General features: G+C 67.9%; 43 protein-coding genes and 1 tRNA gene (2 of these 44 cut by a window edge). 24 read left to right on the plus strand and 20 right to left on the minus strand.

Annotated features, from left to right (window positions below; all coding sequences use genetic code 11):
- From QRN53_RS08915 to QRN53_RS08935, 5 genes are all read left to right on the plus strand, one after another.
- Positions 1-1,594, plus strand: the 3' portion of a protein-coding gene (locus tag QRN53_RS08915; RefSeq protein ID WP_285243652.1) for an MMPL family transporter. Its footprint begins 929 nt before the window's first position; only the last 1,594 of its 2,523 coding nucleotides appear in the window; its start codon lies off the left edge, out of view; the stop codon is at positions 1,592-1,594.
- A 9-nt stretch (positions 1,595-1,603) separates the two neighbouring features.
- Entirely contained in the window at positions 1,604-2,248 is a 645-nt protein-coding gene (locus tag QRN53_RS08920) for a Maf family protein (RefSeq protein ID WP_285243653.1), read from the plus strand.
- Positions 2,249-2,377: 129 nt separating this feature from the next.
- The gene (locus QRN53_RS08925) at positions 2,378-4,189 is read left to right on the plus strand and encodes an acetyl/propionyl/methylcrotonyl-CoA carboxylase subunit alpha (protein WP_285243654.1); all 1,812 of its coding nucleotides are present in this window, start codon (positions 2,378-2,380) and stop codon (positions 4,187-4,189) included.
- 17 nt (positions 4,190-4,206) lie between these two features.
- A complete protein-coding gene (locus QRN53_RS08930; protein ID WP_109863418.1) occupies positions 4,207-4,644 on the plus strand; it encodes a YybH family protein in 438 nt (145 codons plus the stop codon).
- A gap of 61 nt (positions 4,645-4,705) precedes the next feature.
- A complete protein-coding gene (locus tag QRN53_RS08935; RefSeq protein WP_285243655.1) occupies positions 4,706-5,437 on the plus strand; it encodes a glutamine amidotransferase in 732 nt (243 codons plus the stop codon).
- A 57-nt stretch (positions 5,438-5,494) separates the two neighbouring features.
- Here the strand turns inward: QRN53_RS08935 and QRN53_RS08940 are convergent, their stop codons facing one another.
- A complete protein-coding gene (locus QRN53_RS08940) occupies positions 5,495-6,904 on the minus strand; it encodes an MFS transporter (RefSeq protein WP_285243656.1) in 1,410 nt (469 codons plus the stop codon).
- Positions 6,905-7,181: 277 nt separating this feature from the next.
- On the opposite strand from QRN53_RS08940, the gene QRN53_RS08945 reads away from it, so the two are divergent.
- The 4 genes from QRN53_RS08945 (at position 7,182) to QRN53_RS08960 (ending at position 13,143) form a co-directional block, all read left to right on the plus strand.
- Entirely contained in the window at positions 7,182-8,657 is a 1,476-nt protein-coding gene (locus QRN53_RS08945; protein ID WP_285243657.1) for an MFS transporter, read from the plus strand.
- 1 nt (position 8,658) lies between these two features.
- The gene (locus tag QRN53_RS08950) at positions 8,659-10,866 is read left to right on the plus strand and encodes a molybdopterin oxidoreductase family protein (RefSeq protein ID WP_285243658.1); all 2,208 of its coding nucleotides are present in this window, start codon (positions 8,659-8,661) and stop codon (positions 10,864-10,866) included.
- The gene (locus QRN53_RS08955; RefSeq protein ID WP_285243659.1) at positions 10,863-12,422 is read left to right on the plus strand and encodes an FAD-dependent oxidoreductase; all 1,560 of its coding nucleotides are present in this window, start codon (positions 10,863-10,865) and stop codon (positions 12,420-12,422) included. The genes QRN53_RS08950 and QRN53_RS08955 overlap by 4 nt, the downstream gene beginning before the upstream one ends.
- 85 nt (positions 12,423-12,507) lie before the next feature.
- Positions 12,508-13,143, plus strand: coding sequence for a hypothetical protein (locus QRN53_RS08960; protein ID WP_285243660.1), 636 nt, complete (start codon positions 12,508-12,510; stop codon positions 13,141-13,143).
- Between the two features lie 210 nt (positions 13,144-13,353).
- On the opposite strand, the gene QRN53_RS08965 is transcribed toward QRN53_RS08960, so the two are convergent.
- Positions 13,354-14,769, minus strand: a complete 1,416-nt coding sequence (locus tag QRN53_RS08965; protein ID WP_285243661.1) for an NAD(P)H-quinone dehydrogenase — start codon at positions 14,767-14,769, stop codon at positions 13,354-13,356.
- A gap of 104 nt (positions 14,770-14,873) precedes the next feature.
- Between QRN53_RS08965 and QRN53_RS08970 the strand changes: the two genes are divergently transcribed.
- Entirely contained in the window at positions 14,874-15,692 is an 819-nt protein-coding gene (locus QRN53_RS08970) for a purine-nucleoside phosphorylase (protein ID WP_285243662.1), read from the plus strand.
- Positions 15,693-15,750: 58 nt separating this feature from the next.
- Positions 15,751-17,499: a phospho-sugar mutase gene (locus QRN53_RS08975; protein WP_285243663.1), complete on the plus strand. Its 1,749-nt coding sequence runs from the start codon at positions 15,751-15,753 to the stop codon at positions 17,497-17,499.
- Between the two features lie 50 nt (positions 17,500-17,549).
- Here QRN53_RS08975 and nirD read toward each other — a convergent pair whose 3' ends face one another.
- On the minus strand, positions 17,550-17,930 hold the full coding sequence (gene nirD / locus QRN53_RS08980) for a nitrite reductase small subunit NirD (RefSeq protein WP_285243664.1): 381 nt from the start codon (positions 17,928-17,930) through the stop codon (positions 17,550-17,552).
- A 259-nt stretch (positions 17,931-18,189) separates the two neighbouring features.
- Between nirD and nirB the strand changes: the two genes are divergently transcribed.
- The 6 genes from nirB to QRN53_RS09010 all read left to right on the plus strand — a co-directional run bounded on the left by nirB (position 18,190) and on the right by QRN53_RS09010 (position 25,288).
- Positions 18,190-20,832: a nitrite reductase large subunit NirB gene (gene nirB / locus QRN53_RS08985; RefSeq protein WP_285243665.1), complete on the plus strand. Its 2,643-nt coding sequence runs from the start codon at positions 18,190-18,192 to the stop codon at positions 20,830-20,832.
- A gap of 1 nt (position 20,833) precedes the next feature.
- The gene (gene cobA, locus QRN53_RS08990; RefSeq protein WP_285243666.1) at positions 20,834-21,865 is read left to right on the plus strand and encodes a uroporphyrinogen-III C-methyltransferase; all 1,032 of its coding nucleotides are present in this window, start codon (positions 20,834-20,836) and stop codon (positions 21,863-21,865) included.
- A gap of 14 nt (positions 21,866-21,879) precedes the next feature.
- Positions 21,880-23,028, plus strand: a complete 1,149-nt coding sequence (locus tag QRN53_RS08995; RefSeq protein WP_285243667.1) for a uroporphyrinogen-III synthase — start codon at positions 21,880-21,882, stop codon at positions 23,026-23,028.
- Positions 23,029-23,229: 201 nt separating this feature from the next.
- Positions 23,230-24,123: an FAD-dependent oxidoreductase gene (locus QRN53_RS09000; RefSeq protein WP_285243668.1), complete on the plus strand. Its 894-nt coding sequence runs from the start codon at positions 23,230-23,232 to the stop codon at positions 24,121-24,123.
- A gap of 131 nt (positions 24,124-24,254) precedes the next feature.
- On the plus strand, positions 24,255-24,971 hold the full coding sequence (deoC, locus tag QRN53_RS09005; protein WP_285243669.1) for a deoxyribose-phosphate aldolase: 717 nt from the start codon (positions 24,255-24,257) through the stop codon (positions 24,969-24,971).
- Positions 24,972-25,024: 53 nt separating this feature from the next.
- Positions 25,025-25,288 carry a hypothetical protein gene (locus QRN53_RS09010; RefSeq protein WP_285243670.1) on the plus strand — a complete coding sequence of 88 codons (264 nt, stop codon included), beginning with the start codon at positions 25,025-25,027 and terminating at the stop codon, positions 25,286-25,288.
- A gap of 141 nt (positions 25,289-25,429) precedes the next feature.
- On the opposite strand, the gene QRN53_RS09015 is transcribed toward QRN53_RS09010, so the two are convergent.
- Both QRN53_RS09015 and mfd read right to left on the minus strand, forming a co-directional pair.
- A complete protein-coding gene (locus tag QRN53_RS09015) occupies positions 25,430-26,245 on the minus strand; it encodes a metal-dependent hydrolase (protein WP_285243671.1) in 816 nt (271 codons plus the stop codon).
- 3 nt (positions 26,246-26,248) lie between these two features.
- Positions 26,249-29,944 (minus strand): transcription-repair coupling factor, encoded by a 3,696-nt coding sequence (gene mfd, locus QRN53_RS09020; protein ID WP_285243672.1) that lies wholly within the window; start codon positions 29,942-29,944, stop codon positions 26,249-26,251.
- A gap of 212 nt (positions 29,945-30,156) precedes the next feature.
- Between mfd and QRN53_RS09025 the strand changes: the two genes are divergently transcribed.
- Genes QRN53_RS09025 through QRN53_RS09035 form a run of 3 tightly spaced genes read left to right on the plus strand, consistent with a single transcriptional unit; the run spans position 30,157 to position 32,429 of the window.
- The gene (locus tag QRN53_RS09025; protein ID WP_285243673.1) at positions 30,157-31,662 is read left to right on the plus strand and encodes an SDR family oxidoreductase; all 1,506 of its coding nucleotides are present in this window, start codon (positions 30,157-30,159) and stop codon (positions 31,660-31,662) included.
- Positions 31,663-31,706: 44 nt separating this feature from the next.
- Entirely contained in the window at positions 31,707-32,204 is a 498-nt protein-coding gene (locus tag QRN53_RS09030) for a DUF2505 domain-containing protein (RefSeq protein ID WP_285243674.1), read from the plus strand.
- A gap of 3 nt (positions 32,205-32,207) precedes the next feature.
- Positions 32,208-32,429, plus strand: a complete 222-nt coding sequence (locus QRN53_RS09035; RefSeq protein WP_285243675.1) for an SCO4848 family membrane protein — start codon at positions 32,208-32,210, stop codon at positions 32,427-32,429.
- 90 nt (positions 32,430-32,519) lie between these two features.
- Here the strand turns inward: QRN53_RS09035 and sufU are convergent, their stop codons facing one another.
- The 9 genes from sufU to QRN53_RS09080 all read right to left on the minus strand — a co-directional run bounded on the left by sufU (position 32,520) and on the right by QRN53_RS09080 (position 44,492).
- Positions 32,520-32,969, minus strand: coding sequence for a Fe-S cluster assembly sulfur transfer protein SufU (sufU, locus tag QRN53_RS09040; RefSeq protein WP_285243676.1), 450 nt, complete (start codon positions 32,967-32,969; stop codon positions 32,520-32,522).
- A 23-nt stretch (positions 32,970-32,992) separates the two neighbouring features.
- The gene (locus QRN53_RS09045; protein ID WP_285243677.1) at positions 32,993-34,318 is read right to left on the minus strand and encodes a SufS family cysteine desulfurase; all 1,326 of its coding nucleotides are present in this window, start codon (positions 34,316-34,318) and stop codon (positions 32,993-32,995) included.
- A gap of 454 nt (positions 34,319-34,772) precedes the next feature.
- Positions 34,773-37,364 (minus strand): LuxR C-terminal-related transcriptional regulator, encoded by a 2,592-nt coding sequence (locus tag QRN53_RS09050; protein WP_285243678.1) that lies wholly within the window; start codon positions 37,362-37,364, stop codon positions 34,773-34,775.
- Between the two features lie 52 nt (positions 37,365-37,416).
- On the minus strand, positions 37,417-40,152 hold the full coding sequence (locus QRN53_RS09055) for a helix-turn-helix transcriptional regulator (RefSeq protein ID WP_285243679.1): 2,736 nt from the start codon (positions 40,150-40,152) through the stop codon (positions 37,417-37,419).
- A 109-nt stretch (positions 40,153-40,261) separates the two neighbouring features.
- The gene (gene pth, locus QRN53_RS09060) at positions 40,262-40,867 is read right to left on the minus strand and encodes an aminoacyl-tRNA hydrolase (protein ID WP_285243680.1); all 606 of its coding nucleotides are present in this window, start codon (positions 40,865-40,867) and stop codon (positions 40,262-40,264) included.
- A gap of 103 nt (positions 40,868-40,970) precedes the next feature.
- Positions 40,971-41,594, minus strand: coding sequence for a 50S ribosomal protein L25/general stress protein Ctc (locus QRN53_RS09065; protein WP_285243681.1), 624 nt, complete (start codon positions 41,592-41,594; stop codon positions 40,971-40,973).
- Positions 41,595-41,856: 262 nt separating this feature from the next.
- On the minus strand, positions 41,857-42,837 hold the full coding sequence (locus tag QRN53_RS09070) for a ribose-phosphate diphosphokinase (protein WP_285243682.1): 981 nt from the start codon (positions 42,835-42,837) through the stop codon (positions 41,857-41,859).
- A gap of 2 nt (positions 42,838-42,839) precedes the next feature.
- Positions 42,840-44,318 carry a bifunctional UDP-N-acetylglucosamine diphosphorylase/glucosamine-1-phosphate N-acetyltransferase GlmU gene (gene glmU, locus QRN53_RS09075; RefSeq protein WP_285243683.1) on the minus strand — a complete coding sequence of 493 codons (1,479 nt, stop codon included), beginning with the start codon at positions 44,316-44,318 and terminating at the stop codon, positions 42,840-42,842.
- Between the two features lie 102 nt (positions 44,319-44,420).
- Positions 44,421-44,492 (minus strand) — tRNA-Gln (locus tag QRN53_RS09080).
- Positions 44,493-44,626: 134 nt separating this feature from the next.
- Here QRN53_RS09080 and QRN53_RS09085 point away from each other — a divergent pair.
- On the plus strand, positions 44,627-45,253 hold the full coding sequence (locus QRN53_RS09085; protein ID WP_285243684.1) for a TetR/AcrR family transcriptional regulator: 627 nt from the start codon (positions 44,627-44,629) through the stop codon (positions 45,251-45,253).
- Positions 45,254-45,270: 17 nt separating this feature from the next.
- Here QRN53_RS09085 and QRN53_RS09090 read toward each other — a convergent pair whose 3' ends face one another.
- The 5 genes from QRN53_RS09090 to QRN53_RS09110 all read right to left on the minus strand — a co-directional run bounded on the left by QRN53_RS09090 (position 45,271) and on the right by QRN53_RS09110 (position 51,458).
- Positions 45,271-47,103: an ABC-F family ATP-binding cassette domain-containing protein gene (locus tag QRN53_RS09090; protein WP_285243685.1), complete on the minus strand. Its 1,833-nt coding sequence runs from the start codon at positions 47,101-47,103 to the stop codon at positions 45,271-45,273.
- A gap of 34 nt (positions 47,104-47,137) precedes the next feature.
- The gene (locus tag QRN53_RS09095) at positions 47,138-48,100 is read right to left on the minus strand and encodes a 4-(cytidine 5'-diphospho)-2-C-methyl-D-erythritol kinase (RefSeq protein ID WP_285243686.1); all 963 of its coding nucleotides are present in this window, start codon (positions 48,098-48,100) and stop codon (positions 47,138-47,140) included.
- Positions 48,097-48,993, minus strand: a complete 897-nt coding sequence (rsmA, locus tag QRN53_RS09100) for a 16S rRNA (adenine(1518)-N(6)/adenine(1519)-N(6))-dimethyltransferase RsmA (RefSeq protein WP_285243687.1) — start codon at positions 48,991-48,993, stop codon at positions 48,097-48,099. The genes QRN53_RS09095 and rsmA overlap by 4 nt, the downstream gene beginning before the upstream one ends.
- A gap of 109 nt (positions 48,994-49,102) precedes the next feature.
- On the minus strand, positions 49,103-50,275 hold the full coding sequence (locus QRN53_RS09105; protein WP_285243688.1) for a resuscitation-promoting factor: 1,173 nt from the start codon (positions 50,273-50,275) through the stop codon (positions 49,103-49,105).
- A gap of 280 nt (positions 50,276-50,555) precedes the next feature.
- Positions 50,556-51,458 carry a TatD family hydrolase gene (locus tag QRN53_RS09110; protein WP_285243689.1) on the minus strand — a complete coding sequence of 301 codons (903 nt, stop codon included), beginning with the start codon at positions 51,456-51,458 and terminating at the stop codon, positions 50,556-50,558.
- A gap of 163 nt (positions 51,459-51,621) precedes the next feature.
- Between QRN53_RS09110 and QRN53_RS09115 the strand changes: the two genes are divergently transcribed.
- Genes QRN53_RS09115 through QRN53_RS09125 form a run of 3 tightly spaced genes read left to right on the plus strand, consistent with a single transcriptional unit; the run spans position 51,622 to position 56,731 of the window.
- A complete protein-coding gene (locus QRN53_RS09115) occupies positions 51,622-52,719 on the plus strand; it encodes an AAA family ATPase (RefSeq protein WP_285243690.1) in 1,098 nt (365 codons plus the stop codon).
- 8 nt (positions 52,720-52,727) lie between these two features.
- On the plus strand, positions 52,728-54,191 hold the full coding sequence (locus QRN53_RS09120; protein WP_285243691.1) for a DUF58 domain-containing protein: 1,464 nt from the start codon (positions 52,728-52,730) through the stop codon (positions 54,189-54,191).
- Entirely contained in the window at positions 54,188-56,731 is a 2,544-nt protein-coding gene (locus QRN53_RS09125) for a transglutaminase TgpA family protein (RefSeq protein ID WP_285243692.1), read from the plus strand. Before QRN53_RS09120 ends, QRN53_RS09125 begins: the two co-directional genes overlap by 4 nt.
- A 61-nt stretch (positions 56,732-56,792) precedes the next feature.
- Here QRN53_RS09125 and QRN53_RS09130 read toward each other — a convergent pair whose 3' ends face one another.
- A protein-coding gene (locus QRN53_RS09130) for an NAD-dependent succinate-semialdehyde dehydrogenase (protein ID WP_285243693.1) crosses the window boundary here: on the minus strand, positions 56,793-57,671 show its 3' portion. Its footprint extends 621 nt past the window's final position; only the last 879 of its 1,500 coding nucleotides appear in the window; its start codon lies off the right edge, out of view; the stop codon is at positions 56,793-56,795.

Here is a 57,671-nt window from a genome sequence, read left to right on the forward strand (position 1 = left end):
GGGCGTCGGGATCACCTTCGCACTCTCCGGCCTGTTCGACATGAGCTCCATCTCCCCCATGCTGGCCCTCATGCTCGGCCTCGCCGTAGGCATCGACTACTCGCTGTTCATCGTCAACCGGCACCGGACCCAGCTCCTCGCCGGCATGGACGCCGAGGAGTCGGTGGCCCGGGCCAACGGCACCTCGGGCAACGCGGTGGTCTTCGCCGGCCTCACCGTGATCATCGCCCTCGCCGCCCTGGTGGTCCCCGGGCTGCCGTTCCTCACCGTCATGGGCCTCGCCGCGGCAGGGACCGTGGCTGTGGCCGTGCTCGTGGCCATCACGCTGACCCCCGCCATGCTGTCCCTGATCGGCCGCCGCATCATCTCCCGGCGCGCCTGGGCCAAGGCCGAGGCGCACAACGCCGAACCGGGCCATGAAGCCGCAGACCTAGCCACCGACCGCCATCGCAGCACCCGCGGCTGGGGCGGACTCGTCACCCGGCACCCGTGGGTGGCGCTGGTGGCCGGCGTCCTGGTGCTCGGCACCCTGGCACTGCCGGCCACGCAGTTGCAGCTCGCGCTGCCGGACGGCGGCTCCGAGCCAGTCGACTCGGAGGCCTACCAGGCCTATGACCTGACGGCGCGCAGTTTCGGCGAGGGCGTGACGGGTCCGATCGTGGCGGTGGGCGAGTTCCCCGCGAACCTCGACGCCGCCCAAGCTCAGAAGCTGCAGTACGACATCGCGGACAAGCTCCGCGCCGTGGACAACGTGGTGGCCGCCGTGCCGGTAGCCCTCAGCGATGACCGCCGGACCGCCGTGTTCCAGGTCATTCCCAAGGAAGGCCCCGCCAGCGCGAGCACCGTCCAGGTGGTCTCCGAACTGCGCGGACTCAACGGCGAAATCCAGTCGGACTACGGCGTGGCCATGGGCCTGACCGGCCAGACCGCCGGCAACGTGGATGTCTCCACCAAGCTCGGTGCCGCCCTGCCGCCCTACCTGGCCATCGTCGTCGGGCTTTCCCTGGTCCTGCTGCTGCTGGTGTTCCGCTCCATCGTTGTCCCGCTGCTGGCCACCGGCGGGTTCCTGCTGTCCCTGTCCGCGGCCTTCGGCGCCGTGGTGGCGGTGTACCAGTGGGGCTGGCTGGGCGGCGTGTTCGACGTCGCCAACCCCGGCGCCGTGCTCAGCTTCCTGCCCATCATCCTAATCGGCGTGCTGTTCGGGCTGGCCATGGACTACCAGGTGTTCATCGCCTCCGGCATGCGCGAGGCGTACATGCACGGCTCCGAGGCCAAGGAAGCGGTCCGGGTGGGCTTCCGGCACGCAGCCGCCGTGGTGACGGCCGCCGCGATCATCATGGTCAGCGTGTTCTCCGGCTTCATCTTCAGCCACCTCACCATGGTCCGGCCGCTGGGCTTCGCCATGGCCTTCGGTGTCCTGTTCGACGCCTTCGTGGTCCGCATGACCATTGTCCCGGCCGTCATGTACCTGCTGGGTGCCAAGTCCTGGTGGCTGCCGCGCTGGCTGGACCGGATCCTGCCGGACGTGGACGTCGAAGGGGCCAAGCTCAACCGCGGCCAGGCCGCTCCCACCCCGGGCGAACTGGTCCACTAGGCTGGAACCGTGCACCACCTGATTCTCGCCTCCCAGTCCCCCGCCCGCACCAAGCTCCTGGCCGAGGCCGGCATCCGGCACACGGTCCTGGTGTCCGACGTCGACGAGGAAGCCGTCCAGGAACGGTACGGCGTCACCGACCCGCATGACACCGCACTGCTGCTCGCCAGGGCCAAGGCCGAGGCCGTGGCGTCCCTGCCGGAAGCGGAGGGCGCCCTGGTGCTGGGCTGCGATTCGGTCTTCGAGTTCGACGGCGAGGCGCACGGCAAGCCCTACACGGCCGCCGTCGCCCGGGACCGGATGCTCCGGATGAGCGGGAGCGCTGGAGTGCTGCACACGGGACACTGGCTGGTGGATTGCAGGGACACGGACGACGACGGACCCGGCGGCCGCGGTTCGGGCGCCACGCTCGGGGCGGTCGCCTCCGCCGAGGTCACCTTCATGGATATGGAACCGGCGGAAATCGACGCCTACATCGCCACCGGCGAGCCGCTGCACTGCGCCGGTTCGTTCACCATCGACGGCCTGGGTGGGGCCTTCATCCGGAAGGTCGACGGCGACCCGCACGCCGTCGTCGGCCTGTCCGTCTCCACCCTCCGGGGCCTCCTTGCCGCCGCCAACGTGCGCATCACGGATCTCTGGCCCGCGCGGTAAGTCCTCTATTTTCGGGATGCCTTGTAGCTTACCTACAAAGGAAGGCTGGTTTACACGCGGATTCCGCAAGTAATATCGGCGGAACCCTCAAAACCGCGCTAGGCTCCCTGAAGGAAAGAAGGAGACGCCTTGTCAGCAAATTTGGAGCAGTCCGCAGGTCCCACGCAGTCGACGACCCTCACCAAGGTGCTGATCGCCAACCGCGGGGAAATCGCCGTCCGCATCATCCGTGCGGCCCGGGACGAAGGCATCGCCTCGGTGGCCGTCTACGCCGACCCCGACCGTGACGCCCTGCACGTCAAACTCGCCGACGAGGCCTATGCCCTGGGTGGCACCACGGCCGCCGAGTCCTACCTGGTGATGGACAAGATCATTGACGCCGCCCGCCAGTCCGGCGCCGACGCCATCCATCCCGGCTATGGGTTCCTGGCTGAGAACGCCGACTTCGCCGCCAAGGTCATCGCTGCCGGCATCACCTGGATCGGCCCCTCCCCCGAGGCCATCTCCGCCCTCGGCGACAAGGTCCAGGCGCGCCACATCGCAGAGAAGGTCGGTGCCCCGCAGGTCCCCGGCACCGCCGACCCGGTCGAATCCGCCGAGGAAATCCTCGAATTCGTGGACAAGTTCGGCCTGCCCGTAGCCATCAAAGCGGCGTTCGGCGGCGGTGGACGCGGCATCAAGGTGGCCCGCACCCGCGAGGAAATCCCCGAGCTCTTCGAGTCCGCCGTCCGCGAAGCCACCGCCGCCTTCGGCCGCGGCGAGTGCTTCATCGAACGCTTCCTGGACGCTCCCCGCCACGTCGAAACCCAGTGCCTCGCCGACGCACACGGCAACGTCGTGGTGGTCTCCACCCGCGACTGCTCCCTGCAGCGCCGCAACCAGAAGCTCGTGGAGGAAGCCCCCGCACCCTTCCTGACCGACGAACAGAACCAGCGGCTCTACGAATCCTCCAAGGCCATCCTGAAGGAAGCGTGCTACCTGGGCGCAGGGACCTGCGAGTTCCTGGTGGGCCAGGACGGCACCATTTCCTTCCTTGAGGTCAACACCCGCCTCCAGGTGGAGCACTGCGTCTCCGAGGAAGTCACCGGAATCGACCTGGTCCGCGAACAGTTCCGGCTGGCCCGCGGCGAGGAGCTCGGCTACGGCGACCCCGAGGTCCGCGGCCACTCGTTCGAATTCCGTATCACCGGCGAGGACCCGGGCCGGAACTTCCTGCCCTCCCCCGGCACCATCAGTGCCCTGAAGAACCCCACCGGTCCCGGCGTGCGGATCGACTCGGGCGTGGAGCAGGGCGATGTCATCAGCGGCAACTTCGACTCGATGCTTTCCAAACTGGTCGTTACCGGCGCCACCCGCACCCAGGCCCTGCAGCGCTCACGCCGTGCCCTGGAGGAAATGGTGGTGGAGGGCATTCCCACCGTCATCCCGTTCGATCTCGCCGTGGTCAGCAACCCCGACTTCGCCCCCGCGGAGGGCCCGTTCAAGGTCCACACCCGCTGGATCGAGACCGCCTTCGTCAACGACATCCCCGCCTGGACACCCAGCGGCACCACGGAAGAAGAGGCCGACGCCGGTGAACGCCAGCGCGTCGTCGTAGAGGTCGGCGGCAAGCGCCTCGAAGTGGTGCTCCCCGCATCCCTGGGCACCCCCGGCACCGCAGCAGCCGCCGGCAAGCCCGGCAAGTCGAAGAAGCGCTCACGTTCGGCAGGTCCCGCCGCCGCCACGGGCAACGCCCTTACCTCCCCCATGCAGGGAACCATCGTAAAGGTCGCCGTTTCGCACGGCGACACAGTGTCCGAGGGCGACCTGGTGGTGGTCCTGGAGGCCATGAAGATGGAGCAGCCGCTGACGGCGCACCGTTCGGGCACCATCACGGGACTGACGGCAACGGCGGGCGAAACGGTGTCCGCCGGCGCCATCATCGCCACCATCGAAGACTAGAAAGCGCTGCGCCGGACATGCTCGCACCAAGTTTCCAGGAAGAAGTGGACCGCTACCACCAGGCGGTTCCCGAAATCACCCGGGGCAACCCGGCTCCGATCAAGGATCTGTACTCCCGGCAGGACGACGTCACCCTGGCCAACCCGTTCGGCGGCATCGCCCGCGGCTGGGCACAGGTAGAGGCCCGCCTTGACCAGGCGGCCCGGCAGTTCCGCGACGGCGAGATGCTGGGCTTCGACACCGTCACCTCCTACACGGCCCGCGACACCGCCTACCTGGTGGAAACCGAGCATTTCCGGGCGCGGCTGGACGCCGCGGCCGCCACGGAGGAATTCGCCCTGCGCGTCACCAGCATCTTCCGCCGCGAGGAAGGCTACTGGAAGCTGGTGCACCGGCACGCGGACCCCGCCGCCCGGCCGCAGTCCCGGCGCTCCCTGACCCAGCCCGCCGCCTGACCCGCGGGCGCACCCGTTCCGGGTGCTGGCAGGGTTTGCCGCCAGCAGGCAGACTTAGCAGATGCTGCCTTTCCTGCTTCTCGCATCCCGGGCCGAGGACACCGCCGCCGAGGACGAGTACGCGGCCTACCTGAGGTACGGCGGACTGGAGGAGCGGGAACTGCACCGGGTTCGGCTTGAGGCCGTTCCGCTGCCCGCCCTGGACCTTTCGCGGTACTCCGGGGTGATCGTCGGCGGAAGCCCGTTCACCTCCAGCGATCCGCCCGGGGACAAGAGCGCGGTACAGCACCGGGTGGAACGGGAACTTTCGGGCCTCCTGGACCGGCTCGTGGCGCTTGACTTTCCATTCCTGGGTGCCTGCTACGGGGTGGGAACCCTGGGCACGCACCAGGGCGCGGTGATCGACCGGACCCACGGTGAACCGCTGGGAGCGGTGGAGATCGAACTGACCGCCGCGGGGCTGCAGGATCCCCTGCTGCACGGGCTGCCCCGGACGTTTACGGCCTTCACCGGCCACAAGGAGGCTGTCAGTTCGCTGCCGGGGCACGCCGTCCTGCTGGCGCGCTCCGCCACCTGCCCGGTCCACATGTTCCGGATCAAGACAAACCTCTACGCCACCCAGTTCCACCCCGAGCTGGACGCGAATGGACTGGTGACCCGGATCGATATCTACCGGCACGCCGGGTACTTCCCGCCGGAATCCGCCGAGGAACTGATGGCCGCCGCACGCCGGTCCACCGTGACCGAGCCCATGACCGTCCTGAAGAACTTCGTGGCACGCTACGCCCGCTGAACATGGCAATGCCCGGCGGGCCGGATGGCCGCGCCGGGCATTGTGGCATCGGAGAAATCAGGCCACGTTGTTCTCGTAGTCCAAGTCGCGGGTTTCGCGGGTGAGGAACAGCGCGATCAAAGTCAGCACGGCCATGGACGTCAGGTACACGCCGACCAGGACGGGGCTGCCCTTGGCCGCTTCCCACAGCGCAACGGCGATGAACGGCGCCACGGCTGCACCCAGGATGCTGGAGAAGTTGTAGCTGATGGCAGAGCCGGTGTAGCGGACGTTCGTGGGGAACAGTTCCGGCAGCAGCGCCCCCATGGGCCCGAAGGTCAGGCCCATCAGGGAGAACCCGAGGATCAGCAGGCCCATGGTGCCCACGAAGCCGCCGCTGAACAGCGGGACGAACAGCAGGCCGAACACGAAGATGCCGGCGGTGACGGCCATCAACATCTTCCGGCGGCCATACTTTTCGGCGAGCGGGCCGGAGACCAGGGTGAAGATGCCGAAGAAGACGACGCCGGCGATCAGCATCCAGAGGAAGTCGTTGCGGGTGTACCCCAGGCCGGGGACGAACGCGGCAGCGGCAGCCTCGGTCATGGGCTTTCCGGCCTTTTCGGCGGCCGCCTGCGCACCGGCCAGCGTGGGCTTGGTGCCGTAGGTGAGGGTGAACGTGGTCATCAGGTAGAAGAGCACGTAGGTGGCCAGCATGATGAAGGTGCCCAGGATCAGCTGGCGCCAACTGGTCTTGAAGACGCGGCCCAGCGGAAGTTTCGCCACCTCGTTGGATTGAACCACCTTGGTGAAGGCGGGGGTTTCGATCAGCTTGAGCCGGACGTACAGGCCCAGGATGACCATGACGGCGCTGAGCAGGAACGGCACGCGCCAGCCCCAGGCCGCGAAGGCTTCCGGCGAAAGGGTGTAGCTGGCCACGAGGAAGATGACGTTGGCGATGATGAAGCCGATGGGGGCGCCCAGTTGCGGGAAGGTGCCGTAGATGGCGCGCTTGTTGGCGGGGGCGTTCTCCGTGGCCAGCAGGGCCGCGCCGCTCCATTCGCCGCCCAGGGCCAGGCCTTGGGCAAAGCGCATGATGACGAGCAGGGCCGGTGCCCAGAATTCCCAGCCGGGTACCAGGGCGGTGGGGAGGCAGCCGATCAGGAAGGTCGCAATGCCCATGGTGAGCAACGACGCCACAAGGGTTCCCTTGCGGCCAAACTTGTCACCGAAGTGGCCGAACACGATGGAGCCAAGGGGGCGGGCGACGAACGCCACGCCAAAGACGGCGAAGGAGCTCAGCAGCTGGGTGGTCTCGTTCTGGCCCGGGAAGAAGAGCTTCGGGAAGACGAGCACGGCGGCGGTGGCGTAGACGTAGAAGTCGTAGAACTCCACGGTGGTGCCGATCAGGCTCGCCACGATGACGCGGCCGCGGGAGTTCACCGGCTGGTGCGAACCGGGCACCGTGGTGGTATCGGGGGATGACATAGGTAAGCGCTTTCGTGAGACCGGCCGGGCACAGGCAGGTCCGCCTCCCGGCTCGAATAGTTAGAGTTCGATCTTACTTCGCCGCGTCCAGTCAATGGACGAATCGTCCACCATATGGACATGTGTTGTGCGTCTCACGATACGGGCTCCACGCCGGGCCTCACGCCGGTATGCAGGCCCGGATAGGCAAAAGTCACAGCGCGTTAACAAACATCGACCGTCCGCGAAACGAGCCGTCCCTACCTTGGAGGAACAACATCCCCTGAAGGAGGTAACCGTGACTGTTGACCGCACCGTTGATGCCGGCGCCGGAAATACCCTTGACCTTGATGAGGCCACTGGACCGGCAGCCGTTGCCGCATCCGCCAGCGCACAGCCCGGCCGTACCCGCACCACAGACGCCCCTGCCCTTGAATTCCGCCCCGGCCGCTGGATCGCCAACTGGGATGCCGAGAACAAGGAGCAGTGGGAAACCGCCGGCCGCGCCATCGCCCGCCGCAACCTGAACTGGTCCATCTTCGCCGAGTTCCTCGGCTTCGTGGTGTGGCAGCTGTGGTCCATCGTGGTGGTCCAGCTTCCCGCCGCCGGCTTCACCTTCTCCACCTCGGAGATCTTCTGGCTCATCTCGATGCCCAGCCTCGTGGGCGCCACCCTCCGCATTCCCTACACGTTCATGGTCCCCCGCTTCGGCGGACGGAACTGGACCATCGTCTCCGCACTGCTGCTCCTGATCCCCTCCACCGGACTGGCCCTGTGTGTCTCCAACCCGGGCACGCCGTTCAGCGTCATGCTCCTGGTGGCCGCCCTCGCCGGCTTCGGCGGCGGCAACTTCGCCAGCTCCATGGCCAACATCACGTTCTTCTACCCGGCGAGGGAAAAGGGCTGGGCGCTGGGCCTGAACGCCGCCGGCGGAAACCTGGGCGCCGCAGTCGCACAGCTTGCCGTCCCCATCGTCATCACCCTCCTCGCCGCCGGCACCGTCAACCTGCCAATGGCCGGGTGGATGTGGGTCCCGTTCATCCTGCTGGCCGCGTTCGGCGCCTTCAAGTACATGAACAACCTCACCAGCGCCAAGGGCGACGTGGCAGGCTCGGTCGCGGCGCTGAAGGAACCGCACCTGTGGATCATGGCGCTGCTGTACATCGGCACGTTCGGCTCCTTCATCGGCTTCGCCGGTGTATTCCCCAAGCTCATCAAGGACTACTTCCCCGCGTTCTCCTCCATCGGAGTGGGGACCGTGGCCTTGTCCCTGGCCTTCCTCGGCCCCCTGGTGGGTTCGCTGGCCCGCCCGTACGGCGGACGCATGGCGGACCGGATGGGCGGCGCCCGGATGACCGTTGCCGCCTTCGCCTCCATGGCCGTGATCACGCTTACCATGATCTGGACCCTCCCCCTGAAGAACTTCCTGCTCTTCCTGGTCCTCTTCCTGATGCTGTTCACCGCCAGCGGATTCGGCAACGGCGCCACCTACCGGATGATCCCGGTCATCTTCGCCACCTCCAGCCGGGCGGCCCGCAACGGTGCCAACCCGGTGGCCACCCAGCGCCTGGCGTCCTCGGCCCTGGGCCTGATCTCCGCGATCGGAGCCTACGGCGGTTTCGTGATCCCCCAGGTGCTGAATGCCTCCAGCACCGCCAGCGGCTCCTACACTCCGGCCTTCTACGGATTCGTCGGCGCGTATGTCCTCATGCTGGTGGTCTGCTGGACCTGCTACATCCGAAACGCCGGCCGTAACGCGATGGGGCACGTCTAACATGACCAAAAGCGCCGACACGCACTGCCCCTACTGCGCCCTGCAGTGCGCCATGACGCTCACGTCCCCCGCGGACCTGGCCCCGGCTGCACAGCCGGGGCCAGGCCCCGTGCCTGCCTTGAACCCCGCGCCCGCACTGGAAGTTGCCGGCCGGGACTTCCCCACCAACCGCGGCGGCCTCTGCCGCAAAGGGTGGACCTCCCCCACGCTCCTGAACCACGCCGGCCGGATCACCGAGCCGCTCCTGAAGGGTCCCGACGGCGTGCACCGGCCCATCGGCTGGGACCAGGCCCTGGACCTGGCCGCCTCGGCAGTCCGGGATGCCCGCGCCCGCCACGGGGCGGACTCCGTGGGCGTCTTTGGCGGCGGCGGACTCACCAACGAGAAGGCCTACCAGCTGGGCAAGTTCGCCCGGCTGGCACTGGGGACCTCCCGGATCGACTACAACGGCAGGTTCTGCATGTCCTCGGCAGCTGCTGCCGGCATGCGCGCCTTCGGCGTCGACCGCGGCCTGCCCTTCCCGCTCGAGGCCCTGGATGCCGCCAGCACCATCCTCATGCTGGGTTCGAACGTCGCCGAGACCATGCCGCCGTTCGTCCAGCACCTGCAGGGTGCCCGCCACGCCGGCGGACTGATCGTGGTGGATCCGCGCCGCTCCGCCACGGCAGCCTTCACGGCCGACGGCGGCGGCATCCACCTCCAGCCGCTGCCGGGCACCGACCTGGCCCTCCTGCTGGGACTCTCGCACGTGGTCATCCACGAAGGCCTGGCGGACACCGGCTACCTGCAGGAGCGCACCACGGGCTACGACGCCGTAGCCCGCAGCGTCAACGCCTTCTGGCCCGAGCGCGTGCAATCCCTCACCGGCGTGCCCGCGGACCTGATCCGGGAAACCGCCCGCAGGCTCGCCGCCGGGGCGCAGGCAGGCGGCAGCTACATCCTGACCGGCCGCGGCGTGGAACAGCACGTGGACGGCACCGACACCGCCACCGCCGCCATCAACCTCAGCCTCCTGCTGGGCCTGCCGGGCTCGGCCCGCAGCGGCTACGGAACCCTCACCGGGCAGGGCAACGGACAGGGCGGCCGCGAGCACGGCCAGAAGGCGGACCAACTCCCCGGCTACCGGAAGATCACCGATCCTGCCGCCCGGGCGCACGTCGCCGCCGTCTGGGGCGTGCCGGAAGCCCTGATCCCGGGGCCCGGCCTGCCCGCTGTACAGCTGTTGAAGTCGCTGGGACAGCCCGACGGCGTGCGGTGCCTTTTCGTACACGCCTCCAACATCGCCGTGGCAGCACCCGATGCCAATGCCGTCATCGCGGGACTGCGCAGCCTGGACTTCCTGGTGGTGTGCGACTTCTTTATGTCGGAGACGGCTGCGGAGGCCGACCTCATCCTTCCGGTCCTCCAGTGGGCAGAGGAAGACGGCACCCTGACCAACCTGGAAGGACGCGTCCTGCGCAGGCGCCGCGCCATTTCCCCTCCCGCCGGTGCCCGCAGCGAGCTGTGGATCATGGCCCGGCTGGCTGAGCGGCTGGACGCGCCCTCCACCTACAGCGAGGACCCGGAGACGGTCTTCGAGGAACTGCGGCTTGCCTCCGCGGGCGGCCTTGCCGACTACTCCGGGATCGACTACGCCATGCTGGACCGGGGCGAGGCCGCTTACTGGCCTTACCCTGCCGGCAGCACCGGCACCCCGCGGCTCTTCACGGACGGCTTCGCGCACCCCGACGGCAAGGCTGTCATGGTCCCGGTGGTTCCCCGCCGCCGTCGTCCTTCCGCTGCGGACCCCGGCGTAAACGCGGCGGCCGGAGCCAGGGAAATGACCCTCATCACCGGGCGCCTCCTGGAGCACTACCAGTCCGGGGCGCAGACCCGCCGGGTGGCCGAACTGCTCGCCGCCCAGCCGGAGGCGACCGCCCAGATCCACCCCGCGGCCGCTGAGGCACTCGGCGTCACCGCCGGTTCGCTGCTCTCGGTGGCCAACAGCCGCGGCGAGGTGGTGTGCCGGGCGGAGCTCAGCACTGCCATCCGGGCCGAAACAGTCTTCCTGCCGTTCCACTTCCCGGGGTCCGAAAGCGCCAACCGGCTGACCGAAGCCGCCACAGACCCCATCTCCGGGATGCCCGAATTCAAGCTAAACACCGTGTGGGTCCGGCCCGTGGCCGCACCCGATTCCGCCCGCATGCTGCAACAGACGGAGGCCTCATGAGCGAGCAGATTGTGATCGTGGGATTCGGCCCCGTAGCCGCCAGGCTGGTGGACGAGCTCCTGCCCGCCGTCCGCGGCGGCCAGGCCCGGCTGACCGTGGTGGGTGAAGAGTCCGAGGCCGCCTACAACCGCGTCCTGGTGGCGGACCTCGGCGTCGGGCGGACTACCGCCGACGCCCTGGCCCTCGCCGATGCGGCCGACCTGGCGGCCGAGGGGGTGGACGTCCGCCTGGGCGTCCGGGCCAAGAGGGTGGACCGGGCGCGGCAGCAGGTCCTGCTGTCCGACGGCACCGCCGTGCACTATGACCGGCTGGTGTTTGCCACCGGGTCCCGGCCCGTCATCCCCAACCTCACCGGCATCAACCCCGACCCGGCCTCCCCCGTGCTTCCCGCCGGAGTTACGGCACTGCGCGACCTCCGAGACGCGGACGTGCTGCGGCGGGCGGTGGACGGCGGCAAGCGTGTGGTGGTCCTGGGCGGCGGCGTCCTGGGCCTCGAGACCGCACTTGCTGCGGCGGAGGAAGGCGCCACGGTCACCGTGGTCCACAACGGACCGCATCCCCTGGGGCGCAGCATCGACCGCGGCGGCGGGGCCGTCCTGGCGGCGGGGCTGCGCCGGTGCGGCGTGCGGGTGGCAGGCAACGCCCGCTCCACCGGCGTAGAGCACAACGCGCCCGACGGCGGTTTCTCGGCCCTGCTGCTCGATGACGGATCCGCGATCGACGGCGACCTCCTGGTCATCTCGTGCGGAGTCCGGCCCCGGACCGAGCTGGCCGAAGGCTGCGGCCTGTCCACCGGCACCGGGATCCTGGTGGACCACCGGCTGCGGGCCCACCATGAACCGCACATCTTCGCCATCGGCGACTGCGCGGAGGTTCGCTGCCCGGATCCGGGCTGCGCGGCATGCAGGAACGCCAAGGGCCCGTCCGGGCTTGTGGGTCCCGGCTGGCGCCAGGCCGAATGGCTGGCCGGCTACCTCACCCTGCTGGCCGAAGGGAAAGCCGCGGAAGCGGACCTGCTGCCGGCGCTGCCGCCGGAACAACCCGCCGTCGTTGTGTTGAAAGCCCGTGGCCTGAACATGGCGGTGGCCGGGGACAATGCTGCCGACCCCTGGGACGAGGAAGCGCTCACGGCGGGGGCCGTCAACGGCCGGCCGCGCCTCCAGATCGCCCAGTGGGCTGATCCGGAGCACGGCCGCTACGTCAAGATGACCACGCGCGGCGGCGTCCTTGAAGCCCTGGTATCCGTGGGGATGCCACGCACCGCAGCCGAACTGGTAGGGCTCTTTGAACGGGGCGCCGAACTCCCTGCCGACCGTTCGCTGCTCTTGCGCCTGGACGGTCCGGACCAGATCCCCGGCGCCGGAACCGCCGACCCCGCCGGCACCGTCTGCCGGTGCGCCGGTGTCAGCGGAGCCGCAATCCAGGGCGCCGTGGAGGATGGCTGCTCCACCGTGGCGGAAGTGTCCAAGGCCACCCGGGCCGGTACCGGGTGCGGCGGATGCCACGAGGACATCAAGGGGCTGATCGAACGGCACTTCCAGGCGGCCGCTGCATAGCTGCCGGCGGGGCTTTGTTCCCTTGGCAGCGGTGTTCCGCAGGAGTTGACTGGTCACAGGATTCCACCGTCTGCAGGAGGCACCAATGCCCTTCCCCATCATTCTGGCCGTCGCCGTCGTGGTGCTCGCCGCCGTGGCCGGAGCCATGGTGCTCCGGCAGAAGGATCCGCAGCGACGCGCCGCTGCACTGGTGAGGACCGCGGCCGTCCTCATGACGGCCTTCACCGTACTCGCCGCGGCTTTCATCGGTGGCGAGGCGATGGACCAGCCCGGGGGCATGGCCGGGTTGGTCATGATCCTGACCTGGCTTGGTCCAATGCTGGTTCTCGCGGCTCTCGCCTGGTTCTGGCCGGCCGGGACCATTCCCCTTCTGGTGGCGCTCTCCGCGGGCTTGGTCGCGGCCGGCGTATGGTTCGCCCTCGATCCGGCGGTGGCGCGCAGCCTCCAGGATGCGAACGGCCCTGTCGTTGCGGTCGGCGTCGTCGCCCTGGCGTTCCCCGCCGCTGTCCTGGGACTGAAACGGCCAAACCCGGCCGGCTGGCTGCTGGTCGGCCTTGGCACGCTGCCGTTGCTGATCACATTTCTTGGCCGGTCAGGGCCCGCGGCCTCCCTGGCCGCCGCCAGCGCGGTTCCGCTGATAGCCGGCATAACCTACCTGGTGGCCGCACGGCTGGCCCGGCGGGACCCTGCATCCCGGAATACGCTACCGGCCTCCGCATAAGCCTCTGCACGGATAACGCTGGCCGGCGACAACGTGGACGGCCTGTCAGGCTGCACCGTGTCTACCTCTCACATCCCAAATAACAGGAGGGCTGCACCGATGCCCAGCCCCACCATGCCGGCGTGCACCAGCGCGTTTCCCGCCAGGGGAAGCCCAATCATGGGCCGAGTGTAACAACGGAACGCCCACCGGATGCGGGCCCTTCGGCCCTTACATGTGGACGTGCAGGCGGCGGGCGGCCTCGGAGATGGAACCGGTCAGCGACGGGTACACCGTGAACGTGCTGGCGACGTCATCAACGTGCAGCTTCTGCTTGACGGCGATGGAGATGGGGAAGATCAGCTCGGAGGCGTTGGGACCCACCACCACGCCGCCAATCACGGTTCCGGAGCCCTTCCGCGCAAAGATCTTCACGAACCCGTCCTTCGCGTTACGCATCTTGGCGCGGGCGTTGCTGCGCAGCGAAAGCTTGATGATGTCCGCCTGGTACTTGCCGGACTCGATCTCTGCCTCGGACACCCCCACATTGGCGATTTCCGGGGACGTGAAGATGTTCGATGCCACCTGGTGCAGCTTGAGAGGCGTCACGCCGTCACCCATGAAGTGCGCCACCGCGATGCGGCCCTGCATGGCGGCCACGGAGGCGAGCGGCAGGACACCGGTGCAGTCGCCCGCGGCGTAGATGTTGGGGGCGGTGGTGCGGGATACGCCGTCAACCTTGATATGGCCGCTGTCGCTGACGGCCACGCCTGCTTCTTCGAGGCCCAGTCCGGCGGTGTTGGGAATCGAGCCCAGGCAGAGGAGGCAGTGGCTGCCGGTCACAGTGGAGCCGTCGGCGAGGGTAACCACCACGCCGTCGTCTGTCCGCTCCACGGACTGTGCGCGGGACCGGGACAAGACCCGGACACCGCGGCGCTCGAAGACTTCCTCCAGCACCACCGCGGCGTCGACGTCGGAGCCGGGAAGAACGCGGTCGCGGCTGGAAACCAGGGTGACCTTGGACCCCAGGCCGTTGTACGCGGAAGCGAACTCGGCACCAGTGACGCCGGAGCCGACGACGATCAGTTCCTCGGGAAGTTGGTCAAGGTCGTAGATCTGGGTCCAGTTCAGGATCCGCTCACCGTCCGGGCGGGCGGTTTCCAGTTCGCGGGGGTGCGCGCCCACGGCCAGCAGGACGGTGTCGGCTTCCACGGTCTCGGTGCCGTCGGCGGTCAGGACCTCGATGGTGTGGTTGTCCAGGAGCCGGCCGGAACCGGCAATGATCCGTACACCCTGCTTTTCCAGGCCGTCGCGGATGTCCTGGGACTGGGTGCGGGCCAGGTTAAGGAGGCGGTCGTTGATGTGCTTGAGGTCAGCGTGCATCACCGGCACGAAGTCGCCGCCGTCGACGTCGAATTTCACGCCCAGCTCGCCCGCCTCTGCCACCCGGGCCATGAGGTCTGCCGTGGCGATGAGGGTTTTGGAGGGAACGACGTCGGTCAGCACGGCGGAGCCGCCGAGCCCGGCACGTTCGATGATGGTGACCGTCGCCCCGAGCGAGGCGGCCACCATAGCCGCTTCGTATCCACCGGGACCGCCTCCCAGGATAGCGATTCGGGGGGAACTGAAATCTGGATGCGTAGTCACAGTCATCCATTCTCGCCCATCTCCGGCCGGACCACCAAGAAAATGGGGCGCTTTCCGGGCCCGCCGTGATGAGGGCAACAGTCGGGGCAGGATAACTTGTACTGGTGAGTACAACAGACTTCCTGAACACGGACCCGTTCGCCGCTGCCCGAGCCGCCGCCGACTACATCGCCGAGGAGACCGGAGTGGACCGCCACGACGTCGCACTGGTCCTCGGTTCCGGCTGGGGCGAAGCCGCCGACCTGATCGGCGAGACCACCGCCACCCTGTCCGCGGACGAGGTTCCCGGCTTCCACGCCCCCGCCGTGGAAGGCCATGTGGGAACCATCCGGTCTGTGCTGACCAAGGACGGTAAGCGCGCCCTGGTCCTGGGTGCACGCACCCACTACTACGAAGGCAAGGGCGTCCGGGCAGTGGTGCACGGCATCCGGACCGCGGCGGCGGCCGGCTGCAAGACGCTGGTCCTCACCAACGGCTGCGGCGGACTCAACGAAGCCTGGACACCCGGAACCCCGGTGCTGATCAGCGACCACATCAACCTCACCGCCGCTTCCCCGCTGGAGGGCGCCACGTTCGTGGACCTGACAGACCTGTACTCACCGAGGATCCGTGGACTGGCCCGCGAGGTGGATCCCACCCTGGACGAGGGCATCTACGCGCAGTTCCCCGGCCCGCACTACGAAACCCCGGCTGAAGTGCAGTACGCCAAGCGGATCGGGGCGGACCTGATCGGCATGTCGACGGCCCTCGAAGCAATCGCCGGCCGCCACGCCGGAATGGAAGTGTTCGGTATTTCCCTGGTCACCAACCTGGCAGCGGGCATCAGCCCCCGACCGCTCAGCCACCAGGAAGTCATCGAATCCGGCCAGGCCGCGGGCCCGCGTATCTCCCGGTTGCTGGCCGACATCATCGCCCGGCTCTGAACGCCCCGGGCTGCCCCGGTGCAGGCAACGGACCTGCAATGACGATAGCGTTAGGCCCATGACGTCTTCCGATGCCGAACTTCGCCTGCTTGCCGAGGCCCGGGAATGGGCTGCCCTGGATCCGGATCCCGCAACACAGGCATCGCTGCTTGAGCTGGTCAGCCTCGTTGAAGAGGGCGACCCACTGGCCCGGCAGGAACTGGAAGACAGCTTCCGGGGCACGCTGCAGTTCGGCACGGCGGGCCTGCGCGCCGCCCTTGGACCCGGGCCGAACCGGATGAACCGGGTGGTGGTCCGGCGCGCCGCAGCCGGACTCGCCGCCTTCCTGGTGGACGCCATGGCCGGCGCAGCATCCGGCACCCGGCCGCGCGCCGTCGTCGGCTACGATGCCCGGCACAACTCGGATGTCTTCGCAGCCGAAACCGCCGCCATCTTCACCGCTGCCGGTATCGAGACCTTCCTGCTCCCGGCAGCCCTTCCCACTCCCCTGCTGGCCTACGCCGTCCGCGCCCTGGAATGCGACGGCGGCGTCATGGTCACCGCCAGCCACAACCCGCCGCAGGACAACGGTTACAAGGTCTACCTGGGCCGTCACGCCGTGTCCCATGACGGCGACGGCGCCCAGATCGTGGCACCTTACGACGCCCGCATCGCCGAGCGGATCAGCGCCGTGGGCCCTGTCGATTCAATCGAACTGGCCGCCGGCGGATGGACCGTGCTGGACGGCTCGCTGGCGGCGGGCTACCAGCGGGCGACCGCGGGATTGGCCATGGCGGACCGCTTCCCGGCCCGGGACCTGCGGATTGTCCTGACGCCGCTGCACGGCGTGGGCGGCCGGACAGCACTGGAGGTCCTGGCGGCCGCAGGTTTCACGGATGTCACCATCGTGGCCGAACAGGCCGAGCCGGACCCCGAATTTCCCACCGTCAACTTCCCCAACCCGGAAGAACCCGGGGCACTGGACCTCGCCCTGGAGGCGGCCGAACGGCTCGACGCCGACCTCGTCATAGCGAACGATCCCGACGCCGACAGGGCTGCCGTCGCCGCCAAGGACCCGGACACCGGCGCCTGGCGGATGCTCCGCGGAGATGAAGTCGGCGCCTTGCTGGGGGCCCACATCGCCGCCAGGCTCGCTGATGCCGGAACCGGGGCCGAGACGGACCGCCCTGGTGTCTTCGCCAACTCGATCGTGTCCTCCCGGCTGCTGGCCCGCGTCGCCGCCGCCGCGGGCTTCGCCCATGAAGTAACCCTGACCGGGTTCAAATGGATCTCCCGCGTCCCCGGCCTCACCTACGGCTACGAGGAGGCGCTGGGCTACTGCGTTGCGCCGGACCTGGTCAAGGACAAGGACGGCATCTCCGCCGCGGTCCTGATCGCCGAACTCGCTGCCACCGCCAAAGCCGCCGGCAAGACCGTCTTCGACACCCTCGACGAGCTGTACCTCCAGCACGGCCTGCACGCCAGCGACCAACTGAGCATCAGGGTCGCGGACCTGGGTCTCCTCGATGCCATGATGAACCGGTTGCGCGTTTCGCCGCCGGAATCGTTTGGGCAGTCAGCGGTGGAAGTCTTCACGGACCTGGCAGAGGGAAGCGGGCAGTTGCCGCCCACGGAGGGCCTCTTGTATATCACCAGGGACCTGACCCGCGTGATCATCCGGCCCAGCGGCACGGAGCCCAAGCTCAAGTGCTACCTCGAAGTGATACACCAGGTGGGATCCGCCGCCGAACTCCCCCAGGCGCGCCAGGCGGCGCGTGCCGCATTGGACGAGGTCCTGCACGACGTCAGCGAGGCACTGGGACTTTAACCGCGGAAAGGGGCGCCCCTTGGCGCCCCTTTCCTGTGTGCGGGAAAGTTTCAGAGTTCCACCTCGACGAACCCGTCGGTGATCCGGGTGCTGAATGCGGCCAGGCGCAGGCCGGGGGTGGTGAAGCATTCGCCGGTTTCGAGGTCGTAGACCTCTTTGTGCAGCGGCGAGGCGATCGTGGGGCGGGTCCCCTTGGAACCAAGGATGCCGCGGGCCATGACGTGGGCACCGGTGGCCGGATCCTGGTGCCCCACGGCGAAGACTTCATGGGGACCGGTGCGGAAGAGGGCCACCTGGCGGCCGGCAAGGAGTGCCGCCTCGCCCCAGGCCGGTTCAAGGTCGTCCACTGCGCAGACGCGGTGCCAGCCGGTCCCGAATCCGGCAGTGTCTGATTCGGCGGCGAGCGCCCCAAGTTCCAGTGTTGCCGTCATGTCCGGCTCCTCTCCTTGTGCCTGTTGTCCCTGCAAGCGGCTGCTTGTGCTGCCGTGTTCCACGCTAGGTTCCGGGTGTTTCAAGGGGGTGCGGCGAATGTGTCCGGCGGGTAAAAGAGACCTCACGCGGCCGGAAATGCGTTCGTGATGCAGAAGTTAAGTTGACGAAACAAAAGGGAAACTGAGGCGAAACTGCCCCTCCCTAGGCTGAATGCACAAGCTGCAGAGCACCGTCTGCGGCCCATGCGAAAGGCCCACAGTGACCGAACTGACTTCAAGCACCGAGACTCCGCGCCGCATCGTCGTCGCCGGCGGCGGCCCTGCGGCCCACCGTTTCGCGGACGCCATGCATGCCCGCGGCCTCGACGGCTGGGAAGTCACGGTCCTCACGGAAGAAGCCCACCTCCCCTACGACCGGGTTGCCCTTTCCAAGGCACTCACGGACACCGGCGTGGACCTGACGCTGGGAACGGCCACCATGTGGGAGCACGGTTCCCTGACGCTGAAGACCGGCGAGCGGGTGGTGAAAATCAACCCGGGCGCCAAGAGCGTGGAAACTGCTGCCGGCCACACGTACGAATATGACGAACTGGTAGTGGCGACGGGCTCGGACGCCGTGCGCCTGCCCATCCCCGGCGCCGAACATGCCCACGTGTACCGCACCCTCGAGGACGTGTGGGCCATCAACAACGCCATTGCGGAGCTCACCGCCAAGCTCGGCCGCAGGATCAACGCGGTGACCATCGGGGGCGGGCTCCTGGGCCTTGAGTCAGCCGCCGGTACCGAGCAGCTCGGCGCCACCCCCGTGGTGATCAACGGTTCGCCCTGGCTGATGAACACCCAACTGGACGAGGGCGCCGGCCAAGCCCTGGGCCGCCTGATCGAAGCCAAGGGCTTTGAAGTGCACGGCGGTGTCTTCCCGTCAGAAATTCTTTCGGACGACGACGGCCAGGTCACCGGGGTGCTCATGGCGGACGGACGTACCATCCCGGCCGACCTGGTGATCGTCGCCGTCGGCGTGAGGCCCCGCGACGAGCTCTTCCGCGCCACCGACGGCGAAGAGCAGCTTTTCAGCCTGGGCCAGCGTGGCGGGGTGGTCATCAACGACTACTGCGCCACCGAAGTCCCCGGCATCTGGGCTATTGGTGAGGTGGCCAACTTCGGCGGAATGTGCCTTGGCCTGGTGGCCCCGGCCAACACCATGGCCGAGATCGTTGCCGACCGGCTGCACGGCGGCGACGCCACCTTCCCCGGCTTCGACACCGCCACCAAGCTCAAGCTCTCCGGCGTGGACGTGGCCAGCTTCGGTGACGCCTTTGCCCGCACCGAGCACGCCCTCGAAATCGTCTACGCGGACCCGGCCCGCGGCGTCTACCAAAAGATCGTCACCACCGACGACGCCAAAACCCTCCTGGGCGGGATTTTCGTTGGGGACGCCTCTCCCTACATGAGCCTGCGCCCGCTCCTGGGCCGCGAACTTCCGGCGGAGCCCGGCGCGTTCCTGACCGCGGCAGGCGGCGGCGAAGCTCCCGAAACCGAGCTTCCCGACGACGCCACCCTCTGCTCCTGCAACAACGTCACAGCCGGCTCCATCCGGGACGCCATCAACGGCTGCGGCGCCTGCGACGGCAATGCCCCCGTCCAGGAACTCGGCGAGCTCAAGGGCTGCACCCGTGCCGGCACCCAGTGCGGTTCCTGCGTGCCCATGCTGAAGAAGCTGCTGGAAACCGAGCTGACCAAGTCCGGCGTGGAGGTTTCCAAGGCCCTGTGCGAACACATCGAACTGTCCCGCCAGGAACTCTTCGACGCCATCCGTGTCCTGGAACTGACCTCCTTCGAGGAGATCATGGCCAAGTACGGCACCGGCGCCGGCTGCGACATCTGCAAGCCCACGATCGCCAACATCCTGGCAAGCCAGAACAGCGCCTACGTGCTGGACGCCGGCCGCGGCACCCTGCAGGACACCAACGACCGCGCCCTGGCCAACATGCAGAAGGATGGCACCTATTCGGTAGTCCCCCGCATCGCCGGCGGCGAGATCACGCCCAAGAAGCTCGGTGTCATCGCCGCCGTCGCCGAAAAATACGGCCTCTACACCAAGATCACCGGCGGCCAGCGGATCGACATGTTCGGTGCCCGGCTGGAACAGCTCCCGGAAATCTGGAAGGAACTTGTGGACGCCGGGTTCGAGTCCGGCCAGGCGTACGGCAAGAGCCTGCGTACGGTGAAGTCGTGTGTAGGGTCCACCTGGTGCCGGTTCGGCGTACAGGATTCGGTGGCCATGGCCATCCAGCTTGAACTCCGCTACCGCGGCCTCCGCAGCCCGCACAAACTGAAAATGGGCGTGTCCGGCTGCGCCCGCGAATGCGCCGAGGCACGCGGCAAGGATGTGGGCGTCATTGCCACCGCTGACGGCTGGAACCTCTACGTCGGCGGCAACGGCGGGGCCACCCCCGCCCACGCCCAACTGCTGGCCAAGGACCTCGACGACGAAACCCTCATCAAGTACATCGACCGTTACTTCATGTACTACATCCGCACCGCGGACCGCCTGCAGCGTACCGCCCGGTGGCAGGAAGAGCTCGAGGGCGGCATCAAGCACGTCGAGGACGTGGTGGTCAAAGACACCCTGGGCATCGCCGCCGACCTCGAAGCGGCCATGGCGAAACACGTGGACACCTACGTCGATGAATGGGCAGACACGCTCAAGGACCCCGAACGGCTGCGCCGGTTCCGTTCCTTCGTCAACGCACCGGACCAGAAGGACGACTCCATCACGTTCGTCCCGGACGAGCGCGGCCAGATGCGGCCCGCCACCGCGGAAGAAAAAGGCAGGGTCCTGATCGGCGCTTCCATCCCGGTCCGCGCCGCCACGCCGGAAACCACTGGAAACGAGACATAACATGCAGCTCAGTATCGACCTCACCGGCCGGGACGTCCTGGTGACCGGCACCCATACTGCCGCGCGGCAGGCGATGCGTCGGTACGAAGCCGCGGGCGCCGTCGTCCACCACCTCAGCAGCCCGGGCAGCGCCCACGGCGCGCGGCTGCCGGAGCGGCTGTTCCTGGTGGCTGCCGTCGATGACGGACAGCCCGGCTGGGACGCCCTCCTGGACCGCTGCCGGGATGCCGGCATCCCGGTCGCCACCGAGCCGGCGGCCGGCCCTGCCGGGCACGTCACCTTGGTGGGCGGCGGCCCCGGCACCGGTGACCTGCTCACCGTGGCCGCGGTCAAGGCGCTCCGGGATGCGGACGTCGTCTTCTATGACCGGTTGGCCCCGTACCAGGAGCTGCCGCTGCTGACCTCCGCGGACCTGGTGGACGTCGGGAAGAAACCGGGCCACCACAAAGTCAGCCAGTCGGATATCGAGAAGCTGATGGTCGAAAGCGCCCTGGCCGGCAACAACGTGGTCCGCCTCAAAGGCGGGGACCCCTACGTCTTTGGCCGGGGCGGCGAGGAAGTGTCCGCCTGCGTGGCCGCCGGCGTCAAGGTCCACGTGGTATCCGGCGTGACCAGCGCCATCTCGGTGCCGGCAGCCGCCGGCATCCCGGTGACCCACCGCGACGTGAGCCACATGTTCACGGTGGTTTCCGGGCACGCCCCGCTGACCGAAAAAGAGCATCATCACCTGGCCGGCCTGGGCGGGACCATCGTGGTGCTCATGGGCATCGGGACCCTCCACCAGCTCGCCGCCGGCCTGCGCCGGGCCGGCATGCGCCCGGACATGCCCATGGCCGTGGTGGAACGCGGCTACCGGCCCGGCCAACGCACAACCATCGCAGACCTGGGCACCATCACCTCCGCCGCCGCCGGCTGCAGCAACCCGGCGGTCCTGGTCATCGGCGAAGTGGTGCGGGTGGCTGAGGCCAACCGGCAGCACGCCGGAGCGGCCGCTGACCTGGACAGGCTGGCGGCTTCGCTGCTGGGATCATGAAAGGATTGACCCCCATGACTGCACTTGCACCGGCCGAACCCACGCAGGCTGAAGAAGCAACTGATGCCGCGGAATCGCCGCTGGAGGGATTCCGCATCGGCGTCACCTCGGACCGGCGCTCCCGCGACCTCATCGACGCACTGGAACGGCGCGGCGCTGAAGTGCTGCATGCTCCCGCACTGAAGATTGCCCCCGTCCAGGAGGACATGCGCCTGATCGAGGACACCCGTGCCATCATCGCCGCGAAGCCGGACCTGTGCATCGCCACCACGGCCTACGGCATGCGCCGCTGGTGCGAAGCCGCAGACTCCTTCGGACTCGGCGACGAACTGTTGGAAACCCTGGGAAGCTGCCGCATGTTCGTCCGGGGACCCAAAGCCCGGGGTGCCGTCCGCGCGGCGGGCCTCGCCGACGTCGGGATCAGCAGCGACGAAACCACCGCCACCCTGGTGGACATGCTGCTCACCGAAGGCGTGCGCGGCAAGACCGTTGCCATGCAGCTGCACGGCTATACGGACGTCCGCCAAATCGAACGGCTGCGGATGTCCGGTGCCACCGTCCTGACCGTCACGCCCTACCGCTGGGTGAAGCCCGACGGCGAAGACAAGCTTCCGCGGCTGATCGAGGCCGCCTGCAACGGGAACCTGGACGTCCTCACCTTCACCAGCGCGCCGGCAGTGGACGCCATGTGGAGCACGGCCCACGAGATGGGCCTGTACAAACAGCTGGTGGAGAGCCTGAAACTGAACGTAACCACCGCCGTGGTGGGTCCCGTCACGGCACAGCCGCTGCTGGACGCCGGGGTGACTCCGCTGATCCCGGAACGCTTCCGGATGGGAGCCCTGATCCGGCTGGTCTGCGAACACCTGGCGTTGAACCATGTCAGGCGCCTGGACACCCGCTCCGGAAACATCGAGCTCCGGGGCCGCAGCCTGCGCATCGACGGCAGGCAGGTGGAACTCGCCCCCGCCCCGCTGCTGCTCCTGCGCGCGCTGCTCGGCGCCGGAGGCGCGGTCCTCTCCCGCGAATCGCTCTCGGACCTGCTGGAACTGCGTGGTTCGGTCCATGCGCTGGACATGACCGTGAGCCGGCTGCGGTCATCGCTCCCGGACGGCAAGCTCATTGAAACCGTGGTGAAACGGGGCTACCGGATCCGCGTCTGAGGTCCGGGACGCGGCCAAATGTGTCGGCCCGCTCCCGGATGAGAGGTGCGTCACGGGTTCTGTTACCGGCCGGTAAATACTGGCGAACAGGACGCTCCGAAACAGCAATGGACGGGTAACACAACCGAAAAAGCAGGCCCCTACGCTGGGTGCATCACGAAGTTCCGGCCGGTTACCGGCCACCAGCGAAAGGCCCAGCACATGTCCGCTCCGGCATCCTCCCCGTCCACCTCAGACGCAACCCGCATCGTCATCGCCGGGGCCGGACCGGCCGCCCAAGCCCTGGTCGCGCAGCTGGACCGCGCCCGTTTCACCGGCACCATCACCGTGCTGAGCAACCGGGACGACACCCCCGCCGAACTGCTGGAACTGGCCATGCTGCCCCAGGTCTCCGTGCGCTTCGGCCAGCCCGCAAGCCACATCGACGCCGCCAACCGCACCGTGGCCACCGCAGACGGCATGGAATTCACTTACGACCAGCTGGTCATCGCCACCGGTTCCGCCCCCGTAGCCAGCCCCGTTGACGGCGCCGGCCAGTGCCTGAGCTACGCCACCATCGACGACGCCCCGCGCATCGCCGAAGGCGTGCAGGAAATCACCCGTGAGCTGGGACGCAGGCCCATCGGCATCCTCGTCGGCACGGGCGCGGCCGCCGGACAGGCAGAGGCCGTCCTCCGGGCCAAGGGTGTGCGGCCCATCCGTACCACGGCCCGGCCCGCCGCCGTCGTCCCGGCCGCTGTCCCGGGCGGATCCGGCTCCGGACTGGCGTCCTCGGCCGTCGTCTTCGAGGACGGCAGCAGCATGACAGGAGACCTGGTGGTCCTGGCCGAGGAGCGGGTGTCCCGTGACAGCCTTGCTGCCACGGCCGGTGTGCGGACCGCGGCCGGCGGCGGCATCGTGATCAGCCGCGACTTCCGTACCTCGGTCCCGGGCATTTGGGCGATTGGTGACGCTGCGGCGTTCGACGGCGTGCGGCTGGGCCTGCTGGTCGCGGCGGCGTCCGCTGCCGGGGCCTGCGCCACCCAGTTGCTGACCGCGGTTGCCGCGGCGACGCCGTCTGCCACTCCCGTGCCGGCACTCCAGGTGGCCGCCTGACGGGGCCGCCCGGGTCCTCCCGCGGCGCCCGTACCCGGGCGCCCGGTACGGCCCCGGTGCGCTGTGACAAGATGGTTTCCGAAAAGAGTCACTGACGCGCCGGGCCCACAAAGCCCCTCGAGAGGACCATCATGAGCAATGAAGCCACCGTTCACGCAGGCACCGCCAAACCGGCCGGTGACGGCATCGCCTCCTACATCGATCACACACTGCTCAAGCCCGAAGCCTCGGAAGCCGAGGTGCTGAAAGTCTGCGCCGAGGCCGCCGAGTACGGGTTCAAGTCGGTCTGCGTTAACCCCGTGTGGGTCAAGACCGTCACGACGGCGCTGAAGGGCTCGGGCGTCCTCACCTGCTCCGTGGTGGGCTTTCCGCTGGGAGCGACCCCCACGGACGTGAAATCGTTCGAGGCCCGCGGCGCGGTGCTGGACGGCGCGGACGAGGTGGACATGGTGATCAACATCGCCGCTGCCAGGGCAGGCGACAAGGGCGCCCTGGCCGATGACATCGCTGCCGTGGCCGAAACCGTCCACGCCGGTGGCGCCATCCTGAAGGTCATCATCGAAACGGCCCTCCTGACCGACGAACAGAAGGTCCTCGCCTGCCAGGCGGCGGTGGAGGCAGGCGCCGACTTCGTCAAGACCTCCACAGGGTTCAACGGCGGGGGCGCCACCGTCGAAGACGTGGCCCTGATGCGCAACGCCGTGGGCCCAAACATGGGGGTCAAGGCCTCCGGCGGCGTACGGTCCCTGGCCGACGCTCAGGCTATGATTGCTGCAGGTGCAACACGAATCGGCGCCAGCTCCGGGATTGCCATCGTCAAGGGTGAACAGGGTTCAACCGCTTACTGACCGGCACCGGAAAGCCGCCACAGACCACGCCCTGCGGGGCCGAGGAGGAACACATGTCCAGCAAGATCAACGCGTCCGGCCGGGACACGACGTCGAACCAGGACATTGTCCGCACCCCGCAGAACGAGAACAACACGGCCACCAGCGCCGTCCTGTTCGTGGTCAGCTTCGCTCTGTTCCTGGGCGCCATCTACTCCTTGTCCTTCCTGACCCTGGAAAACCCCTGGCCGATGGCCGTATGCCTGGTCCTGTTCGCGCTGGCGTTCTGGATCCCGCAGACCGTGCTTGGCCGCTCCGACTCCGCAGGCGAGCACTAGGCCCAGCCAACTGGCAGTAGTTGTGGTTTGAGGCCTGATAACGGCCCACAAATGCCACGGGCTGGAACAAGCAGCAGACAGCAAAGGACCCCGGACATTGTCCGGGGTCCTTTGCTGTCTGCTGCCCAAGGCCTGTCCCTGCTAGAACCAGAGCCTGATCCAGGCCCCCGCGGCGGCGGCCACCGGGCCCCAGTGGTCCCGGGCGATCGCCCAGCCGGCCATGGACATGCCCACCATGGCGTAGGCACCGACCGGGATCAGCACCAGCCACTCGCGCTTGGATCCGGCCCGCCCCAGCAGGGGCACCGAGAGGGCGCCGTTGGCCCGCCAGACGTTCCGGAGCAGGGGCAGCCGGCGCAGGATTTTCGGCGGCCGCACCACCAGCGGCCAGAGCAGCGGCACTCCCCCGGTGGTGACCAGGTCGCCCACAATATGGACCACCACGCCGATCAGCATCGAGGTGGGCAGCCAGGTCCATTGTTCCGGCGCGAAGAACGTGACCAGGCCTGCCATCGCCAGGGCGAAGATCCAGTTTGAGATGAAGCCGTTCTTGGGAAAGAGCTTCAGCGCTTTGGCGGCGATGTTGATCAGGAACATGCACAGCAGCCCGGCGCCGACGGACAGGTGCCCCCACGGGGTATCCACATGGACCTGGGATGCCAGGCCGGCCAGGAACACGAACACCGCGGCACCCAGAATGGAATGCGTGCCCTGCCGGTGGCCGCCGCTGGCATTCTCGATACCCCGCGCGATCACATTGGACAGTGGCGGGAGCGAGTGGGCCACCGTGCTGGAGCGGTGGTCCCAGTCGCACACCAGGGCCGTGCCCGCCGTGGCCATGCCACCGATGAGGATGCCGGTGGGATCCAGTGGATACCAGCCCAGCGTGTACGGTCCCGTGGACGCAACAGCAACCCACGCCGCGGCTCCCGACGCGGCGTGGTGTCCTCCCATCATCCGCTAACCGACAGTCAGGGGAGCATCGGAGAAGATGTTCCGGATCACGCCGTTGGCCCATTCGAGGATCTCCGCGTCCTGCAGGTCCCGGCCGCCAATCCGTGCGGTTTTCGGCTTGGGGATGAGGATGGCGTCCAGTGCCGGTTTGGATTGCGAGCCCGGATACATCCGGGTCAGCCGCATCTGCTTGGACTCCGGCAGCTGGGCCGGGGAGAACTTGATGAAATTGCCCTGCAGCGCCACATCGGTCAGGCCGGCCTCGCGTGCGCCCACCCGGAACCGGGCCACGGCCACGAGGTTCTGCGCGGGCAGCGGCAGTTCGCCGTAGCGGTCCACGAGCTCGGCCATGACCTCGTCGATGGCCTCGTTGGTGACGGCGGCGGCGAGCTTCCGGTAGGCCTCCAGGCGCAGCCGTTCGCCGGGAACGTAGTCGTGCGGCAGGTGCGCGTTGACCGGCAGCTCGATCTTCATCTCCGCAGCCTTCTCTTCGGCCTCGCCGCGGAAGTCCGCCACGGCCTCGCCTACCAGGCGGATGTACAGGTCGAAGCCCACCCCCTGGATGTGGCCGGACTGTTCACCGCCCAGCAGGTTACCGGCGCCGCGGATCTCCAGGTCCTTCATGGCCAGCTGCATGCCGGCTCCCAGTTCGTTGTGCGCGGCCACCGCCTTGAGCCGTTCCAGGGCCACCTCGCCCAGGGGTTTCTCCGAGGGGTACAGGAAGTAGGCGTAGGCGCGCTCCCGGCCGCGGCCCACCCGGCCGCGCAGCTGGTGCAGCTGGGACAGGCCGTACTTGTCCGCGCCATCCACGATCAGGGTGTTGGCGTTGGAGATGTCCAGCCCGGTCTCGATGATGGTGGTGCAGACCAGGACGTCGAAGCGCTTCTCCCAGAAGTCCACGATGATCTGTTCCAGCCGGCTCTCGGACATCTTGCCGTGCGCCACCTCCACGCGCGCCTCAGGCACCAGTTCGCGGATCTTGGCGGCGGTGCGCTCGATCGTGGAGACCCGGTTGTGGACGAAGAACACCTGTCCTTCACGCATCAGCTCGCGGCGGATCGCGGCGGAGGTCTGCTTGTCCGTGTACGGGCCGACATAGGTCAGCACCGGGTGCCGTTCTTCGGGCGGGGTGGCCAGGGTGGAGGTTTCCCGGATGCCGGTCAGGGACATCTCCAGCGTGCGCGGAATGGGGGTGGCGCTCATGGCCAGCACGTCCACGTTGGTGCGCATCTTCTTCAGCGCTTCCTTGTGTTCCACGCCGAACCGCTGTTCCTCGTCAACGATCACCAGGCCCAGGTCCTTGAACTCGAAGTCCTTGGACAACAACCGGTGCGTGCCGATCACCACGTCCACGGCGCCGCTCTTGACGCCCTCGGCGGTTTCCTTGGACTCCTTCGCGGACTGGAAGCGGGAGAGCGGCTTGACCCGGAGCGGGAAGCCGGAGAACCGTTCGGTGAACGTCTCATAGTGCTGCTGGGCCAGCAGCGTGGTGGGCACCAGCACGGCCACTTGCTTGCCGTCCTGCACGGCCTTGAACGCCGCCCGTACCGCGATCTCAGTCTTGCCGTAGCCGACGTCGCCGGACACCAGGCGGTCCATGGGGATTTCCCGCTCCATGTCCGCCTTGACCTCGTTGATGGTGGTCAGCTGGTCCGGGGTTTCCACGTACGGGAAGGCTTCCTCGAGCTCGCGCTGCCAGGGCGTGTCCGGGCCGAACGCGTGGCCGCGGGAGGCCATCCGGGCCGAGTACAGCCGGATCAGTTCACCGGCGATCTCCTTGACAGCCTTCCGCGCCTTGGACTTGGTGCTGGCCCAGTCCGCGCCGCCCATCTTGCTCAGGACGGGGGTGTCGCCGCCCACGTAGCGGGTCACCTGGTCCAGCTGGTCCGTGGGGACGAACAACCTGTCGCCGGGGGCCCCGCGCTTGGCCGGCGCGTATTCCAGGACCAGGTATTCACGGACGCCGTCCCCGCCGCCTGCCACCTTGCGCTGGATCAGTTCCACGAACCGGCCAATGCCGTGCTGTTCGTGGACCACATGGTCCCCCGCCACCAGCTGCAGGGGGTCGACGGCGTTGCGCCGCTTGGAGGGCATCTTCCGCATGTCCTTGGTGGACCCGGCGGAGGTACGGCCCAGGAGATCGGCTTCGGTGAGCAGGCCAAGTTTGAGCCCGTCCAGGACAAAACCGCGGCCGACGGCGGCGGTGGTCACCTCGATGATGCCCGCCTGGGGTTCGTGGTCCAGGCTGTCCACGCGGGCGCAGGGGATGTCGTTTTCGTGGAACAGCTCGGCCAGGCGCTGGGCGGGCCCGGGGCCCTCGGTGGCCACCACGATCCGCCATTGGTCCCGCACGTGGGAGCCGATGAAGTCCATCATCTCGGCGACGTCGCCCTGGTAGCCGCGGGGTTCACGGGCGTGCAGGTTCAGGACGTCGATCTCGGGCAGCAGTTCGGCGTCCTGCGCCAGCGACGTGATGGACCACCAGGACACCCCGTGCCCCAGCGCGGAGCTGCGGGTCTCGGCCAGCGACCGGAAGCTCGCCGAATGGAGCGCGGCGCTGGCCTGGGAGCTGAGGTCCAGGGGCGCGGCTCCGCCGTCGGATGCCGTGGACCAGGCCGCTTCGAGGAACTCCTCGTTGGTAGCGGCGAGGTCGTGGGCGCGGGTGCGCACCTTCTCCGGCTCAATCACCACGGCGATGGAGTCAGCGGGCAGCTGGTCCACGAACGGGACCATCGCGTCCACCAGTACCGGGGCCAGGGATTCCATGCCCTCCACCGCGATGCCGCCGGCGATCTTTTCGAGCATGTCGGCAGCGGCCGGCAGCTGGGACTTCAATGTGGCGGCGCGGGACATCACGGACGGCGTGATGAGGATTTCGCGGCACGGTGGCGCGTGCAGTTCCGTGGGGTGGTGGATGCCCGGGGCGGACAGCGAGCGCTGGTCGGCAACGGCGAACCACCGCATCTGGTCCACTTCGTCCCCGAAGAACTCCACCCGGATGGGGTGGTCCTCGGTGGGCGGGAAGACGTCGATGATGCCGCCGCGGACGGCGAATTCGCCGCGGTGCGTCACCATGTCCACCCGGGCGTAGGCCGCGTCCGCGAGGCGCCTCACCACATCGGAGAACGGCACCTCCTGGCCGGCCTTCAACGTCACCGGAACCAGGTCGCCCAAGCCGGCCACCACCGGCTGGACCACGGCCCGTACAGGCGCGACGACGACCCGCAGCCGGGCCGTCGTCGAACTTTCCGGGTGGGCCAGGCGGCGCAGGACGGAGAGCCGGCGCCCCACGGTGTCCGAGCGCGGCGACAGCCGCTCGTGCGGAAGGGTTTCCCAACTGGGGAACTCGGCTACGGTGTCAGCCGGCAGGTAGGCGCGCAGGGCCGCGGAAAGGTCCTCGGCTTCCCGGCCGGTGGCCGTCACGGCAAGCACCACCCCCGGGTCGCCGCCGTCTGCGGATGCGGCCAGGCCGTCTGCCATCTCCGCCAGCAGTACGGGCCGCAGGCCGGCAGGAGCACTGATCTGGTAGTCCTGACCGCGGACCTCGAAGCCGCGTGCGGCCTCGGCCCGGACCCGGCCGAAGGTGCGGTCCGGTTCCAGGGCACGGCGCAGGCCATCCAGCGTGGGGACCGCGCCGGAGCTGCCGGCGCGGGTTTTACCGGTGCTGGACGTGCCGGCGGCGGACTGGCCGGAAAGACTCATGGCAGAAGCTCCTGTGGTGTTCATGAAGATCGCAGGCAACGCGAAAACCCGAAATTCGCTGCGAATCCCGGGGACTTCCAGCCTACCGCGCGGGACCGACATGGCAGAGCGGCGACAGCGGGCCTAGGCTGGCACTGCCATCGCATTCGGCGTCGGAGCGGCCGTCCGGACAGGACTCCGCTCCGAATCACAGGGGACGAACAGGAGCGAGTATGAGCGAAATGACTGCCCGGCCAGCACCAAAGACCGTCCTTGTCACCGGTGCCACCGGCTACATCGGCGGCCGGCTGGTCCCAAAGCTGCTGGAAGCAGGCCACACGGTCAAGGTCCTGGTCCGCTCCCCCGACAAGATCGCCGGCGTGCCCTGGCGAGCCCGGGTGGACGTGGTGGAAAGCAGCCTGGACGACGGCGCCGCCCTCCGCGAAGCCCTTGCCGGCGTCGACGTGTTCTACTACCTGGTGCACTCCATGGCCGCCGGCGCAGGATTCGAGGCGAAGGAACAGGCCATGGCCCGGACGGCGGCGGATGCTGCCGCAGCCGCCGGAGTCAGCCGGATCGTCTACCTGGGCGGGCTGCATCCGAAGGGCGTGGAGCTTTCCACGCACATGCGTTCACGCGAGGCTGTGGGCCAGGTTTTCCTGGACAGTCCGGTGGATTCGGTCGTGTACCAGGCGGGCGTGGTGATCGGTTCCGGCTCCGCCTCATTCGAGATGATCCGCCACCTGTCCGAGACCCTGCCCCTCATGCCGGCGCCAAGCTGGGTGCGGAACCGGATCGAGGCCATCGCCGTCCGTGATGTGCTCTACTACCTGGTGGCTGCGGCGTCCTTGGAGGGCCCCATCAACCGGACCTTCGACATCGGGTGCCGGCAGGTCCTGACCTACGCCAGGATGATGCAGGAATACTCTGCCGAGGCCGGCCTGCCCTACCGGGTGGTGCTGGCGCTGCCCGTGCCGGCGCCCAAACTGGCAGGCATATGGGTGGCCCTGACAACACCCATTCCCTGGTCCATGGCCGTCCCCCTGGTCCAGTCGCTGCAGCACGACGCGGTGTCCAATGAGCACGACATCGACCAGTTCATTCCACAGCCCGACGGCGGCCTGACCCCGTACCGCACCGCCGTGGCCCTGGCGCTGGGCAAGGAACGGGACGGCCAGGTGGAGACCACGTGGGCGAATGCCGGCGCGGATTCCGACCCGCTGCCCAGCGACCCGGAGTGGGCCGGTCACAAGGTGTATATCGACGAGCGGACGTTCCACGGAGACGTGGACCCGGCCCATGTCTGGACCATTATCGAGGGCATCGGCGGCCGCAACGGCTGGTACTCGCTGCCCTTGGCCTGGCAGGTGCGGGGCTGGCTGGACAAGCTGACCGGCGGCGCCGGTCTGCTGCGCGGCCGCCGCGACCCGCACACCCTTGCCGTTGGTGAAGTGGTGGACTGGTGGCGGGTGGAACGGATCGACCGCGGCCGGCTGCTCCGGCTGCGGGCTGAAATGCGCGCGCCCGGCCGCGCCTGGCTGGAGCTCTCCGTGGAGCCCGACGGGGGCGGCAGCCGCTACCGGCAGCGGGCCATTTTCTTCCCGAAAGGCCTGAGTGGACGGCTCTACTGGCTGGCCGTTCTTCCCTTCCACAGCGTGATCTTCCCGGCCATGGCCCGGAACATCACCGCGGCAGCCCAAAAGCTGGCCGATGCGGAGCGCGAACAGGTGACCCCGTAGGATGTTGGAGGCGTAAATCCTTTCCCGACGTCCCAGGAGGACCCATGGCGCTGAGCGCAACCACCACCATTCCGCACTCCGTTGACAGCGTTGCCGCTGTGCTGGTGAACGAGGATTTCCAGCGCCACGTCAGCCGGCTGGTGGGCGGGGAACTGGAGTCTTTCACCGTCGACGGCGACACCGCCGGCGCCTTCAGCGCCACCTCGGTGCGGACCCTTCCCACCACCCGGCTGCCCGAGATCGCCCGCAAGTTCGTCGGCGAGAACCTCAAGGTGACCCAGGTGGAAAACTGGGACGCCCCCGCCGCTGACGGTTCCCGCCAGAGCAACATCTCACTGAAGATCGCCGGCGCCCCGGTGGACGTCACGGCCGTGCAGCGGCTGGTGGCCGACGCCGGCGGAACCCGGGTGGAACTTGAGGGCGCAGTGAAGTCCTCCGTGCCGTTCCTGGGCGGAAAAATCGCCGACGCCGCGGAGCCCATGGTGGCCAAGGCACTGAACCTGCAGGCCACGCAGGCGCAGGCCTGGCTGGAAAGCCACTAGCACATGGCGCTTCCCGTTTTCGCTGCGCTGGTCCTGATTATCGCCGGCGTCTGGTCGCTGGTGGTCTGGCCGCAGTTCCTGCGCCGGGTCATGAACGATCCCCGGGCCCGCGACAACGCGGGCAAGGCCACCAGGTTCCTCACCGTGCACGTGGTGCTGGTCAGCATCTCCATGGTGCTGGGACTCGCCACCGCCGTCATCGGCGTCCTGGGGCTGCTGGGCTGAGTCGGCCCTCCTCGCACGAAAAACAGCCCGGATCTTCCTCCTGTTGGAGGCAGGATCCGGGCTGTTTTTGCGTTTAGCCTGGCTTCCCGGTCAGGCCGCCTGGTTCAGGGCGTCCTCCGCGGCCACCCAGGAAATCATGGCGCACTTGACCCGGGCCGCGTAGCGGGCAACCCCTTCAAACGCCGCGGCGTCACCCAATAGTTCGGGGTCGGCCTGGACCTTGCCGCGCGAGCGGAGCACCTCACGGAAGCTCTCGATCACCTGGTGGAGCTCGGCAACGGTCAGTCCCGGGGCGAGTTCGGAGAGGACCGACGCCGAGGCCATGGAAATGGAGCAGCCGGCTCCGTCCCACGCCACCTGGGCCACTTTCCCGTCCTGCACCGCCAGCCGGAGGGTGACTTCGTCACCGCACACCGGGTTGAGCTGGTGCGACTGGCCCGTTGCCGCGTCGGCCGGGGCAGCGGTAACGGAAAGCCCACTGCCGTGGCGGGCCTTGGAGTGGTCCAGGATGATCTGCTGGTACAGCTGGTCGAGGCTCATGGTGGCACCCTTCGTGTTCTCCGCTAGGCGCGGAAGTAGGCCCGAACGCCGGCTACGGCTTCAAGGAAGCGGTCCACGTCATCGGTGGTGTTGTACAGGTAGGCGCTGGCGCGGGTGGTGGCGGTCAGCCCAAGCCGCCGGTGCAGCGGCTGGGCGCAGTGGTGCCCGACGCGCACGGCGATTCCGCGGGAGTCCAGGAACTGCCCGACGTCGTGGGCGTGGACGCCGTCGACGTCGAAAGCGGCCAGGCCGATCCGTTCCTTTCCGGCCGCCGGGCCCAGGACCCTGACGCCGGGAATGGCATCCAGGCCCACCACCATGCGCTGGCCGAGTCCGGATTCCCACGTATGGATCCGATCCAGCCCGGTTTCGGTGAGGTAGTTGGCTGCGGCGGCCAACGCTACGGCCTGGGAGATCCGCTGGGTGCCGGCTTCGAAGCGTTGTGGTGCGGGAAGGTATTCGGCCCGCTCCATGGTGACAGTGGTGATCATGGATCCGCCCGTCAGGAACGGCGGCAGGATGTCCAGGAGTTCCTGACGGCCGTACAGCACACCAATGCCCGTGGGGGCCAGCATCTTGTGGCCGGAGAGCACCGCGAAGTCCACGTCGAGATCCTTGACGTTCAACGGCAGGTGCGGGGCTGACTGGCAGGCGTCCAGGACCACCAGGGCCCCGGCGGCACGGCCCAGGGCCGTCAGCTCCTGCACCGGGTTGATGATGCCCAGGACGTTGGAAGCATGCGTGAAGGCAAGTACCTTGGTCCGGCTCCCGATAACCTCGGCTGCGGCGTCCATCCGCAGGTTGCCGTCGTCATCGATGGGAATATGGCGGAGCGTCGCCCCGGTACGGAAAGCCAGTTCCTGCCACGGAATCAGGTTGGCGTGGTGCTCCATCTCCGTCACCACGATCTGGTCCCCGGGCCCGAGCGCCAGTTCCCGCAGGCCCTGGTCGCCGCGGCCTTGGGCGGCCCAGAGGCCGGCGTTGGACAACGCGTACGAGATGAGGTTCAGCCCCTCGGTAGCGTTCGAGGTCCAGATGGTCTCTTCATAGCCGGCACCGATGAAGTCGGCCATGGTTTGCCTGGCATCCTCGAAGGCTTCGGTGGCCTCCACCGCAAGATGGTGTGCGCCGCGGTGCACGGCGGCGTTGCGCTGCTCGTAGAACTCCTGTTCGGCTTCGATGACGCTGACCGGGTTCTGGGAGGTGGCGCCGGAGTCCAGGTACACCAATGGCTGCCCGTTGACCAGTTGGTTCAGCACGGGGAAGTCGTTGCGGATGCGCAGCACTTCTGCGTTGTCCATGACCGGGAGGGCGCGTTCCAGTGTGGCTGGCGTTGATACTACGGCCAAAACGAACTCCTTGGGCTGCCAATGTCTGACACCCAATTGTCCCACAACACGGCTGTGGCGGCCGCCCGGAGGGGCAGCCGCCACCGCTGCCCCGGGCTTCAGCCGAGGGAGCAGAGGGCCGGCGACGGCTGGGGGGAGAGTCTCGGTCTCAGAAGACTCTGACGTCGCCGGCCCCGTCTGTGCCCGGTCCGTGGGGACCGGAAATGTGAGGGGCCTCAATGTCCTGATCGGCTGCTCCGCGGCTTCCAGCCTGCCGCTTTGCTTTGCCTCTTTAAGTAAATCCGGTAGTGCCCTCCGGTACACGAGTAGGGTGTACTCGATTCCTTGGGGGTGCACTACCGGGCCCGGGGCAGGTACACGCCAGGGGACGCGGCAGTGAGCCCGGGGAGCCTCAACCCAGGGCCAGGGCCCGGGGCACGTAACAGCCACGGCACACGCCACGGCGCAGCCGGGACTACTTGGGCAGGGCTGTCTCCAGCTCATCGCGGCTGCGGACGCCCAGCTTGACGTAAGTGCGGTACAGGTGGCCTTCCACCGTGCGCACCGACACCATGAGGCGTTGGGCGATCTCCCGGTCGGTCAGTCCCTGGACGGCCAGCTCGACGATGTCCTGCTCACGGCGGGTGAGATGGACCGCGGGTGCGGCGGCGATGAAGCGTCCCTCACGGAAGCGTTCACCAAGTTCGTGGTCGCACTTTTCCCGCTGGGCCACCGCCTGCCGGGACCGGCGGCGTTCGCCGGTCTGTTCCAGCACGGTACTGGCACGGGCGTAGGCCTCCCGGGCCAGGTTGACAAAGGCTGCTTCCTCCAGCGAGGCAGCCGTTGCCATCAGGGCGTCGCCGTCAGCGTTTTCCCACGCCTCGGCCAAGGTCAGGAGAGCTTCCGCCCAGCGGCCTTCCACGCCCCGGGCAACCGTCTGGACCATGGGAATCACCGAGGGATCCCCCAGGTCCCAGCACATGGCCAGGACTTCCAGGAGGTTGCCGCCCCTCGCGGCCGCCTCCGTCGTCGTCATCAGCGTCTGCAGCGCAGCCAGCCCCTTGCCGTCACGGGCCGTGTATTCCGCCGCCGCTGCCACGTACGCCTCGGCCAGGAGGTCGTGGGCGGGGCTGCAGGCGGAGGCGTCCTTTTGATCCTGTTCCAGCCGTCTCGCCTGTTCGGCGTCGCCGAGCCTCGCGGCCACGTAATAGCCCAGGGCCGTGCCAAAGCGGTACAGCTGCAACGGATCGTTGAGCCTCAGGGCCTCCACTGCGGGCAGCAACACCTGGTAGGCCCGTTCCATTCGGCCCTGCCGAAGCAGGGAGTAGCCGCGGAGTACGTTCAGGCTCCCGTCAAAGGTATCCGCACTCGCGCCGTGGCCGGCCGCGTAGCTGTTCAGTTCCCGCTCAGCCGATTCCCATTCGCCCATGGCCAGGTAGTCGGACACCAGCCGGCCCAGCACGAACTCAGGAAAGAAGAAAAGGCTGCCTTCCAGCGGAGGAAGCTCCGATGCCGCCAACATGGCAGCGTCCAACCCCTGGACAGGACGCCCTGCAGCAGCCAGGGCATGCGCCAGGAGTGCCTCTGCCAAGGCACGCAGCGGCTCTCCCCCGGAGCCCGCCGCGTTAAGTTTCCGGATCCTGCCGACCTCGTCGCCGAGTGCTTGGAAGTTGACGTCGGCGCCGAGCTGCAGGAGCCGCAGCAGCTCCGCCGGCCACGTTCCATCCTGGCCGGATTGCGGACAGGCCCGTTCCACGTCCTCCGCAACATCCGCCAGCAGCCGGCCATTGGCCTGGTGGGCCGATACACGGAGCAACAGGGTTGCCGGCCCCTGCGGGTCCGCGGCCAGCGGGAGCCAGCATTCGTCCAGGAGCGCCGCGGCGTCCTGGTAGGAGCCTTCGTTGTAGAGGGCCCGGGCCTGAATGGCCTGGGCCATGGGAATCAGGGCGGGGTTCCGGATCCTGGCCGCGATGGACCGTGCACTGTGGTTGCGGTACCTCAGCAATGCCACTCTTGCGGCGGCCAGCATCTCGTCGTCGCTGACCCGGAGGCCACACTCCAGCGCCCACTCCACTGAGCGGAGCCGGCCTTCCCCCTGCAACAATCCGGGGTCCTGGTGCGCCTTGACCTTCTCCAACAGCTGGAGGCTGCGGGAGACCGATACCGTGTCCCTGATGGCGCCGGCGAACAGCGCGTTCCAGAGGTACAGTTCCGAGGGAACCCCGGGGGTCTCGACAATCATCTGCTGGTCCAGCAGGGAACGGACCACCGCAGCCCCACTGATGTCCTCGATGACTTTGCGGCCCACCGGGCCGGCCAAGGCAATGAGCTTCAGGGCTTCCTGTTCCTCGGGTCCGCGGCGCAGATGGTCCTTGGCGACCACCGCTGCAAGCCGGGGCCCGTCAGCCGGGAGATCGCCGAGCAGCATCCAGATTCCGTTGCGTTTGGCCAGTACGCCGGCCTCTGCGGCGTCATGCAGCAAGGCATCGAGGATTCGGGGATTTCCACTCGAAGCGCTCCAGATGGCGTCCACGGTGGCAGCTGGAATGGTCCCATCCAGGACGTGGGCCAGGACTTCCTCGATCTGTTCCCGGTTCAGGGGCCGGAGATCCACGCGCTCGGCAAGTCCGTCGTACCAGAGCTGCTCCAGCGGCTGAGGGAGGCCGGGCCGGGGCCGGGCGGCCGCCAGCACGGTTGCCCATCCCGCCGAGATCAGCTCAGCCAGCACCCCTGCCGAGGCCTCATCCAGGTGATGGGCGTCGTCCACCGCAAGCAGGACTGCCGAGCCGTTGCCGGTTTTCAGCTTTTCAAAGTACGACCACATCGAGCGCAGCACGGCGACCGGCGAGACCGACTCCTCGGCCGTGAGTTCGCCCGTATACGGGGTCAGGACCCCGAACGGCACCCCGGAAAGGGCTGAACTGGCATGGACGCGCACCACGTTAAGATGCCCGGCGAGCCGCTCGGTCACGGCGTCGGTCACCGCCGATTTTCCAATCCCCGGGCCGGCCATGATGAAGACAGCATGGTTGGTGCCATTGCGGACCAGGTTGCAGATCCGGTCCACGGGCTCCCGCCGCCCGGTCAGGAGCCGATGCGCAGATGTGGGTTTGTGGCCATTAGACGAGTCCAGTCAGATCACCCCTTGAAGTTACGCCCAGCTTGGTGAACACCTGGTACAGGTGACCTTCGACGGTGCGGACAGAGACACCCATTTCCAGGGCGATGTCGCGGTTTGAGGCACCCCGGCCGGCCATCCGCGCGATCTGCCGCTCGCGGCTGGTCAACAGCGGACTCCCGCTGCTGGGGACGATGGGGAGGTTGGCTACGGTGGCGGCCAGGATATCCAGCCGTGCTTGTGCGGTCCGGGCCGAAAGGGCGTCCCCGTCCTGGCGGGCAAAGTCCACCGCCAGTGCCATGCAGCGGGCTTCGACGGCGTCGAGTTCCAGGGTGGCTGCCAGCTCGCCGCCGGCGAGGAGTGCTTTGGCATCCTTTGTCCGGCTTCCCACGGCTATCAGACGTGAGACTTCGGCCAAGGGGCCCTGCCGCTGGCCCGCGATCTCTTCCAGGAAGCGGAAATCGGCATCGCTGCCATTCACCGTGGCCGCCAGCAGGTAGATGCCGGCGATGGTGTAACGGCCGGCTTCGACGTTCGCACGGGCCCCCTGCTTGAGGCTTGTCACGGCGTCGGAGTCGCCAAGCCACCGTCCGGCAACCAGCGTACAGAACTCGATGATGCTCTCCACGGCAAACCCCGACCTGCCGGGCATACGCTGGAGCTTCGTCAGGTACTTGCGGGACAGCGCTGCGTTCCCGATCTGGGCGTAGGCCAGGGCCGTGGCGGCGTAGGCGGTGCGCAGCGCACCCTGGACCGGTTGCAGCTCCAGCTGCGCAGCGGCCGAAATCAGGGGTTCCAGGGCGGCTTCGCCGCGGCCGGAAAATACGAAGGCGATCCCGGCCGCGATTTCCGTGGCCGCGCTGCGGTAAGGAAGCCGGAAGGGCTGGCCGACGCTGAACGGGGCCATGAGGTCGATGCAGCGCCGCCACTGGCCGGCCATCAGCAGGACGAAGTAGGCCTCCCGGGTATACCGCTCCCGGAGACCCACAATGTGCGAGGCATCGCTGATTTGGCCGCCGACCTGGCGCACGAGTCCGAGGGCGTCCATTTCCCGGCCCGTCATGGCCAGGGAGCTCATCAGGATGATCGCGCACTGGAGCCGGTACCCGGTGTCAGGGTTGGCGGCGGGGTCCACCGCCCGCTCAAGTGCCGGGATCATGGCGGTGTACCTGCCCGCGTGCGCCTGGTACTCGAATTCGCTCAGCGAGATGCGGTTGGCGGCCACCGCGGCCGGCGCAGGCCAGGCTGAGTGGTCCCCCACCGCGTCCAGGCGTTCGCGGGCGGAAGCGAAGAGCTCCTCCACGTCGCCGGCCCGCTCCGGAAGGCAGAGCATGACCCTCGCCTTGGCGGCCACCACCTGGGCGTACTCGTCGAGGTCAAGGGCCTCAAGTTCAGGTTGGGTGATGTCCTCAAGGGCGGACAGGGCCTGGACCGCCATGTCCAGCTGCAGGTACGCGGCGGCTTTTTGCCGCTGCGCGGACGCCCATTGGGAATCCGTCCGCTGGAGCATCTCGGCATAGGTCAGCGCAAACCGGGGGTCGAAGAGCTGGACCGCGGCCTGGGCGGCCGCCAGCGCGAGCGCCGGGCTGAGTTCCGCCTCGCATTCATGGGTCCAGGCGGCAAAGGACATCAGTTCTTCGACGGTCATGGCCGCGGGGTCGGGCTCTGTGCCGCCCAGCAGCACGCTGCGGAGCTCCCGGCGCCGGGAAATGCTCAGCCAGGTCCTGACGACATCGCCGATGTACTTCTCCCGCAGCGACACCCAGCGGTGCTCGGAGTCGTCGATCTCCAGCAGTCCGGCGTCCTCCATGTCCGCCACAACGTCGGCGCCGTAGATGGCGGTCAGCCTGGACAGTTCCACGCGGCGCGCACAGGACAACATTTCAATGACTTCGCGGGTTTCCGGTGTTTCCCGGGTCCAGCGGGACCTGACGATGTCGTCCAGGCTCGCGGCGCCGTCGAGCACCACTTTGTCCCGGAGCGTCCAGACCGATTCGGACAGCACCAGGTTTCCGGAGAGCTGTTGCTCGGTGACCAGGGCCTTGAGCAGCAGGGGGTTGCCGCCCACCATCTGGTGGTAGGTGGTGACCAGGGACGATGAGACGCGGTGCCCCAGCAAGGACAGCAGGACCTGCCGGGTCTGCAGTTCGTTGAGGTTGCTGAGCCGGACCTCGGTGAGCTTGCGGTCCGTGAGGAGCCAGTGGAAATCCGCCGGGAGGTCGCTGGCTTTGGGGGCGACGGCGATGATCCGGGCCGTGCCGGTCAACAAGACGTTCAACAGCACGCCGGCGCTCATGTCGTCGATGGTGCCGGAGGTGTCCAGCGTGATGATGCACGGCCTGCCGGCGGCGTCGCTGCGGATCAGGGAGGTGATCCCGCGCAGGATGGCCGTGGGTGAACCCATGTAGGCCTGTGGCAACCGGGCAAGCAGGAAGGAAAGGCAGCCATACGGGGTGTTGGAGCCGGAGGGTGCGCTCCGGAGCTGGAGCGACCAGATGTCCGGGCCCAGGTCGGCCACCGCTGCCCTGGCGAGGGAGGATTTCCCCACTCCGCGGGCGCCAGTGATCACCGCACCGAAGGAGTGTTCGCTGGTCAAGGCTGTGCGGACGGCGTCAAAGTGGGCACTTCGTGCCGGCACGGACCATTGGCGGCCCTCCGGCACGGCGGAGGATCCCGTGGCCAGCCCATCACCCTGAGGTGTTGACCCACGTCCCCAGCTGAGTGGCTCGATTGACATGAATTTGTCCCCTACATCCTGCAATAGCGGGATGTAGCCCCATTGCTCCCCCGCATAGGAAGAAGAGTACCCCTTGCCACTGACAAGGAAACAGGGCACAACGGAACTTTTACGATTCTGCCTGGCGTGATCCGGACTTGGCGGGGTGGAACTTCTGCTGTGCGGCGCTGAGCCCTTCCCGGAGCAAGGACTCAACGGCATCCGCCGAGTCATCGAGCAGGAAGGGCAATTCCTTCCGTTCTGCGGTGCCAAAATCCCGCAGGACGTAGTCTGCAGTGTCCATCCGGCCCGGGGGCCGGCCCACTCCAACCCGGACCCGGAGGTAGTCCTTGGTGGCAAGGGCCTTGGAAATATCGCGCAGGCCGTTGTGGCCGCCTTCGCCGCCGCCAAGCTTGAGTTTCACCGTGTTGAAAGGGATGTCGATCTCATCGTGGACGGCCACTACGTGGTCCGGGGCGATCCCGTAGAAGTTGGCGAGGGCAGAGACCGGGCCGCCGGAGACGTTCATGTACGTCATCGGCTTGGCAAGAACCACCCGCGGACCGCCGATTCCCAGGCGTCCCTCAAGGACCTGGGCCCGGGTTTTATGGGTCTTGAAGCCTGCGCCAATCCGGGAGGCGAGTTCATCAAGGACCATCTGGCCAACGTTGTGCCTGTTGCCTTGGTACTGCGCCCCGGGGTTGCCGAGGCCGATGATCAGCCAGGTATCAGTCATGGATCAATCCTATGGGGGCGGTGGGCGCGGTAACGGCGCCCTGCGGACACGACAGTGGCCGGCCCCGTGCGGGGTCCGGCCACTGTCAGGAAGTGCGGAGTACTTACTCTGCGGCTGCTTCTTCCGCTGCCTCGGAAGATTCCTCGGCTGCCCCTTCGGAAGCACCTTCGGTTTCTTCTTCAACGGCGATTTCGACGGCCTCGGAGATGTTGACGACCAGTGCCTCGGCGTCGGTCAGCAGGACGGTGCCCTTCGGCAGGACCAGGTCGGAGCCGTGGATGTGCTCACCGGCGCCGCGGCCTTCGATGTCGACGACGACGGACTCGGGCAGGTGGGTTGCCTCGGCCTCGAGGGACACAACCGTCAGTTCCAGGTTGTGGACGGTACCGGGAGCGGATTCGCCCTCGACGTGCACGGGAACGTCAACGGTGACCTTCTCGCCCTTGCGGACGGTCAGGAGGTCGATGTGCTCGATGATCTGCTTTACGGGGTCGCGCTGGATGTCCTTGACCAGGGCCAGGTGGCCTTCACCGTTGATGTCCAGGGACAGCAGGGCGTTGGCGGTGCGGACAGCCAGGGTGGTGGCCTTTGCCGGGAGGGTGATGTGGATGGGCTCTGCGCCGTGGCCGTAGATGACGGCGGGGATCAGGTTGGCCATCCGTGCGCGGCGGGCATAGCCCTTGCCGAATTCGGTGCGCAGTTCTGCTGCGAGCTTCTGCTCAGACATGGAAATCTCCTTGAAGACGAAACGGTGTTCAGCAAGGGCGGAGGTCTGGTGTGACCTTCAACGCCGGGCGGCCGGTAAGCGGCCCTTCAAGAAGGCGTCCCCCATAACAAGGGACAAGCAGACCCAGTCGATAACGGAGACGTTACTCTCCCTCGCCAAGGTATCGGGGTCAATCCTACCAGCGCCGGGCGGGTTTCCTTGAAACAGCGCTGGGCCTGCCGAAACCGCAAGGTGGGGTTTCGGCAGGCCCAGCCTGCGGTTGCTACGCCTTGCCGTCGAAGAGGCTGGTGACCGAACCGTCGTCGAACACTTCGCGGATGGCGCGGGCGATCAGCGGCGCAATGGACAGCACGGTCAGCTGCGGGAAGCGCTGGGAAGCGGTGAGTGGCAGGGTGTTGGTAACCACCACTTCGCGGGCACCGGACTCGGAGAGGCGCCGGGCGGCCGGCTCGGAGAAGACGGCGTGAGTTGCCGCTATGATGACGTCCTTGGCCCCCGCGTTCTTCAGCACATTCACAGCGCCTGAGATGGTTCCGCCGGTGTCGATCATGTCATCGATCAGCACGCAGGTCCGGCCTTCGATCTGGCCCACAACCGTCTTGGAGACAGCCTGGTTGGGGACAGTGAGGTCCCGGCTCTTGTGCACGAAGGCCAGCGGCGCGCCGCCCAGGCGTTCGGCCCACTGCTCGGCCACCCGGACGCGACCGGTGTCCGGGGAGACAACGGTGATGTTTTCGGCGTCCACCCGGGTGCGGATGTAGTCGGCGAGCAGCGGGATGGCCATCAGGTGGTCCACGGGACCGTCGAAGAAGCCCTGGATCTGGGAGGTGTGCAGGTCAACGCTCATGATACGGTCCGCGCCGGCGGTCTTGTAGAGGTCTGCCACCAGGCGGGCGGAGATGGGCTCGCGGCCGCGGCCCTTCTTGTCCTGCCGTGCGTAGGGGTAGAACGGGGAGACCACGGTGATGCGCTTGGCGGAGGCCCGCTTCAGCGAATCGATCATGATCAGCTGTTCCATCAGGTGGTTGTTCAGCGGTGCAGGGTGGGCCTGGATCACGAAGGCGTCGGTGCCGCGGACGCTTTCACCCGCGCGGACGTAGATTTCGCCGTTCGCGAAGTCGTAGGCATCTACGGGCAGCAGGTCAGTGCCGAGTTCCTTGGCGATTTCCCGGGCCAGCTCCGGATGGGCCCGCCCGGTGGCGAGCACCAGCTTCTTTTCGCCGTGCGCCGTAATTTCGCTCATTGTTACTTGCCCTCTTCTGTAGATGCCGGGGTACTGGAGGATTTTGGGGTGGCCGCCTGGGCCAGTTCGGCGGAGCGGGTTCCCGGACGGTTCGCGGGGACCCAGCCTTCGGCGTTGCGCTGTGCGGCGACGCTCACTGCAAGTGCGCCGGCCGGTACGTCCTTGCGGATCACCGCGCCGGCGCCGCTGTAGGCACCGTCCCCCACGGTGACCGGCGCCACGAAGACGGTGTTGGAGCCTGTACGCACGCCCGAGCCGATGATCGTGCGGTGCTTCTTCTCGCCGTCGTAGTTTGCCGTGATGTTTCCACAGCCGATGTTGGTGTCTTCGCCGATTTCGGCGTCGCCCGCGTAGCCCAGGTGCGACAACTTCGATCCCCGGCCGATGGTGACGTTCTTGGTTTCGTAGAAGGCGCCGATCTTGCCCTGCTCGCCCAGGACGGTGCCCGGCCGCAGGTAGGTGAAGGGGCCGACGCCGGCGTGGGCGCCGATCACGGCTCCGGAGCCGTGGGTGCGGACCACCGTTGCGGCCTCGCCGACCGTGACATCGGTCAGGGTGGTGTCGGGGCCGACGACGGCGTCCCTCGCCACGGTGGTGGCGCCGTGAAGCTGCGTGTTGGGCAGCAGCCGGACGTCCTCGTCCAGCGTGACGGACGCGTCGATCCACGTCGTGGCCGGGTCCACCACCGTGACGCCTGCGCGCATCCAGGCTTCGACGGTGCGGCGGTTCAGTTCGGCGCCGAGGGCGGCCAGCTGGACGCGGTCGTTCGCGCCTTCCACCTGCCAGCGGTCGGCGGTGACGACGGCGGCAACCCGGCCTCCCGCGGCACGTGCCAGGAACAGGACGTCGGTGAGGTATTTTTCGCCCTGCGCGTTGTCGGTGGTGACCTTGCCGAGGGCGTCGCGGAGCACAGCGGCGTCGAAGGCGTAGATGCCGGAGTTGACTTCGCGGATCAGCCGCTCTGCCTCGGACGAATCCTTGTGCTCGCGGATCCCGGTGACGGAGCCATCCTCGCCCCGAAGGATGCGGCCGTAGCCGGTGGCGTCGTCCAGGATCGCGGTGAGGACGGTGACGGCGTTGCCATCGCGTTCGTGGGTGGCAACCAGTTCGGTCAGCAGGTCACCCGACAGCAGGGGCACATCGCCGTAGGTGACCACCACCGTACCGGCCAGGTCCTTTTCCGCGTGGAGCGCCTCAAGCGCGGCCTCCACGGCCCGGCCCGTGCCCGGCACGTCGTCCTGGTCCACGATGACGGCCTCAGGATCCAGTGCCGCTACATGACCGGCCACCAGGTCCCGTTCGTGGCGCACCACGATGGCAAGCCGCTGGGGGTTGATGCTGCGGGCCGCCCGGAGGGCGTGGCCCACCATGGACAGGCCGCCGATTTCGTGGAGGATCTTGGGGGTACGCGATTTCATCCGGGTACCGGCGCCTGCTGCCAGAACGATTACAGCGGCCGGGCCGGCATTCTCGGGGATCACGTACGGGCTCTCCTTGCTAGGTTGTGCTGGCGCTTTGCGGTGTCCGGCGGCCATGTCCGCCCGGCACCGGGTGCCTCCTACTGAACGCTCCTCGCACAGCAGTTCCGCCCATAGGATTCGAACCTATACTCCACGGCTCCAAAGGCCGGGGTGCTGCCGTTACACCAGAGCGGACCGTGCCGGAGGACTCAAGGCCCGGGCACAAGTCCCTATTTTGCCACGGGTTCAGGGCACCGCGCGACACCGGCCGGTTCTGCCCTGCCGGCCGGGCGGAATCAGGCCCGCGGCCGGTGCGGCATGATGGGAATGTGAGCAACAACCTGCCGCGGATGCGGATGACCGGCCTGCAGCGTCGCCGACAGTTGATCGACGTCGGCCGGGGCCTTTTCGCCGTACGCGGGCTCGACGGGACCACCATCGAGGAGATTGCTGCCAGCGCAGGCGTGTCCAAGCCGGTCATCTACGAGCACTTCGGATCCAAGGAAGGGCTGTACACGCAAGTGGTGGAGTGTGAGTTCCACATCCTCCTGGACTCCATCAACACGGCCCTCACCGAGGAAGCCAAACCCCGCGTCCTCGTCGAACGCGCCGCCCTGGCCCTGCTGACCTACATCGAGGAGCGCACCGAGGGCTTCCGGATCCTCATGCGCGACGCTCCCCCGTCCCAGCCCGAGGGCGCCTTCTCCACCCTGCTCTCCCACGTGACCGCCCGCGTGGAACACATCCTCTCGGATGAGTTCTCGCGCCGCGGCTTCAGTGGTGAGGACGGCGCCATGTACGCCCAGATGCTGGTGGGCATGGTGGCCATGACCGGCCAATGGTGGCAGGACAGCCGCCAGCCGGACAAGCAAACCGTTGCCGCGCACCGGGTCAACCTGGCCTGGAACGGCCTGACCGGCCTCCAGAAGGACCCGGAGCTGCAGTCTGGAGGGTAAGTCCCTCGGCCAGGCGGTCAGTCGCCCAGGAGTTCCGAGGCCTCCAGCCACTCCATTTCCAAGGCGTCTTTTTCGTCCGTGAGGTTCTTGAGCTGTTTGTTCTGGTCCGCGAGCTTGTCGAAGTCGCCGGCCTCGGTGGTCTTCAGCATCAAGTCGTGAAGCTTCTTTTCCTCTTGGTCCAGCTTCTTGATCTGCCGCTCGATCCTGTTGAGGGCCTTGCGGGCTTCACGCTTCTCGGCCTCCGAGGGACCAACGCCGGAACCACCGGCGGCCTGCGCCTGACCGGCGCTGGTGACGGGGTTCCCGCCGCCGGTCACGGTGGAGCCGGCCAGGGCGGCCTCGCGCAGCTCAAGGTACTGGTCCACGCCGCCGGGCAGGCCGCGGAGCTTCCCGTCGCCCAGGAGGGCCATCTGGTGGTCGGTGACGCGTTCGAGCAGGTAGCGGTCGTGGCTGACCACCACCAGGGTGCCGGGCCAGCCGTCCAGGACGTCCTCCACGGCGGCGAGGGTGTCGGTGTCGAGGTCGTTGGTGGGCTCGTCAAGCATCAGGACGTTGGGCTCCCCCACCAGCAGCCTCAGCAGCTGCAGCCGGCGCCGCTCACCGCCGGAGAGGTCTTTCACCGGGGTCCACTGCTTCTGGTTGGTGAAGCCGAGCTGCTCCACCAGCTGGCCCGCGGTGAATTCCCTGCCGCCCACGTTGAACGAACGCTTCTCCCTCTCAATGACCTCGATGACGCGCAGGTCCGCGACGTCGTCGAGCTCCTTGACCTCCTGGGTGAGAACCGCGGTGACCACGGTCTTCCCGCGCTTGAGTTTCCCGGCGTCGGGCGTGATCTCGCCGTTGAGCAGCTTCAGGAGGGTGGTCTTGCCGGCCCCGTTGACGCCCACCAGCCCCAGCCGCTCCCCCGGGGCGAGGCGGAGGGTGATGTTGTCAAAAAGCTTCCGGCCGGCGTCGCCGCCCCGGAAGTTCAGGGAGATGTTTTCCAGGTCCAGGACGTCCTTGCCCTGGCGGGCCGTGGCCATTTTGTTCAGCGCCATGGAGTCGCGCGGCTCAGGGACATCGGCGATCAGGGCGTTGGCGGCCTCGATCCTGAACTTGGGCTTGGCGGTCCGGGCCGGGGCGCCGCGGCGCAGCCATGCCAGTTCCTTCTTGACCAGCTGCTGGCGCTTGCTTTCAACCACGGACGCCATCCGGTCGCGCTCGGCACGGGCCAGGACATACGCCGCGTAACCTCCTTCGAAGGGGTCCACGATGCCGTCGTGCACTTCCCAGGTCTTGTTGCAGACTTCGTCGAGGAACCAGCGGTCGTGGGTGACCACCAGGAAGGCGCCCTGGTTGGCCCTCCAGCGGGTTTTCAGGTGCCGGGCAAGCCAGGCGACGCCTTCGACGTCGAGGTGGTTGGTGGGTTCGTCGAGCATGATGACGTCGTGGTCCTCGATGAGCAGCTTGGCCAGGGCCACCCGGCGCTTCTGCCCGCCGGAGAGGGCGTGCACGTTGGCATGCCAGTCGACGTCTGACACCAGGCCGCCCATGATCTCGCGGATTTGCGGGTTGCGTGCCCACTCATAATCCGCCTGGTCCCCCACGATCGCGGCACCCACGGTCAGGTCGCCGTCGAGCACGTCGCTCTGGTCCAAGTACCCGACATTGACGTCGCCGCGCTTGGTGACCCGGCCCGAATCCGGTGTGGAGCGCAGGGCCAGCAGCCGCATCAGCGTGGACTTGCCGTCGCCGTTCCGGCCCACCATGCCGATCCGGTCGCCTTCCTCAAGGCCCAGGGTAATGCCGTCCAGGACGGTGCGGGTCGCGTAGGAGACTGTGAGGTTCTCGCCGCCAAGAAGGTGTGCCAAAAGGAACTGCTTTCTGCTGCCGAACTAAAAGGGTCTAGTGGTGCGTGTCGGAGATGATGCGCGCCCCGGGGACCGGGCCGTGCACGTGGAGGGCTGCCAGGCCCTGGTGCCGAAGGTCCTCGGCCAGTGCCTCGGCCGCCACGGGATCGTCGGCAAGCAAGGCCACGGTGGGGCCGGAACCGGACACGATTCCGGCGATCGCGCCGTGGGATTCGCCGATGCCCAGCGTATCGCGCAGGGCCGGGGCCAGGGAGATGGAGGCACGCTGCAGGTCGTTGACCAATACGCGGCTCAGGGATCCGGCGTCGCCGCCGCGCAGGGCCGCCAGGATATGCGGATCCACGCCGGTGGGTTCGTCCGCCGTGACGCCTTCGGCGTCCCGAAGACTGTCGAGGGTGCGGTACACCTCCGGGGTGGACAAGCCGTACTCGGCCAACACCAGCACCCAGTGGGTTTGCGCCTTGGCCAGCGCCGGGGACAGTTTGTCACCCAAACCCAATCCCACGGCGGTGCCGCCGAGCAGCGAGAACGGAACGTCCGCTCCCAGTTCCGCGGCAAGGTGTGCCAGCTCTTCCCGGGACAGTCCGCTGTTCCAGAGCGCGTCGCAGGCCAGGAGCGTGGCCGCGGCGTCGGCGGAGCCGCCACCCATGCCACCGGCGACCGGGACGCGCTTGGTGATTTCCAGGTGCACGCCGGTGGCGTGCACGGAGACATCCGCCATGATGGCGGCCGCCTTGTAGGCCAGGTTGTTGCTGTCCAGGGGGATGTCGACGGCGTCGAGGTCCAGGGTGCTTTCCGGGCTCAGGCTGAGCGTGATCCCGGGAGTCGCGGTGCTGGTGGCGGCAACTTCCTCGTAGAGGGATACCGCGAGGTACACGCTGGCGACGGAGTGGTAGCCGTCCGGACGCAGCGGCCCCACCGCCAGGGATACGTTGACCTTGCCCGGAGCTTTGACCCTGACGGTCCTGGCCGCGAAACGGCCCGCTGGGGCATTCACGGCCGTGATTCCTTGGCTTCGGCGATCGTGGATTCCTTGGCTTCGGCGATCCTGGCGAAGGCCTGGATGTCGATGACCTCGCCCCGGGCGGTGGGGTCCACGCCCGCGGCAACCAGGCAGCGTTCGGCTTCCGGGGCGCCGCCTGCCCAGCCGGCGAGGGCGGCCCGCAGGGTCTTGCGGCGCTGGGCGAACGCGGCGTCCACCACGGCGAACACTTGTTCGCGGGTGGCAGTGGTGGCCGGCGGTTCGCGGCGGGTAAAGGCCACGAGGCCGGAGTGGATTTTCGGGGCTGGCCAAAAGACGTTCATGCCGATCACGCCGGCCTTGCGCATCTGGCTGTACCAGGCGGCCTTGACGGACGGTACACCGTAGGTCTTGGATCCCGGCCCGGCGGCCAAGCGGTCCGCTACCTCGTCCTGCACCATCACCAGTCCGTGCTGCAGGCTGGGGAAATGCTGCAGCAGGTGCAACACCACCGGGACCGCCACGTTGTAGGGCAGGTTGGCCACCAGGGCGGTGGGTTCGACGGGCAGTTCGGTGACCTTCATGGCGTCGTCGTGTACCAGGTGGAACGCGTTGGCTGCGGCCGGGCGCCATTCCTTGACGGTTTCCGGAAGCTTCGCGGCCAGGACGGGATCGATTTCGACGGCGACGACGGCCGCCGCTGCGTCGAGCAGCCCCAGGGTCAGGGACCCAAGGCCCGGGCCGACCTCGAGGACGGTCTCGTCCGGCCCCACTCCGGCGGCAGTGACGATCCGCCTGATGGTGTTGCCGTCGATGACGAAGTTCTGGCCCAGGGTTTTGGTGGGACGGATCCCGATTTCCTCTGCCAGCCGGCGGATGTCGGAGGCGCCGAACAATGGTGCGGGCACGGCGGGGATCGGTTCAGTCACCTAGGTATCCTATCCCGCGCGGCAGCTCCGCCCTGTCGGCTTAACGGCAGTGGCCGGGCCCGGTTGTCCGGGCCCGGCCACGCTGTGGGCGTCGTGCTTGTCCGTTGAATCAGCTGCTGGCTGCCCAGCCGCAACCCCACGGTGAGAGCCCGCGCTGGGCGTAGACACGGTTGGCGATGTCGATCTGCTGGGCCTTGGTGGCCAGGCTGGCGTTCGGGGCGTACGCGCCGCCGCCGGCTCCAATCCACGTGCGGATGTCGAACTGGAGGCCGCCGTAGTAGCCGTTGCCGCTGTTGATGCTCCAGTTTCCGGTGGACTCACACTGGGCGATCTTGTCCCACATGGCTTCGTTCATCATGGCCGGCGCGGCTGCACCGGTGTTGGCGCCTGCGGGTGCTGCAGCGGGGGCGGCTTCGACGGCGGGCTTGGCCTTGGTGCCCACGGTGACCTTTTCGGTGACCGGCTGGACGGCGACGTTCTCGGAGACGAGGGTGCGCGATGCTTCCCGGCCGTCAACAAGCACCAGCTTGAAGGTGCGCTCAATCTTCCCGGCCGCCCCAGCCTGGGTCACCTGCTTGTCACCCTTGAGCATGTCGGCGCTCTCGGCGGTGACGGTGTCGAAGGGCACGTCTTCGCTGGTAACGGCGGTCTGGCTGGTGTCCACCCGGGAGACCTTGATGACCATGTTGTTCACCACATTGGCGTTGGCCGGCTGGGAGGAGCGGTCGTTGGCGCCGAGGGTGACACCGGAATCCGCAAGGACCTGGCCCACGGTTGCGGCCGTGGTGGTGGCGGTGTTCACCTTGCCGTCGGCGACGATGCTGACGGTCTTGGGTGTGGAAATGGAGACATATGAACCGGCCAGTGCGAGCGTGGCATCCTTGGGCACGGAGACAGCCGATGCGCTGGCGACACCAAGCTCGGTAACGAGGCCTTCGACGTCCTGGGCGGTGGTGTTGACCGTCTTTTCGGCCCCGTCAAGGCTGACCTTGACCTCTTTGGCCTGGTTGACGTTGATGACGGTGCCGTTCTGCACGGAAGCGTCCAGGGACGGCGATACGCGGTCACCGGGCTTCAGGTCCAGGTTGGCACTCTTGACCACCTGCGCCACTGTTCCACCAAAGGACTGCACGGACGAGGCTTTGCCGTCCACGTTGAGCGTGATTGTTTTGTTATTGCCCACGAAAGCCACGAGGCCTGCGACGAGGCCGCAGAGCACCAGAAGTTGGGCGCCAACCTTGATATAGCTGAACTTGCCGTCCGTTGTGAAGAACTTGATCACGATTGCCCGTAACTCTAGGTCTATCCGGGCACGGGGAATCGCGCAAAGGAATGCCCGGAGCAAGCTCAAAAAGAACGTCCGGGCATCGATGCACCGCCACACTCCCCACAGCGGGATGGCCGGACACTGGCGTGCCCGGAGCGGCTGCGGTTGGAGCGAAATTACCCGTTGGCCTTCCCCGACCCCGGCTAATAGTTGTCCACTGTAACCGTAGCGTTATAAAGCGACCAACATTTTTGCATACCAGGTATGGTCCTCGATTACGGAACGGGGTGGGATTTTAGTCCCAGGATCCGTATGCCCGCACGGTATTTTCGCTGATGGCGTTACACAGGCCGGCGAGGTCGGAGCCTGTCAATTCTGCCATGGCCCGGACCGTGTACGGGACCATGTAGCTGGCATTTGGCCGCCCCCGGTGCGGATGCGGCGTCAGGAACGGTGCATCCGTTTCCACCATGATGAGTTGGCGGTCGGCGACGGCGAGCGCGGCGCGAAGGTTCGCGGCGTTCTTGAAGGTCAGGGTGCCGGCGAAGGACATCCACCAGCCCTCTTCGTTGCAGGTCCTGGCCAGATTCTCGTCGCCGGAGAAGCAATGGAATACCACCCTGTCCGGTGCACCTTCCTCCCGCAACACCCGCACCACGTCGTCGTGCGCGTCCCGGTCGTGGATTTGGAGGGTGAGGTCCAGTCGCTTGGCGATGTCAATGTGGCGCCGGAAGGAGTGCTCCTGGTGCCGCAGTCCCTCACCTTCAGTCCGGTAGAAGTCCAGCCCCGTCTCGCCGATCGCGCGGACCCTCGGATGCGCTGCGAGCCGTTCGATCTCGGCGAGGGCGACCTCCAGTTCTCCCCTGGCGGCATAGTGCGGAGCATCGTTGGGGTGCAGGGCCACGGCCCCCAGGAGCCGATGGTCCTGGTCCACGGCTTCCACCGTGAACCGCGACGATGCCAGGTCACAGCCCACCTGGACCGCCCCCTGGACCCCCACCGCTGCCGCCGCGTCGAGCGCGGCCTTGATCCCCACCGGCGCCGTTCCATCAGGGAAGTCCAGGTGGGTGTGGTTGTCCATGACCGGTACAGGCAGGGGTTCCGGCGCGGGCGGATACTGCTTGCGCGGCGAAGCTTCCGGGTCCGTGGGGCCAGTGTCAGGGACCCGGTAGGCGGCGGGAGTCAGCGGATTGCACATCCAACCAGCCTAGCGGCCGAAAGCGGGCGCATATTTGCCGGAACTCTCTGTCAGGCACGGCAGTTGTGTTAGTAATCTGGAACGAACACACGCGCACGCCCACCGACGGGCGAAGGCAGGCTTGCTGTCCCGTCCAGGTGAAACCCGGGCTGAAAGGTTGCCGATGGAACCCCACCGACGCACTGCCAACAATGGGAGCGCACCGAACCTGAACCTGGCCGGCGTCACGGATGCCGTCAGCCGTCTGAACGGGCACCGGCCCGCCGCCATGGAGCCGGAGTCCTTCCATTCCGCGGCCCAACGCATCCTCACCACCGTCAACACGGTGATCGACGGGAAGTCGGATGCCGCCAAGCTGGCGCTGACTGTCCTGCTCGCCCAGGGCCACCTGCTGGTGGAGGATGTGCCCGGCGTCGGAAAGACCCTCCTGGCCAAGACACTCGCCCGGACCATCGACTGCACCGTCAACCGCATCCAGTTCACCCCGGACCTCTTGCCCTCTGACGTGACCGGGGTTTCCATCTACAACCAGGCCTCCCGGCTCTTTGAATTCCGGCCCGGTGCCGTGTTTGCGAACATCGTGATCGGCGATGAGATCAACCGCGCCTCTGCCAAGACGCAGTCCGCCCTGCTTGAGTGCATGGAGGAGCACCAGGTGACGGTGGACGGCAACACCTACAAGCTTGATGAACCCTTCATGGTGGTGGCCACCCAGAACCCCATCGAGATGGAAGGGACGTACCCCCTGCCTGAGGCACAACGGGACCGCTTCATGGCCAGGATCTCCATGGGCTATCCGGACAAGGAAGCCGAGATCGAAATGCTTGAGACCCACCAGGCGGTATCGCCGCTGGCCACCGTCAGCCCCGTGGTGACGGCATCCGACGTGGCGGCCATGACCACCACCGTCCAGCAGGTCTACGTATCCGGGGCCGTGAAGGAATATACGGTGTCCCTGGGCCGCGCCACCCGGGAAAGCCCCCTGCTCCGGCTGGGGGCCAGCCCCCGTTCCATGCTGCAGCTGCTGCGTGCGGCCAAGGCCACGGCCGCGCTGGACGGACGGGATTTCGTTGTCCCGGACGACGTCGCAGGGGTAGCCGAGGCCGTGTTGGCGCACCGGATCATTGTCGACCGGAAGGCCGCCGGTGCGGGCGAAACCCCGCACAGCGTCCTGCAGGGAATCCTCTCCCGCCTGCCCGTTCCGCAAGCGCCCCCGGGGCAGGCACCGCGGCCGGCGGCGGCCGGCGGCAGGAACCGCTAGGGCAGACCATGGCGCTCCTGGACAAGCTTCCCCGGCACCTGTTCACCAGGCGCGGCTGGGGCATGCTTGCCTCCGGGGCGTTCGCACTGGCCGCCGCCCAGGTGATGGGGCGCCGGGACCTGCTGACACTGGCGCTGCTGCTGCTGGTACTGCCGCTGGTCTCCCTGGCCGGGATCCGGCTGGTGAAACCGAAGTTCCGGGTGTTCCGCGAGTTCAACCCCTCGCCGGTGGAAACGTCCGCGCCGGCCATCGTCCACCTCGCGGTGGGCCGGACGGGACCGGGAACAGGCCAGGTGACCATGGAGGAGCGGCTGCCCCCACACTTTGGCCAGGCGCCGGCCTTCCGGTTTCCTTCCCGTTCCGCAGCGGGCGGAACCAGCCGCTACGAATACCACCTGACGTCGGGCTACCGCGGCCTGTTCCGGATCGGGCCGGTCACGGCGGAGTTCACCGACCCGTTCGGACTCTCGCTCCATCGCCAGACCATTGACGACGGCGATGTCCTCACCGTGACGCCGGCCGCCGTCGTGTTGCCAGCCACGGCCCTGGACGGGGCGCGGGGCAACGACGGCGTCACCGCCACCCGCACCCGCGCAAATCCGAGCGATGACGACGTCATGACCCGCGAATACCGGCACGGTGACCCCATGCGCCGGGTCCACTGGGCCGCCACCGCGAGGCACGGGGAACTGATGGTCCGCCAGGAGGAATCCGTCACCACGCCGGAAGCCACCATCATCCTGGACCATCGTTCCGGCGCGTTTGGCGGCCACTCCGCGACAACGATGCCCGGGCTGCCCGGACGAAACGGGCACGGACTGGCCACCAGCGAAACCTTTGAATGGTCGGTGATCGCCGCCATGTCCGTCAGCGCCCACCTGGCGGAACGCAATTACAGCCTCCGCATCCTCGACGCGGGCGGCAACCCGGCCTTCCTGCACTCACCGTCGTCCCCCGAGCCCGGGGCCGAAGAGTTCAGCGGCACCTCCGGGTTGCAGTCCATAGCCGAGAGCCTCGCAGCGATCCACCTGTCCGGACCGTCCCACCCGCGGCGGGACACTCCGGCCCGGGACGCCCAGGGCCGGAACAGGCGGCACCGGGCCGCCGGCGGAGGGAGGACCCCGGCCGCCGAGCAGGAGCCGTCGGCCTTCGACGACCAGCTGATGGACAAGCTGGCCGCACACCGAATGCGCGGACCGTTGATCGCCGTGCTGGGAAGGATCAGTGCCGAGGAGGCGAGGGCGCTGGCTCCGGCTGCAGCGTACGGCACCAACGCATACGCCCTCCTGGCCGTCGAGAAGCCGGCCGATTTCCACGGCGTGCTGGACATACTCCGGACGAACGGCTGGCGCGCTGCCGCAGTGACGCCGCACGCCGGGCTTGCGGCAATATGGGGGCAGATCGACGAGGACCCTGCCGTGCCCGTGGCACCGGCGTCAGAAGTCCGCCGCGGAGCAGGAGTAGCCACATGACACTGGCACCCGCCCGGCCTTCAGGCACCGGGCATGAAGCCCACCACCAGCCTGCACCGCCTCCCGGGCGTGCGCGTGCCGGCGTTTACCCGTGGGCGATGGCGGTGGCGATTTCGGTGGCTGTCTGCGGGGCGGCCCTCTCGCTGAACGGCGTCCTTCGCGGCTGGAACTGGTTCTGGCCCGTGCTGACCACCGTGCTGGTGGTCAGCACTTCCCTCGCAGCCCTGCGTACGGTCCGCGCCCAGCCCCTCCTGGTCACGGCAGGCGGGTTCATCTCCTTGGCCGCCGTCATGACGCTGACCTTCTTCCGCAATTCAAGTTTCCTGTGGGTTTTTCCGACCGGCGCCACGCTCCCCGACCTTGACCGGTTGATGCGGCGGGCCAGCGAGACCGTCCTGTCGGAGACGGCGCCCGTGGCGCCCAACGCCGGAATCGTCATGGTGGTATGTGCGGTGCTTGGCCTGGCCGTCATCCTGGTCGATGCCCTGGCGGTGCCCCTCCGCATGCCCGCCGCCTCCGGGGTTGGCCTGCTGGCGCTGCTGGTGGTTCCCGCCATGATCAAGCCCCAGAGCGTGGGCATGTGGAGCTTCGCTGCCACCGCGGCCGGCTACCTGTTGATCCTGGCCTGCAGCCAGCGGTTTGCCCCGGACGGAAGGCTGCAGTCCGGCGCGCCCCGCAACCCCGGCCTGGCCAGGCGCGCAGCGCTGACCGGGGCCGCGGCCATGGTGGCCACCCTGTTGCTGCCGCTGGCCATTCCCGGCTTCGACCAGGGCACGTTCCCACAAGGGTCCAGGCTCAACCCGTGGGGCGGCACCACCGGCCTGAACCCGATGATCACGCTGGGCAGCAGCCTCCGCGCACCGGACGGCAGCGGACGGATCACCTATGCCACCAATTCCACCACCCCGCTCTACCTCCGTTCCGTCACGGTGGACAACTTCGACGGCGACTCGTGGGGTCCTGACGACCGCACCGCGTCCCGGGTCCCGCTGGACGGGCGGATCGACCCCGGATACGCAGTCTTCGCGGACGAGCAGGTGCGCCTGGTTACCGCCATCGACACCGGTTCCTTCACGAGCCCTTACCTGCCGGTCCCGTATGCGCCTGAGACCGTCCGGGGCCTCGGCGGCGAATGGACGTGGGACCCTGCCACCCTGAGCATTAAGGGCACCGACACCACCACCCGGCGCCAGGAGTACGTCGTGACGTCGACGCAGCCGAAGCTCTCGGCCGCGATCCTGGCCCAGGCGTCCGGACCTGTCCGGGGTATCCCTGACGACTTCAGCCGGATTCCCGGCAATGTCCCGGACATCGTCAAGACCACCGCCAATAAGGTGGCCGGCGCCGCAGGAACGCCATACCAGAAGGCCATGGCCATCCAGAAGTACCTGCGCTCATCCGAGTTCACGTATTCGCTCCAGTCCCCGGTCCAAGGTGGCTATGACGGAAACGGCCTTTCTGTCCTGGCGGATTTCCTCCAGCAAAAGAGCGGATACTGCATCCACTACGCCTCCGCCATGGCTGTGATGGCGCGGCTGGAAGGAATCCCCAGCAGGATCGCCGTCGGATACGCCCCGGGCAGGCTGACCGGGGCGACCATCGCCGTGGCCGGGCAAGGTGCGCTTCCGGAATACGAGGCTGACGCCCGCGACGCCCACGCGTGGCCCGAGCTGTACTTCCAGGGCCTGGGCTGGGTGCCGTTCGAACCTACGCCGTCGCGGGGCGTGGTCCCTGACTACGCCACCGACGCGCCGGCCCCCACCGTCCCGGATACCCTGGGCAACAATGACGGCCTCGTCCCCGACGCCGCCCCCGCGCCCTCCGCCTCCCCGAGCGCCACCGCGTCGCCGGTCCCCGGAGGCACGGGCAGCGGCGAGGGCGATTCGGCCCGGGTGCTGCCGTGGCTCCTCGGCGCTGCCGCCGTGCTGGGCGTGTTGCTCCTGGCGGCCGCACCGCACCTGGTCCGTTCCGGTACGCGGACGCGGCGGTTGAACCCGCGGTCCCCGGACCAGGCCGTCCCGCTGGCGTGGAACGAACTGACGGACCTTGGCACCGATTACGGAGTGCTGGCTGCGCCCAGCGAGACTCCCAGGGCGTATGCGGCCAGGTTCCGGCAAACGCTGCTGGGCGAACCTGGCGGCTTGGACCGCGAAGCGCACCAGGCCGTGGCCATGCTGACGTCCGCTTTCGAGCACCACCGCTACGGACGCCCGGATAACGATGTGCCGCCAAACGGCCAGCGGGGGCACCCGGCCGGCCAGGACATCCAGGCCGGGGTCGCCGCCCTGGAGGACTCCCTCCGGCAGAATTCCACCCTGCCCCGCCGCCTGCGGGCGGCCTGGCTTCCGCCGTCGGTCATCCGCCGCCTGGGGCTGCTGCTGGGCTTGCCGTTCAGGGCCGCCGGCAGCGGCGTCCGGAGCGTCTTCCATGCGGCCGCGCATTCCCGACACAGGAGTGCCGCTGGAAAGTCCGGGGCACAGTTGGCGGGCCGGCCGGCGGCACCGGCGGACGACGGCGTTCGCCGGCCGGGCAGGGGCTGAACGCAAAAGTGCCGGCCGGGAAGAATCCCGGCCGGCACAGGCGGTCATGGAACCGCCGGAGCTATCCCGCGTAGGGGTCGGCGATGCCGATGTACTGGGTGTAGAGGTATTCCTCGATGCCTTCGAGCCCGCCTTCACGGCCCAGGCCGGACTGCTTGACGCCACCGAACGGTGCCGCGGCGTTGGAGATGACGCCTGCGTTCAGGCCGAGCATGCCGGTCTCGAGCCGCTCACCCATCCGGATACCGCGGTTGAGGTCCTTCGTGAAGACATACGCCACCAGCCCGTATTCGGTGTTGTTGGCCAGCCGCACGGCTTCGTCCTCGGTGGAGAAGGTGATGATCGGGGCGACGGGTCCGAAGATTTCCTCCGAGAGGATACGGGTGCCTTCGGAGACGCCGGAGAGGATGGTGGGCTGGTAGAAGTAGCCCGGGCCCTCAACCGGTGCGCCGCCCAGGACCGCCGTCGCACCGGAGGCAACGGCGTCAGAGACCAACTCGTGGACCTTGTCCCGGCTCTTGGCATCGATCAGCGGACCCACCTTGGACTCCGGTTCGGTGCCGCGGGCCGTGGTCATGTCCTTCATCTTCGCAGCGAACTTCTCCGCGAATTCGGCGGCCACGGACTCGTGCACGATGAACCGGTTCGCCGCAGTGCAGGCCTCGCCCATGTTGCGCAATTTCGCCAGCATTGCACCGGTCACCGCAGCGTCCAGGTCCGCGTCCTCGAAGACCAGGAACGGGGCGTTGCCACCAAGTTCCATGGAGGTGCGCAGTACGGTGCCGGAAGCGTCGGAGAGCAGGCGTCGGCCCACCTCGGTGGAGCCGGTGAAGGAGAGCTTGCGCAGCCGGGAGTCCTTGATCAGGGGCCCCGTGGTTTCCCCGGCCGTGGAGGTGGGGATGAGGTTCAGGACCCCGGCGGGCAGGCCGGCTTCCTGCAT

The organism is Pseudarthrobacter sp. fls2-241-R2A-127 (genome assembly GCF_030209355.1).
Classification (GTDB): Bacteria; Actinomycetota; Actinomycetes; order Actinomycetales; family Micrococcaceae; genus Arthrobacter.

Excerpts from the sequence above, each read along its gene's own strand:
- QRN53_RS09110 (WP_285243689.1), bottom strand. The coding sequence starts at position 51,458 with ATGTGCAATCCGCTGACTCCCGCCGCCTACCGGGTCCCTGACACTGGC.
- QRN53_RS08975 (WP_285243663.1), top strand. The coding sequence starts at position 15,751 with ATGACGTCTTCCGATGCCGAACTTCGCCTGCTTGCCGAGGCCCGGGAA.
- QRN53_RS08960 (WP_285243660.1), top strand. The coding sequence starts at position 12,508 with ATGCCCTTCCCCATCATTCTGGCCGTCGCCGTCGTGGTGCTCGCCGCC.
- mfd (WP_285243672.1), bottom strand. The coding sequence starts at position 29,944 with ATGAGTCTTTCCGGCCAGTCCGCCGCCGGCACGTCCAGCACCGGTAAA.
- QRN53_RS09030 (WP_285243674.1), top strand. The coding sequence starts at position 31,707 with ATGGCGCTGAGCGCAACCACCACCATTCCGCACTCCGTTGACAGCGTT.
- QRN53_RS09015 (WP_285243671.1), bottom strand. The coding sequence starts at position 26,245 with ATGATGGGAGGACACCACGCCGCGTCGGGAGCCGCGGCGTGGGTTGCT.
- pth (WP_285243680.1), bottom strand. The coding sequence starts at position 40,867 with ATGACTGATACCTGGCTGATCATCGGCCTCGGCAACCCCGGGGCGCAG.
- QRN53_RS09055 (WP_285243679.1), bottom strand. The coding sequence starts at position 40,152 with ATGTCAATCGAGCCACTCAGCTGGGGACGTGGGTCAACACCTCAGGGT.
- QRN53_RS08995 (WP_285243667.1), top strand. The coding sequence starts at position 21,880 with ATGACTGCACTTGCACCGGCCGAACCCACGCAGGCTGAAGAAGCAACT.
- QRN53_RS08950 (WP_285243658.1), top strand. The coding sequence starts at position 8,659 with ATGACCAAAAGCGCCGACACGCACTGCCCCTACTGCGCCCTGCAGTGC.
- sufU (WP_285243676.1), bottom strand. The coding sequence starts at position 32,969 with ATGAGCCTCGACCAGCTGTACCAGCAGATCATCCTGGACCACTCCAAG.
- QRN53_RS09035 (WP_285243675.1), top strand. The coding sequence starts at position 32,208 with ATGGCGCTTCCCGTTTTCGCTGCGCTGGTCCTGATTATCGCCGGCGTC.
- deoC (WP_285243669.1), top strand. The coding sequence starts at position 24,255 with ATGAGCAATGAAGCCACCGTTCACGCAGGCACCGCCAAACCGGCCGGT.
- QRN53_RS09115 (WP_285243690.1), top strand. The coding sequence starts at position 51,622 with ATGGAACCCCACCGACGCACTGCCAACAATGGGAGCGCACCGAACCTG.
- QRN53_RS09120 (WP_285243691.1), top strand. The coding sequence starts at position 52,728 with ATGGCGCTCCTGGACAAGCTTCCCCGGCACCTGTTCACCAGGCGCGGC.
- QRN53_RS08930 (WP_109863418.1), top strand. The coding sequence starts at position 4,207 with ATGCTCGCACCAAGTTTCCAGGAAGAAGTGGACCGCTACCACCAGGCG.
- cobA (WP_285243666.1), top strand. The coding sequence starts at position 20,834 with ATGCAGCTCAGTATCGACCTCACCGGCCGGGACGTCCTGGTGACCGGC.
- QRN53_RS09065 (WP_285243681.1), bottom strand. The coding sequence starts at position 41,594 with ATGTCTGAGCAGAAGCTCGCAGCAGAACTGCGCACCGAATTCGGCAAG.
- QRN53_RS09010 (WP_285243670.1), top strand. The coding sequence starts at position 25,025 with ATGTCCAGCAAGATCAACGCGTCCGGCCGGGACACGACGTCGAACCAG.
- QRN53_RS09125 (WP_285243692.1), top strand. The coding sequence starts at position 54,188 with ATGACACTGGCACCCGCCCGGCCTTCAGGCACCGGGCATGAAGCCCAC.
- QRN53_RS08955 (WP_285243659.1), top strand. The coding sequence starts at position 10,863 with ATGAGCGAGCAGATTGTGATCGTGGGATTCGGCCCCGTAGCCGCCAGG.
- nirD (WP_285243664.1), bottom strand. The coding sequence starts at position 17,930 with ATGACGGCAACACTGGAACTTGGGGCGCTCGCCGCCGAATCAGACACT.
- QRN53_RS08940 (WP_285243656.1), bottom strand. The coding sequence starts at position 6,904 with ATGTCATCCCCCGATACCACCACGGTGCCCGGTTCGCACCAGCCGGTG.
- QRN53_RS09070 (WP_285243682.1), bottom strand. The coding sequence starts at position 42,837 with ATGAGCGAAATTACGGCGCACGGCGAAAAGAAGCTGGTGCTCGCCACC.
- QRN53_RS09025 (WP_285243673.1), top strand. The coding sequence starts at position 30,157 with ATGAGCGAAATGACTGCCCGGCCAGCACCAAAGACCGTCCTTGTCACC.
- QRN53_RS08935 (WP_285243655.1), top strand. The coding sequence starts at position 4,706 with ATGCTGCCTTTCCTGCTTCTCGCATCCCGGGCCGAGGACACCGCCGCC.
- QRN53_RS09000 (WP_285243668.1), top strand. The coding sequence starts at position 23,230 with ATGTCCGCTCCGGCATCCTCCCCGTCCACCTCAGACGCAACCCGCATC.